52 protein-coding genes, 1 tRNA gene and 1 pseudogene (1 of these 54 cut by a window edge) are annotated in these 56474 nt (G+C 62.5%); 44 read left to right on the top strand and 10 right to left on the bottom strand.

Annotation, left to right across the window (positions count from 1 at the left end):
- Both KMZ29_RS07710 and ilvC read left to right on the top strand, forming a co-directional pair.
- Positions 1 to 441: the 3' portion of a LysE family translocator gene (locus tag KMZ29_RS07710; RefSeq protein ID WP_215623155.1), read on the top strand. 162 nt of this gene lie to the left of the window's left edge; 441 of the gene's 603 nt are visible here — the last part of the coding sequence; its start codon lies beyond the left edge, outside the window; its stop codon occupies positions 439 to 441.
- Positions 442 to 586: 145 nt separating this feature from the next.
- On the top strand, positions 587 to 1606 hold the full coding sequence (gene ilvC / locus KMZ29_RS07715) for a ketol-acid reductoisomerase (protein WP_215605455.1): 1020 nt from the start codon (positions 587 to 589) through the stop codon (positions 1604 to 1606).
- Between the two features lie 127 nt (positions 1607 to 1733).
- Here ilvC and KMZ29_RS07720 read toward each other — a convergent pair whose 3' ends face one another.
- Positions 1734 to 2177, bottom strand: a complete 444-nt coding sequence (locus KMZ29_RS07720; RefSeq protein ID WP_215623156.1) for a PaaI family thioesterase — start codon at positions 2175 to 2177, stop codon at positions 1734 to 1736.
- 100 nt (positions 2178 to 2277) lie between these two features.
- Between KMZ29_RS07720 and KMZ29_RS07725 the strand changes: the two genes are divergently transcribed.
- The 5 genes from KMZ29_RS07725 to KMZ29_RS07745 all read left to right on the top strand — a co-directional run bounded on the left by KMZ29_RS07725 (position 2278) and on the right by KMZ29_RS07745 (position 7815).
- Positions 2278 to 3114, top strand: a complete 837-nt coding sequence (locus tag KMZ29_RS07725; RefSeq protein ID WP_215623157.1) for a LysR family transcriptional regulator — start codon at positions 2278 to 2280, stop codon at positions 3112 to 3114.
- 316 nt (positions 3115 to 3430) lie between these two features.
- Entirely contained in the window at positions 3431 to 5545 is a 2115-nt protein-coding gene (locus KMZ29_RS07730) for a methyl-accepting chemotaxis protein (protein WP_215623158.1), read from the top strand.
- 248 nt (positions 5546 to 5793) lie between these two features.
- A complete protein-coding gene (locus KMZ29_RS07735) occupies positions 5794 to 6189 on the top strand; it encodes a BA14K family protein (RefSeq protein WP_215623159.1) in 396 nt (131 codons plus the stop codon).
- Between the two features lie 206 nt (positions 6190 to 6395).
- Positions 6396 to 7442, top strand: a complete 1047-nt coding sequence (locus KMZ29_RS07740; RefSeq protein ID WP_249779852.1) for an HWE histidine kinase domain-containing protein — start codon at positions 6396 to 6398, stop codon at positions 7440 to 7442.
- Between the two features lie 94 nt (positions 7443 to 7536).
- On the top strand, positions 7537 to 7815 hold the full coding sequence (locus KMZ29_RS07745; RefSeq protein ID WP_249779853.1) for a response regulator: 279 nt from the start codon (positions 7537 to 7539) through the stop codon (positions 7813 to 7815).
- Between the two features lie 331 nt (positions 7816 to 8146).
- Here the strand turns inward: KMZ29_RS07745 and KMZ29_RS07750 are convergent, their stop codons facing one another.
- Positions 8147 to 8329 carry a hypothetical protein gene (locus tag KMZ29_RS07750; protein ID WP_215605463.1) on the bottom strand — a complete coding sequence of 61 codons (183 nt, stop codon included), beginning with the start codon at positions 8327 to 8329 and terminating at the stop codon, positions 8147 to 8149.
- Positions 8330 to 8402: 73 nt separating this feature from the next.
- A complete protein-coding gene (locus KMZ29_RS07755) occupies positions 8403 to 8801 on the bottom strand; it encodes a DUF3775 domain-containing protein (RefSeq protein WP_215624183.1) in 399 nt (132 codons plus the stop codon).
- 173 nt (positions 8802 to 8974) lie between these two features.
- On the opposite strand from KMZ29_RS07755, the gene KMZ29_RS07760 reads away from it, so the two are divergent.
- Together KMZ29_RS07760 and KMZ29_RS07765 are read left to right on the top strand one after the other, a co-directional pair.
- On the top strand, positions 8975 to 9139 hold the full coding sequence (locus KMZ29_RS07760) for a DUF3309 family protein (protein WP_215623161.1): 165 nt from the start codon (positions 8975 to 8977) through the stop codon (positions 9137 to 9139).
- Positions 9140 to 9280: 141 nt separating this feature from the next.
- On the top strand, positions 9281 to 9520 hold the full coding sequence (locus tag KMZ29_RS07765; protein ID WP_249779930.1) for a PRC-barrel domain-containing protein: 240 nt from the start codon (positions 9281 to 9283) through the stop codon (positions 9518 to 9520).
- A gap of 227 nt (positions 9521 to 9747) precedes the next feature.
- On the opposite strand, the gene KMZ29_RS07770 is transcribed toward KMZ29_RS07765, so the two are convergent.
- The gene (locus tag KMZ29_RS07770; RefSeq protein ID WP_215623163.1) at positions 9748 to 10353 is read right to left on the bottom strand and encodes a hypothetical protein; all 606 of its coding nucleotides are present in this window, start codon (positions 10351 to 10353) and stop codon (positions 9748 to 9750) included.
- 305 nt (positions 10354 to 10658) lie between these two features.
- Between KMZ29_RS07770 and KMZ29_RS07775 the strand changes: the two genes are divergently transcribed.
- The 6 genes from KMZ29_RS07775 to KMZ29_RS07800 all read left to right on the top strand — a co-directional run bounded on the left by KMZ29_RS07775 (position 10659) and on the right by KMZ29_RS07800 (position 16091).
- On the top strand, positions 10659 to 11510 hold the full coding sequence (locus KMZ29_RS07775; RefSeq protein WP_215623164.1) for an SDR family oxidoreductase: 852 nt from the start codon (positions 10659 to 10661) through the stop codon (positions 11508 to 11510).
- Positions 11511 to 11644: 134 nt separating this feature from the next.
- A complete protein-coding gene (locus KMZ29_RS26650; protein WP_249779854.1) occupies positions 11645 to 12154 on the top strand; it encodes a TetR/AcrR family transcriptional regulator in 510 nt (169 codons plus the stop codon).
- A 14-nt stretch (positions 12155 to 12168) separates the two neighbouring features.
- Positions 12169 to 13878 carry a sulfatase-like hydrolase/transferase gene (locus KMZ29_RS07785; RefSeq protein ID WP_215623165.1) on the top strand — a complete coding sequence of 570 codons (1710 nt, stop codon included), beginning with the start codon at positions 12169 to 12171 and terminating at the stop codon, positions 13876 to 13878.
- 110 nt (positions 13879 to 13988) lie between these two features.
- The gene (locus tag KMZ29_RS07790) at positions 13989 to 14921 is read left to right on the top strand and encodes an aspartyl/asparaginyl beta-hydroxylase domain-containing protein (RefSeq protein WP_215623166.1); all 933 of its coding nucleotides are present in this window, start codon (positions 13989 to 13991) and stop codon (positions 14919 to 14921) included.
- A 124-nt stretch (positions 14922 to 15045) separates the two neighbouring features.
- Positions 15046 to 15465: a hypothetical protein gene (locus KMZ29_RS07795; protein WP_215623167.1), complete on the top strand. Its 420-nt coding sequence runs from the start codon at positions 15046 to 15048 to the stop codon at positions 15463 to 15465.
- Complete coding sequence (locus tag KMZ29_RS07800) at positions 15465 to 16091, top strand: OmpA family protein (protein ID WP_215623168.1); 627 nt, start codon at positions 15465 to 15467, stop codon at positions 16089 to 16091. The genes KMZ29_RS07795 and KMZ29_RS07800 overlap by 1 nt, the downstream gene beginning before the upstream one ends.
- Before the next feature lie 14 nt (positions 16092 to 16105).
- On the opposite strand, the gene KMZ29_RS07805 is transcribed toward KMZ29_RS07800, so the two are convergent.
- Together KMZ29_RS07805 and KMZ29_RS07810 are read right to left on the bottom strand one after the other, a co-directional pair.
- Complete coding sequence (locus KMZ29_RS07805) at positions 16106 to 17665, bottom strand: glycine betaine ABC transporter substrate-binding protein (protein WP_215623169.1); 1560 nt, start codon at positions 17663 to 17665, stop codon at positions 16106 to 16108.
- Positions 17662 to 18462: an ATP-binding cassette domain-containing protein gene (locus tag KMZ29_RS07810; RefSeq protein WP_215623170.1), complete on the bottom strand. Its 801-nt coding sequence runs from the start codon at positions 18460 to 18462 to the stop codon at positions 17662 to 17664. Before KMZ29_RS07810 ends, KMZ29_RS07805 begins: the two co-directional genes overlap by 4 nt.
- A gap of 286 nt (positions 18463 to 18748) precedes the next feature.
- Between KMZ29_RS07810 and KMZ29_RS07815 the strand changes: the two genes are divergently transcribed.
- The 6 genes from KMZ29_RS07815 to KMZ29_RS07840 all read left to right on the top strand — a co-directional run bounded on the left by KMZ29_RS07815 (position 18749) and on the right by KMZ29_RS07840 (position 24677).
- The gene (locus tag KMZ29_RS07815) at positions 18749 to 19576 is read left to right on the top strand and encodes an ABC transporter ATP-binding protein (protein ID WP_215623171.1); all 828 of its coding nucleotides are present in this window, start codon (positions 18749 to 18751) and stop codon (positions 19574 to 19576) included.
- Positions 19576 to 20364: an ABC transporter permease gene (locus tag KMZ29_RS07820; protein ID WP_215623172.1), complete on the top strand. Its 789-nt coding sequence runs from the start codon at positions 19576 to 19578 to the stop codon at positions 20362 to 20364. The genes KMZ29_RS07815 and KMZ29_RS07820 overlap by 1 nt, the downstream gene beginning before the upstream one ends.
- A 126-nt stretch (positions 20365 to 20490) precedes the next feature.
- Entirely contained in the window at positions 20491 to 21738 is a 1248-nt protein-coding gene (locus tag KMZ29_RS07825) for an MFS transporter (protein WP_369810087.1), read from the top strand.
- Positions 21739 to 21819: 81 nt separating this feature from the next.
- Positions 21820 to 22848, top strand: a complete 1029-nt coding sequence (locus tag KMZ29_RS07830; protein WP_215623173.1) for an ABC transporter substrate-binding protein — start codon at positions 21820 to 21822, stop codon at positions 22846 to 22848.
- Between the two features lie 9 nt (positions 22849 to 22857).
- The gene (locus tag KMZ29_RS07835; protein WP_215623174.1) at positions 22858 to 23565 is read left to right on the top strand and encodes an NUDIX hydrolase; all 708 of its coding nucleotides are present in this window, start codon (positions 22858 to 22860) and stop codon (positions 23563 to 23565) included.
- A 200-nt stretch (positions 23566 to 23765) separates the two neighbouring features.
- A complete protein-coding gene (locus tag KMZ29_RS07840) occupies positions 23766 to 24677 on the top strand; it encodes a polyphosphate kinase 2 family protein (protein WP_215623175.1) in 912 nt (303 codons plus the stop codon).
- A gap of 223 nt (positions 24678 to 24900) precedes the next feature.
- Here the strand turns inward: KMZ29_RS07840 and KMZ29_RS07845 are convergent, their stop codons facing one another.
- A complete protein-coding gene (locus KMZ29_RS07845; protein WP_215623176.1) occupies positions 24901 to 25074 on the bottom strand; it encodes a hypothetical protein in 174 nt (57 codons plus the stop codon).
- A 758-nt stretch (positions 25075 to 25832) separates the two neighbouring features.
- Between KMZ29_RS07845 and KMZ29_RS07850 the strand changes: the two genes are divergently transcribed.
- From KMZ29_RS07850 to KMZ29_RS07895, 10 genes are all read left to right on the top strand, one after another.
- Positions 25833 to 27392 (top strand): 2-isopropylmalate synthase, encoded by a 1560-nt coding sequence (locus KMZ29_RS07850; RefSeq protein WP_215623177.1) that lies wholly within the window; start codon positions 25833 to 25835, stop codon positions 27390 to 27392.
- Positions 27393 to 27613: 221 nt separating this feature from the next.
- Positions 27614 to 29425, top strand: coding sequence for a sensor histidine kinase (locus KMZ29_RS07855; RefSeq protein ID WP_215623178.1), 1812 nt, complete (start codon positions 27614 to 27616; stop codon positions 29423 to 29425).
- A complete protein-coding gene (locus tag KMZ29_RS07860) occupies positions 29422 to 30768 on the top strand; it encodes a sigma-54-dependent transcriptional regulator (protein ID WP_215623179.1) in 1347 nt (448 codons plus the stop codon). The genes KMZ29_RS07855 and KMZ29_RS07860 overlap by 4 nt, the downstream gene beginning before the upstream one ends.
- Before the next feature lie 676 nt (positions 30769 to 31444).
- A complete protein-coding gene (locus KMZ29_RS07865) occupies positions 31445 to 32446 on the top strand; it encodes a TRAP transporter substrate-binding protein (protein WP_215623180.1) in 1002 nt (333 codons plus the stop codon).
- 136 nt (positions 32447 to 32582) lie between these two features.
- On the top strand, positions 32583 to 33158 hold the full coding sequence (locus KMZ29_RS07870) for a TRAP transporter small permease (protein ID WP_215623181.1): 576 nt from the start codon (positions 32583 to 32585) through the stop codon (positions 33156 to 33158).
- The gene (locus tag KMZ29_RS07875; RefSeq protein WP_215623182.1) at positions 33155 to 34480 is read left to right on the top strand and encodes a TRAP transporter large permease; all 1326 of its coding nucleotides are present in this window, start codon (positions 33155 to 33157) and stop codon (positions 34478 to 34480) included. Before KMZ29_RS07870 ends, KMZ29_RS07875 begins: the two co-directional genes overlap by 4 nt.
- 208 nt (positions 34481 to 34688) lie before the next feature.
- Complete coding sequence (locus KMZ29_RS07880; protein ID WP_215623183.1) at positions 34689 to 36440, top strand: caspase family protein; 1752 nt, start codon at positions 34689 to 34691, stop codon at positions 36438 to 36440.
- A 227-nt stretch (positions 36441 to 36667) separates the two neighbouring features.
- Positions 36668 to 37258: a Spy/CpxP family protein refolding chaperone gene (locus tag KMZ29_RS07885; RefSeq protein ID WP_215623184.1), complete on the top strand. Its 591-nt coding sequence runs from the start codon at positions 36668 to 36670 to the stop codon at positions 37256 to 37258.
- Between the two features lie 84 nt (positions 37259 to 37342).
- Positions 37343 to 38299 carry an IS481 family transposase gene (locus KMZ29_RS07890; protein ID WP_215623185.1) on the top strand — a complete coding sequence of 319 codons (957 nt, stop codon included), beginning with the start codon at positions 37343 to 37345 and terminating at the stop codon, positions 38297 to 38299.
- A gap of 173 nt (positions 38300 to 38472) precedes the next feature.
- Positions 38473 to 38548: transfer RNA gene (locus tag KMZ29_RS07895), tRNA-Lys, on the top strand.
- A gap of 95 nt (positions 38549 to 38643) precedes the next feature.
- Here the strand turns inward: KMZ29_RS07895 and KMZ29_RS07900 are convergent.
- Positions 38644 to 38958: pseudogene (locus KMZ29_RS07900) on the bottom strand (transposase); the annotation flags it as partial.
- 229 nt (positions 38959 to 39187) lie between these two features.
- Positions 39188 to 39400, bottom strand: a complete 213-nt coding sequence (locus tag KMZ29_RS26975; RefSeq protein WP_369810088.1) for a ribbon-helix-helix protein, CopG family — start codon at positions 39398 to 39400, stop codon at positions 39188 to 39190.
- 179 nt (positions 39401 to 39579) lie between these two features.
- Between KMZ29_RS26975 and KMZ29_RS07910 the strand changes: the two genes are divergently transcribed.
- Complete coding sequence (locus KMZ29_RS07910) at positions 39580 to 41880, top strand: TonB-dependent receptor (protein ID WP_215623188.1); 2301 nt, start codon at positions 39580 to 39582, stop codon at positions 41878 to 41880.
- Between the two features lie 26 nt (positions 41881 to 41906).
- On the opposite strand, the gene KMZ29_RS07915 is transcribed toward KMZ29_RS07910, so the two are convergent.
- The gene (locus tag KMZ29_RS07915) at positions 41907 to 42839 is read right to left on the bottom strand and encodes a LysR substrate-binding domain-containing protein (RefSeq protein WP_215623189.1); all 933 of its coding nucleotides are present in this window, start codon (positions 42837 to 42839) and stop codon (positions 41907 to 41909) included.
- Between the two features lie 137 nt (positions 42840 to 42976).
- Between KMZ29_RS07915 and KMZ29_RS07920 the strand changes: the two genes are divergently transcribed.
- The 12 genes from KMZ29_RS07920 to cybH all read left to right on the top strand — a co-directional run bounded on the left by KMZ29_RS07920 (position 42977) and on the right by cybH (position 56341).
- Complete coding sequence (locus tag KMZ29_RS07920) at positions 42977 to 44014, top strand: class 1 fructose-bisphosphatase (RefSeq protein WP_215623190.1); 1038 nt, start codon at positions 42977 to 42979, stop codon at positions 44012 to 44014.
- 19 nt (positions 44015 to 44033) lie between these two features.
- The gene (locus KMZ29_RS07925) at positions 44034 to 44906 is read left to right on the top strand and encodes a phosphoribulokinase (RefSeq protein ID WP_215623191.1); all 873 of its coding nucleotides are present in this window, start codon (positions 44034 to 44036) and stop codon (positions 44904 to 44906) included.
- A gap of 50 nt (positions 44907 to 44956) precedes the next feature.
- Positions 44957 to 46939, top strand: coding sequence for a transketolase (gene tkt, locus KMZ29_RS07930; protein ID WP_249779855.1), 1983 nt, complete (start codon positions 44957 to 44959; stop codon positions 46937 to 46939).
- Between the two features lie 37 nt (positions 46940 to 46976).
- On the top strand, positions 46977 to 48062 hold the full coding sequence (gene fba / locus KMZ29_RS07935) for a class II fructose-bisphosphate aldolase (RefSeq protein WP_215623193.1): 1086 nt from the start codon (positions 46977 to 46979) through the stop codon (positions 48060 to 48062).
- Between the two features lie 53 nt (positions 48063 to 48115).
- Positions 48116 to 49576 (top strand): form I ribulose bisphosphate carboxylase large subunit, encoded by a 1461-nt coding sequence (locus KMZ29_RS07940; protein WP_215623194.1) that lies wholly within the window; start codon positions 48116 to 48118, stop codon positions 49574 to 49576.
- 12 nt (positions 49577 to 49588) lie between these two features.
- On the top strand, positions 49589 to 50011 hold the full coding sequence (locus KMZ29_RS07945) for a ribulose bisphosphate carboxylase small subunit (RefSeq protein ID WP_215623195.1): 423 nt from the start codon (positions 49589 to 49591) through the stop codon (positions 50009 to 50011).
- Between the two features lie 164 nt (positions 50012 to 50175).
- The gene (gene cbbX, locus KMZ29_RS07950) at positions 50176 to 51090 is read left to right on the top strand and encodes a CbbX protein (protein ID WP_215623196.1); all 915 of its coding nucleotides are present in this window, start codon (positions 50176 to 50178) and stop codon (positions 51088 to 51090) included.
- A gap of 5 nt (positions 51091 to 51095) precedes the next feature.
- The gene (gene rpe, locus KMZ29_RS07955) at positions 51096 to 51776 is read left to right on the top strand and encodes a ribulose-phosphate 3-epimerase (RefSeq protein WP_215623197.1); all 681 of its coding nucleotides are present in this window, start codon (positions 51096 to 51098) and stop codon (positions 51774 to 51776) included.
- 375 nt (positions 51777 to 52151) lie between these two features.
- Positions 52152 to 53237 carry a hydrogenase small subunit gene (locus KMZ29_RS07960; protein ID WP_215623198.1) on the top strand — a complete coding sequence of 362 codons (1086 nt, stop codon included), beginning with the start codon at positions 52152 to 52154 and terminating at the stop codon, positions 53235 to 53237.
- A complete protein-coding gene (locus tag KMZ29_RS07965; protein ID WP_215605519.1) occupies positions 53237 to 55030 on the top strand; it encodes a nickel-dependent hydrogenase large subunit in 1794 nt (597 codons plus the stop codon). Before KMZ29_RS07960 ends, KMZ29_RS07965 begins: the two co-directional genes overlap by 1 nt.
- Positions 55031 to 55044: 14 nt before the next feature.
- On the top strand, positions 55045 to 55620 hold the full coding sequence (locus KMZ29_RS07970) for a HupE/UreJ family protein (protein WP_215623199.1): 576 nt from the start codon (positions 55045 to 55047) through the stop codon (positions 55618 to 55620).
- Between the two features lie 10 nt (positions 55621 to 55630).
- Positions 55631 to 56341: a Ni/Fe-hydrogenase, b-type cytochrome subunit gene (gene cybH, locus KMZ29_RS07975; RefSeq protein ID WP_215605520.1), complete on the top strand. Its 711-nt coding sequence runs from the start codon at positions 55631 to 55633 to the stop codon at positions 56339 to 56341.
- Positions 56342 to 56474: the final 133 nt, after the last annotated feature.

Genomic DNA, 56474 nt, shown 5'->3' on the forward strand with positions numbered 1-56474 from the left:
GGGGCAGTGGGCCTCGGATTAGGGACCATCTTCATTACCTATCCGGTGCTGCAGACCGTCCTCAAATATGCCGGCGTCGCCTATCTGGTCTATCTCGCCGCCGCCATCGCGATGTCCGGGCCGGTCGCGCCGGATCAGGACGACCGGCGCGGGCCGATGACGTTCTGGGGCGCGGCGATGTTCCAGTGGATCAACGCCAAGGGCTGGGTCATGGTGATCGGCACCATCACCGCCTATGCCGGCATCGCCGGCTTTCCCTGGAATATCGTCATCCAGGTCATGCTCAGCCTGTTGCTGGGAACGTTGTCCTGCGCGGCCTGGGCGCTGTTCGGCAGCGCGCTGCGGCCGGTTCTGACTTCGCCGAAAGCGGTGCGGGCCTTCAATATCGTGATGGCCGCCCTGCTGCTGGCCTCGCTCTGGCCGGTCTTCATGGACGCATGATGCCGCACCGCGCCATGCAGAAACGGGTTTCCCCTGACGGGAAAAATGCTCTAGACAACGCCGGAAATTTGCGGGCGACCGGCGGTCCCATCCACCCAAAAGCCTGATTAACCGGCCGATTTTGGCCACCGATGAGGAAACCACCATGCGTGTTTATTACGATCGCGACGCCGACCTGAACCTGATCAAGGGCAAGAAGGTCGTTATCGTCGGCTATGGCAGCCAGGGCCACGCCCATGCGCTGAACCTGAAGGATTCCGGCGTCAAGGACGTCGCCATCGCGCTGCGCAAGGGCTCGGCCTCCGCCAAGAAGGCGGAAACCGCAGGGTTCAAGGTGATGGAAGTCGCCGAGGCCGCCAAATGGGCCGACCTCGTCATGATGCTGACCCCCGACGAATTGCAGGGCGACATCTACCGCGAGCATCTGCACGACAACATGAAGAAGGGCGCCGCCCTGGTGTTCGCGCACGGTCTCAACGTGCACTTCAACCTGCTCGACCCGCGCGAGGATCTGGATGTGCTGATGATCGCGCCGAAGGGCCCCGGCCACACCGTGCGCTCGGAATACCAGCGCGGCGGCGGCGTGCCCTGCCTGATCGCGATCTCGAAGGATGTTTCGGGCAACGCCCATGACCTCGGCCTCAGCTACGCTTCCGCGATCGGCGGCGGCCGCGCCGGCATCATCGAGACCACGTTCAAGGAAGAATGCGAGACCGACCTGTTCGGCGAGCAGGTGGTGCTGTGCGGCGGCCTGGTCGAACTGATCAAGGGCGGCTACGAGACGCTGGTCGAAGCCGGCTACGCGCCGGAGATGGCCTATTTCGAGTGCTTGCACGAGGTGAAGCTGATCGTCGACCTGATCTATGAAGGCGGCATCGCCAACATGAACTACTCGATCTCCAACACCGCCGAATACGGCGAATACGTCACCGGCCCGCGCATCGTCACCGAAGAGACCAAGAAGGAGATGAAGCGCGTTCTCGCCGACATCCAGGGCGGCAAGTTCGCCCGCGACTGGATGCTGGAGAACAAGGTGAACCAGACCTCGTTCAAGGCGACCCGCGCCAAGCTCGCGCAGCACCCGATCGAGGAAGTCGGCGCCAAGCTCCGCGACATGATGCCGTGGATCAAGAAGGGCGCGCTGGTCGACAAGACCAAGAACTGAGGATTGAGATCGCGTCGGCGCGATCTCAATCACCAGGGAGGATCCTGGTCGACAAGACCGGGAACTGAAGACGAAACTTCAGGCCCCGGAGGCGGCGCATCGCAAGCGGTGCGCCGCCGATCCGGGGTCAATCATTTGCGCTGTTGGGCATGGCCACGGCGCGCAGTGTGACGATCGCGACCGCGCACGGTGTCTCTACGCCATCCGCCTTTGACGCCACGTCGACTTGCGCGACGCCGATCGTGTTCCCGACCTGAATGGCTCGCGCCCGCGCGATCAGCTCCTCGCCCTTCGCCGGGGCGAGGAAGCTGACCTGAAGGTTCACCGTCACCGCGAACCGGCCGGGCGCCATGGCGCTGGTGACGGCGCCGCCGCCGGCATGATCGGCGAGGCCGGCGATGACCCCGCCGTGGAAGAAGCCGTTCGCCTGCAACAGGTCGGCGTTCTTGCCGAGCGACATCACGACATGCCCGGGCTCCGCGCTCTCGACCCTGGTGCCGATGGCCCTGGTGAACCCGGGTGCGCTGGTGACGATTTCCGCGAGTTCGCGGATGCGAGGGTGGCGATCCATGAGATCCTCCGTGCTGTTCAGCCGGCCGCCATGCTCGGGCCCTTGCGTAGTCTCGGCAATGACGATTGCTCCGATACAGAGCTATAGATATTGTCTATGGATGGACCTGAAGCAGATCCGGTATTTCGTGGCGGTGGCGGAAGCGGGCAGCTTCAGCGCCGGCGCCAGGCGCGCCTTCGTCACGCAACCGACGCTGTCGACGGCGATATCTGCGCTCGAGGCCGAACTGGGATTTGCATTGCTGGAGCGTCATGCGCGCGGCGTAAGGCTCACTGCAAAGGGCGAGGGGGCGCTCATTACCGCGCATTCGATCCTGCGGCAGACCGAACAGCTCAAGGCGGCCTCCCGCGACAAGCCTGCGGGCAAGCCGCTGCGGCTCGGAATACTGCCGACGCTGGCTCCGGCATTCGTGACCGGATGCCTGTCGCGGCTGATGGCGATCGACTCCGACAAGTCCTGGCGGACGGAAGATGCACCGCTGGCAAAGCTCCGCCAGCGGTTGGCCAATGGCCGCTACGATCTGATCTTGACCGCGCTGGGTCCACCGGCGCGTGGCCACCGGCAAGCGGAGCTGCTGACCGACAGACAGGCACTGGCCGTCTCGTCGCGCGCGTTCCCCCGCGGGCCGGTCTCGCCGGAAATCCTCTCGGGCCAGCCGCTGATCGTGCGCGTGCATTGCGAGCAGCTGCAGGCCGCTTCGCGCGTGCTTGATGCGTGGAAGGTGCGGCCGCGGGTGGTGGCGCAGACCGATAGCGACGCCAGGGCGCTCGCGATGGTCGCGGCCGGTCTCGGATTTTGCCTGATACCGGACAGCTTCGAACACCCTGATGTTCGCATGCTTCGTTCCGACGATGTTGAATTGTCGCGGCGGCTGGGGTTTGAATGGGTGCGAGGCGCTGCGAATGGCTGGCTGGAGCGCGCGCTCGATCGTCTCTGAATTTTCCCGGAAGTCTGCAGCGGCGCGAGATGTTTCGTGCCGTGATGCCCGTCCGTCGCTTGCTGCAAAATTTTTCAAACAAAAGACGATGATGCAACGCAACTGCTATTCGTAGTTGTCGTTTTTTGGTCGCGAGCGCGAATGCGAAGGCCGCGCCGTCAGTTGGAATTCACCTGAAATTAAGCTGGTTGGGATTATCTCTCGGGGACGACCGAACGAGACTCCAAGATCTCTGCGGATTTTTCCGCGTCCGCACTTCGCAATTTCGGCGTCATTGTCCCTTGCAGTTGAAGTTTCTTGATCGAAGGCTCTGGCCATGAATCCGTCCGCCCAAGCTGCGACTGTCTGGAATATTCGCAATCTCCTCATCACGGCGGTAGCGCTGTTATCCCTGCTCGGGCTGGCGGTTTCAGGTTACGTGCTGCGCAATGCAAGCTTGGAGCGCGCCACCGCTTCCGATGCCGCATCGGTCAACGAAACCGCCGATCTGCTGCTGGAAAGCGCCGGCCAATGGGCGCGCGAGCGCGGCGCGGCCAACCTCGCATTGAATGCGGCCAATCCCTCAACGGATGCGCAGGTGGCGGCGATAGCGAATTTCCGGAAATCAGCGGATCAGCCATTTGAGCGCGCGCTCGGCCGCATGGCGGTGCAGACATTTGCCAATCGCGACCAGCTCATCGCAAACGCGAAGCGTGCCTTCGAACAAGTTGCAGCGCTTCGGCGCCAGGCCGACGCCGAAATGGTCAAGCCCGCAAGCGCGCGTCAGTCCCAGGTGGTGTCGCAATGGGCGCCGACCATCACCGGGCTGATCGTGGCGAGCCAGAATCTTCGCGTCGCCGCGGCGATGGATGAAGACAACGTCCAGGCGCGCCTGTCGAGCTTGCAGAGTCTCAAGCACTTCGTCTGGATCATGAGCGAGTATCTCGGTCGCGAGCGTGCCACGGTGGCGGCGCTGATCGCCGCCGCGAGACCGATGAATTCCCAGGAGATCGCCACCCTCGGCAACTTCCGGGGCCGGGTCGAGGCTGCATGGGACTATGTGCAGGCCTATGCTGCAAAAACTTCCGCTCCGCCGTCGGTAACGGCGGGCGCCGGCCGGCTGCGCGAACAGGTGATCCAGCGCTTCGAGGGTACACGCAAGGCGGTCTATGCCGCGGGGCTCGGCGGCGGAAACTACCCGGTCAGCTCCGCCGAATGGTTCAGCCAGTCGACGGCGGCCATCGACGAAGTGATCGCATTGAGCGTGTTGGCAAGTCAGGAAGCCGCGCATCTGGCCGAAACCGCACAGCGCGACAGTCTGCAGATGCTGGTGCTCAACGGCTTCCTGATGACCTTCTCGCTGCTGCTTGCCGCGGCCACGCTCTGGATGGTGATCAGCCGCATCATCCGTTCGCTCGGTCAGATGACGGAGGCGATGAGCGAGCTGGCGGGTGGCGAGACGTCGGTCGTGGTTCCCTGCTCGAACCGCCGCGACGAAATGGGCTCGATGGCGCGCGCCTTGCTGGTATTCAAGGAAAATGCCGTGAGGATGCGGGACATGCAGGCCGAGCGGGAGGCCCTCGAAAAAGCCGCCCGGGAGGAAAAGATTGCCGCCATGGCCCGGCTTGCCGATGCCTTCGAAGGCACGGTCGGAGAAATCGTCGAAACCGTCACCGCGGCCTCGACCCAGCTCGAGGCTTCGGCCGGCACCCTGACGGCGACCGCCGCGCGGGCGCAGGAGCTTACGACCATGGTCGCCGCTGCCTCGGAGGAGGCCTCGACCAATGTCCAGTCGGTGGCCTCCGCGAGCGAGGAGATGGCTTCCTCGGTCAACGAGATCAGCCGGCAGGTGCAGGAATCCTCGAGAATCGCAGGAGAGGCGGTGGAACAGGCCCGCAAGACCCATGATCGCGTCAACGACCTGTCGAGCGCGGCCAACCGGATCGGCGACGTGGTCGAACTGATCAACACCGTTGCCGGCCAAACCAACCTGCTGGCCCTCAACGCAACGATCGAAGCGGCACGCGCCGGCGAGGCAGGCCGCGGCTTCGCGGTCGTGGCCTCCGAAGTCAAGGCGCTGGCCGAGCAGACCGCGAAGGCGACCGAGGAGATCCGCAAGCAGATCAGCGATATCCAGAACGCGACGCAGGATTCCGTGCACGCGATCGAGGAGATCGGCGTGACCATCGGCCGGATTTCCGAAATCTCGTCGACCATTGCCTCCGCGGTCGAGGAGCAGGGCGCGGCCACGCAGGAAGTTGCCCGCAACGTCCAGCAGGCGGCGCAGGGCACCCAGCAGGTGGCGTCCAACATCACCGACGTGCAGCGCGGCGCCAGCGAAACCGGGTCGGCTTCCTCCCAGGTGCTGACGTCGGCGCAGTCGCTTTCGTCCGAAAGCGGCCGCCTCAAGCGGGAAGTCGGCAAGTTCCTGGAAACGGTGCGCGCGGCCTGAGCGATCGGCTTCGCTGACTGCGGTCTCGCAACCGGCCTCGCTGGATCAGTGTTCAGGGGCACAATGCCCCGCCGGTCGGCGACGGCGCAGCTGGGGCCTTGGCCCTCCAACGCACGCGGCGTTCGGCGGTTGCAAAAATGCCCGATTCCGATCTGCTGTTGAGCTAGGTCAATAGCACTGAGCCTTTGGCGCCTAAGGATTGCATCCGGCAGGGCTTGTCTCTGAGCCAATTCCCAGGAGGTATTGTAATGAAGAAATCGTCTGGAGTTCTTCTTGCCGCGCTGGCGGTGGCGACAATGTGGGCCGTCGCGCCTGCTACGGCGGCGCCGATCGGATCGCCGCTGATGCTGCAAAACACGGTGGAGACATCGGTGGAGACCGTACGATATCGTCGCGGCTATGGCCCGGCCGTTGGCCTTGGCATCGCCGGCGCACTGATCGGCGGGGCGATTATCGGCGCAACGCAGCCCTACGGCTATTACGGCTATTACGGCTACCCCGGCTATTACGGTCCGGCCTACGTCGTCGCACCTCCCTACGTCGGCGGCGGCGCAGTTGCCTATTGTGCGCAACGCTACAGGTCCTACGACCCGTATTCCGGGACCTATCTTGGCTTCGACGGGTATCGCCATCCCTGTCCCTGACGGCGGCAACTGTTGACGGAGAAAGTCGCGCCCCTGCGCTGCGCGTCGCAGGGGCCGAGCCGTTCACCGGCATGGGTGGACGACCTTCGGAGCAGGCATTTTGACCGCTGCAGCGCGGTGAGGTGTGCGAAGATCAGGCAATTTTGGCGGCGTCCCGTCATGCTTTCATTGGTTCGCGATTGGATCGACCCCGTGGCATGCCGGAAATGACGAAGAAGTCTGACCATCAGAAGGGCGCCGAGGCCGAAGTCGAGAGCTTTCGGAAGGACCTCGGCCCGTTTGTGGTTGCCGCCGAGACAACCCGAATGGCGATGGTGTTTACGGACGCGACGGAGTCCGACAATCCGATCATTTTTGCCAATGACAGCTTTCTTTCCCTGACCGGGTATGGCCGCGACGAAGTTCTCGGCAGGAGCTTCAATTTTCTATTGACCCACAGCGCCGATGCGCAGGCGCTGGCGCGGATCGAGGCCGAATTCGCGGGGTCATCAAATCGCGGCGCGGAAGTTCGCTTCTGCCGCAAGGATGGAAGCGAATTCTGGTCTGCGGTCTTCATCAGCCCGGTTCGCAACGAGGGTGGCGACATCGTTCAGTATTTCGCCTCGTTTGTCGATCTCACCCGGCACATGGAGAATGAAATCCAGTCCAGGATGTTGATCGACGAGTTGAACCATCGCGTAAAGAATACTCTGTCAACGGTGCAATCGATCGTCTGGCAGACGTTGCGGACGTCCTCCGATCCCAAGGCCATCCGAGAGTCGATCGAGTCCCGCCTGTTTGCGCTCTCCCGCTCGCACGACCTGTTAACCCGTGAAAAATGGGAAAGTGCCGGGCTGCACGATATCGTTCACGATGCCGTCGAGCCGTTCTTGGTCTCGGGCGGCCGGGCCGATCGGATTCTGATCAGGGGTGAGAACATCCGTTTCCCGCCAAAGGCCGCCCTGGCCCTCGGCGTTGCGTTCAATGAACTCGCGACGAATGCCGTGAAATACGGCGCATTGTCCAACGCAGCTGGATCGATCCTAATCACGTGGACGATGGAGCCTGCGCCGGCCGGCCAGCGGCTGGTCTTGAAGTGGCAGGAGAAAGGCGGTCCTGGGGTCACGCCGCCGTCACACAAGGGGTTCGGATCGCGGGTGATCGAGCGTGGTCTGGCCCGTGAGCTGGCAGGAACCGTGCGCCTCGACTACCGGCCGGAGGGCGTTGTCTGCACGATGGACATCCCCGTACCAGGAAGCGCTCGCGATGGATAAGCTGCTTTCCGGTCGACGTGTCCTCGTTGTCGAGGATGAAATGCTGGTCGTCATGGTGATCGAAGACATGTTGGCCGATCTTGGATAAACGTCGGTGACCTCTGCCGCGACAGTCGACCGGGTCCTCGCCCTGATTGACACGCAGGTCTTTGACGTCGCTATCCTTAATACGAACCTGAACGGCAACGACAGCGATTCGGTGGCGAAGGCGCTTTCGGCGCGCGGAATATCCTTCATCTACTCGACCGGCAACACCGGTCACGATGTGGGAGACGGCTATTCCGACCGGCCTGTGCTGAAAAAGCCGTTCAAAAATGAGGTGCTGGTCGCGATATTTGCGCGCCTCCAGTGCACGGGTTCGCCACCCCAATGAGTTACCAGAGGCCGTAGATCCATTCCGCGCCGCGGATCGTCTCCCAGACTGCATCAGTGCAACCGCCAGCAAGACCACGCGTCGCCCGCCCCCGGCGCGTACATGCGCGAACAAGGCGAGGTCGCGGGCAAGATTAAACCCCTGCGTTGGGGCGGCCGTGACGAATTCGTCCGCCAGAGAAGGTCTGGCCGCCGCGGCCGGTATCAGCGGTATCGCAGGCTGTGCGGTTTGCGGCACCTCCGGCGGAGGGGGTGGAGCCACGGGAGGAAGGGGTGATGAAGCGTCCGTCTTCATCCGCCTGCGTCCACACCTCGCGTCGTCGTGACCGACGCTATAACCAGTTGATTCCCGCCAGCGGCAACACGCGCTGCAGGATCGCTGCCAGACAGATCAGCACCACGAGCAGTTTGAGGAGATTTGCCAGCCGTGCTTCGTTGATGAATTTGTCAATGGCCCAAAAGCAAATCGCACCAACGATGCAAATGATCAGAACCCCGATCAGAACCGAAAGCATGGTGCCCTCCCGTTGTTGTCCACAAGACGCGGGACTGTTCTTGAGCACCCGAACACCCGCATGGGCGTGAAGATCAAAGATGCTCTTCGAAATCCTCAAATGACTTGCCGAACTGCGTCAGCGCCTCTTCCAGATAGTCCGCAAGCATGGGTGTCCCGATCAGGTAGGATGCCGTGCGATTGTTGTGGGCGCGCGACGCCTCGGCGCGCAGATCGCGCCAGTTGTCGAGATCGCCGTCGCCGCGGCCGAGCCACATCAGGGCGACGAGGTCAATCTGCTCGTCTACGTTCAAACCCCGAATGAAGCCGGAAAGCTCCGAGCGATCGGTAATCTTGCTGTGATCCTCAGCCGTATCGTCGCTTGAATCGGCGATCAGGTCCGACTCGGTGGCGCTGCTGTCGGATTGGCGTGACTTTGCGATGATGAAGAACACCTTCTCCGGCGAGATCGACAGGTTCGGAGCTTTTCGCATCGCAGACGCCTCCAGGAAATCACAAGGAAGGCTATGGCCACCGGCGCAAAGTACTTTGCGCGAGATCAACATGCGGTCACATAACAGCGCCGGCGCTCGCGGCCTGCTGCACCGCCGCGTTCAAACTACGAAGAGACCCAATGTTCATTTAAGTTCCATAAGGGAGTCAGACCATGTCGCTCGGACTTATACTCATCATTATCCTCGTCATCTTCCTGCTTGGCGGCTTCAGTGGCCGCTTCGGTGGCTACGGCTACGGCTTCGGTCACGGCGGCGTCGGTATCATCGGTGTCATCCTCATCATTCTCGTCGTCCTGCTGCTTTTGGGTCGGATTTGATATGCCGCCGCGCCGCCGATCAGGCCGAACAACTGGCCGCGTCGCATATCGGACACTCGGTTGCCCCATCCCGGTCACGGCTTGCACACCTTTCAGATGCAACATCTTCCGCTGAATCGCTCGCCTGACTTTGGGAACATCATGACAACTGCAAAGCTCCGCGCATCGACGATCCTCGCCGCGTTCGGGGAGGTGGAATCCGAGCTTGTCGGCAAAGCCGTCGTTCTCACCGACGGAAAAGCCGGAATGGTTCAGAGCGTTTGGCTGGACGAGTTTCATGGCCTGCGAATTTCGATCAAGGGCCACGATGGAAAGTGGCCAATCTCGACCATAAAATTCGAACAGAGCTGCGAGGAGCTGAGCGAGCCGGCCCCGGGTTAAGACGTTTGGACTGGATCGCCGCACGCGAGGATTGGATCCGCTCAGTAGATGGTTGCAATCTTCGGGAGCGGAGCGCCGCCAGCGGCTGCAGCCTCGTTCTACCTCGCTCAGGATACCGCGACGATGAAGTGCCAGGTTGTCAATGCCCAGCCCGCCGCTGGTAGCACCATGAAGGTTATCGGTGCTGCCTATCCGTCACAGGCATCGGCACAAACAGGTTTGACGGCTTATTGCCTGTAACGGCAATACTCGTCGCCATTGTCGTACTCGAAGCAGACTTTCACGCGGCGCCGGGCTCGGTCGCCATCGGAGTAACCCCGATTATCCTTATCCCGCTCCGCGCGGTCCCGGTCCCGATCTCCGCGCTCTGAATATCGTCCGTGGTCCGGGTCGCGATCGCGGCTGGTCTCACGGTCGCGATGCATCATTCCGCCACGACCCATTTCATGGTCATCACGGCCCATGCGGTCGCTGTCGCCACGACGCATCATCCCGCCACGACCCATCTCACGGTCGTCATCGCCCCTGCGGCTGCTGTCGCCGTGACACATCATCCCGCCGCGACCCATTTCATGGTCATCACGGCCCATACGGTCGCTGTCGCCGCGGCGCATCATCCCGCCGTGGCCCATCTCGCGGTCGTCAGTCTTCGGTTGGTCGCGGCCGGTTCGTTGTTCCCGTTGTGGTTGGGAGTTCTGGTCAGTCTGGGCCGGAGTACCGGCTTGCGGAGCTGCAGCCGGCGCCTTTCCCTGCTCCTGGGCGAATGAGCACAGGCTCGACGAGGCGAGTAACATCGTGGCGAGGACAAACACGCGCATGGGATTTTTCTCCATTGGGGTGTGACCCTAACTACCCGGTCATCTCTTGGTTTCGCGCATCAGGTCAAAATTGTACGCGCGCCCCCAAGGCGACCCCAATTCTCCTTTCCCCTGGGAAGGCCTTTGCTTTTGGGAAGGTCTGTTGCCACGTCCGAACCCGACATTGTGATCAATATTGCTCTTGTTGGCCGTTTCAGGTTTGGACGCCCGGCCTTATTGCCCGGCTATACTGAGCAGAGCGGAAAAGCCAACATCGTCAGCCGATTGTGCCGCGTTGCGTGCGGGCCACAAAGGCTCGCTGAGCCAAAAGGGAGCTATCCATGCAATCTGTCGTCATCACCGGGGCGTCCACCGGCATCGGCTGGGCCACCGCGAAGCTGTTGCTCGATCGCGGATTTCGCGTGTTCGGCAGCGTGCGCAAGCAGGCCGATGCCGACCGCCTCGGAACCGAATTCGGCGCGAATTTCACGCCGCTGTTGTTCGACGTCACCGACGAAGCAAAGGTGCTCGCCGCCGCCCGCGAGGTCCGCGCTGCGCTCAATGGCGAGACGCTCGCCGGCCTCGTCAACAATGCCGGCATCGCGGTCGCGGGGCCGGTGCTTGAACTCGCGGCCGACGAATTCCGCCGCCAGATGGATGTCAACGTCATCGGGCCTGTCATCGCCACGCAGGCGTTCGGGCCGCTGCTCGGATCCGATCCCTCGCTGAAGGGCCCGAAGGGCCGGATCGTGATGATCAGCTCGGTCTCCGGCAGGGCTGGCGCGCCGCTGACGGCGCCCTATGCGGCGTCGAAGCACGCGATCGAGGGGCTGTCGGAAAGCCTGCGCCGCGAAATGATGCTGTTCGGCATCGATGTCATCATCGTCGCACCGGGCCCGGTGAAGACGCCGATCTGGAGCAAGGCCGAGGAGGTCGATATTTCCGTCTACCAGAACTCGCCGTTCTTCCCGGCGCTGCAACGGATCCGCAAATTCATGCTGCAGCTCGGCGAAACCGGATTGCCGCCGGAAAAGATCGCGGAAGCGATCGCCGGTGCCCTGACCTCATCCAGTCCCAAGGTGCGGTACCAGCTCACGCCGGATCCGATGCAGCACCTGATCACAGCCGTGCTGCCGAAGCGCATGGTCGACAGGATCATCGCCAAGCGCCTCGGGCTGATGCCGCCGGCGTGAGCGAAGACATCAGCCGTTAGCCCGCCTGAACGGTCCGCGGCGTCCGCGCCGACGCCATCGCGATGATGCAGGCATAGCGGATGCCGCCGAAGATGTAGGAGGCGGCCGAGGCGGGCGGCGCGGAGGCGGTCAGCGTGCGCGAGGCCGCCTGCCACGCCGGCGTCTCGCCGGGGGCGCCGTTCCGGCATTTTCCCAGCCGCGACGCCCTGATGGCGGTGGTGGCCGCCGAGGCGCAGCGGCGTTTCCGGGCCGAGATCGACGCCGCACTGGCCGAAGCGCCTGCAGCCGACCCGCTGGCGCGGTTCCGGGCCCTTGGGCTCGCTTATCTGCGCTGGGCGATGCGTAACCCTGCCCATTTCGAGATCATCTCGAGCGGCCGGTATTTCGATCACGACAGGGCAGCCGGACTGTCCCGGACAACGACCTCTTCATCGAGGGCATCGCCGGGCATCCGCGGCTGGCCTGAGTTTGCCGCGCAGGCTGCCTTGAGGCTGGGCATTCACCCGGCCTCACGCCGCCTTCGGCAAATTCATTGCGCGTTCATGACGTTTCACTTACATTTTCACGACACGTCGCAGGTTCCGGCTGCGCCGTCCGTCTCCTGGTCATCGCCAGCCAAGGCCCAAAGACAGTGCCGGGTGTAGTTGCGTCCTAGCCCATGGCGCCCGCGCCAAACCAAGGCCCGTCTGCCGCCGTCGCCACCGCCAGCATTGCCGCGGTCGGAATCTGGCGGCTGCTGGCGGTAGCAGCACCCCATCTGGCGGCGATCGGCCTGATGCTACAGACCGAAACCGACTTCGGTTCGCGCACGGGCTTCGTGCTGGCCTGGGGAATCCTGAACTTCTTCTTTATCGCGCTGTTGCGGCGTCCGGCTCTGTCGGGCGCGCTGTCGCTGACGCTGGTCGTCGTGCTAATCCTGCTGTCGCGGCTCAAGCACGACATCGTGCAGATGACCGCGAACTTCGTCGACCTGATGGTCATCGACCGCGATACCGCGGCGTTCCTGTTTACGATCTTCCCCAATCTGCGCTGGTCCGTGATCGGCGCGGCCGTCGTCACCCTTCCTTTGATGTACGCGCTGTGGTGGCTCGATCCGTTCCGGATCCGCCGCCTGCCGGCCCTGGCCTGCAAGCTGACATGTCTGGCGGCGCTGGTCGGGTATTCCTTTGCCTGGCCGGATGAGGCCTGGCGCGGCTATTACGACGACGGCTATCTGTCCAAATTCGCCCGCTCCGGCGTTACCGCGGTGTCGGATTTCGTCAGTTACGGCTTCATGGAATCGGATGCGGTCGCCGCCGAGCGGCTCAAGGTGCCGCTGGTGGAGTCCTGCCATCCCGCCGGGCGGCGGCCCCACATCATCATGATCCATGACGAGTCCAGCTTCGACATCCGCCAGGCCAAGGGCATCAAGGTGCCGGCGGGATATGGCAGCCACTTCAAATCGTTCGACGGCAAGGAGCGCAAATTCCTGGCCGAGAGCAATGGCGGCCCGAGCTGGTTCACCGAATACAATGTGCTCGCCGGGCTGTCGTCGCGCTCGTTCGGCCGGTTTTCCTATTTCGTGACCCGCATCGCGTCGGGACGTGTCGAGCGCGGCCTGCCGCTGGCGCTGCGCCGCTGCGGCTACGAGACTATTTCGCTGTATCCGGCCTATGGCGCGTTCATGAGCGCGCGCAGCTTCCAGACCTCCACCGGGATCCAGCGCTTCTATGACGCGCGCGATCTCGGCACCAAGGGCGTCGAGCCCGACAGCTTCTACTACGACAAGGCGCTGCAGCTGATGTCGGGCAACGCGCCGAACAAGCCGCTGTTCATGTTCGTCTATCTCGCCGCCAATCACTTTCCCTGGGAGACCCGGTTTCGTCCCGACCTGACGCCGTCCTGGAAGCGGCCCGGCAACCAGCCGGTGGTCGATGAATACATCCGCCGCCAGGCCATGAGCGCCGGCGACTACACCGCGTTCATCGCGGGCCTGAAGAAGAAATTTCCGGCGCAGCCGTTCCTGATCGTGCGCTACGGCGATCACCAGCCGGAATTCTCGCCGCAGGTGCTCGACCCCGGTCTCGGCGAGGCCGGCGTCGGCAAGAAGCTGAACGCCTACGACCCGCGCTATTACGCGACCTATTACGCCATCGACGCGATCAACTTCGAGCCGGTCAAGAGCGCCGCCGTCATGGATACGGTCGACGGGCCCTATCTGCCGCTGGTGATCCAGGAAGCCGCCGGCATTCCGCTCGATCCGTCATTCGAGGAGCAGAAGAGCATCATGCTGCGCTGCAAGGGCATGTTCTATGCCTGCAAGGACGGCGCGGAAGCCCGGCGGTTCAACCGCTTGCTGATCGACGCCGGCATGGTGCGGGGATTGTAGGGCGCGCGGCCCTCGGGTTCCGGCGGAGCGGGTGGCCGGGCGCCTTGAGTGTGGTTATACAAACCTGCTAAACGTTTTGCAGTAGAGGCGGTTTTTCGGGATTTTTCGCCATGCTGATGCGTCTTTTCGCGCCGCAATTTCTCGTGGTCTGGGCCTTCCTCGGCTCGGCCCTGGCCGTGCATTTCCGCGGCAAGGTGCGGCTCGGGTTCTGGCGGCAGTTCACCGACCATTCCACCATCATGGCGCCCTACAATGTGCTGATGTACCTGTTCTCGGCGGTGCCGAACCGGCCCATCCTGGACGAGCAGTCGATCCCCGAACTCAAGCTCTTGCGCGACAATTGGGAAGTGATCCGCGACGAGGCGCTGGTGCTGTTCGCGCAGGGCCAGATCAAGGCCGCCGACAAGTACAACGACTGGGGTTTCAACTCGTTCTTCCGGACCGGCTGGAAGCGGTTTTACCTGAAATGGTACGACGCGCCGCTGCCGTCGGCGCTTGCCAATTGCCCGAAGACCGTCGAATTCCTGAATTCGATCCCCAACATCAAGGGCGCGATGTTTGCGAGCCTGCCGCCCGGCGGCAAACTGGTGCAGCACCGCGATCCCTATGCCGGCTCGCTGCGCTATCACATGGGACTGGTGGTGCCGAAATCGCCGGGCGAATGCCGGATCGTCATCGACGGCGAACCTCACTATTGGTACGAGGGCAAGGGCCTGCTGTTCGACGAGACCTATCTGCACTACGCCGAGAACACCACCAGCGACGACCGCATCATCCTGTTCTGCGACATCGAACGTCCCTTGCACACCCGCGCCATGACCGCAGTCAATCGCTGGGTCTCAAAGCACATCATCAACGAGAGCGCCACCCAGAACGAAGAGGGCGAGCGCGTCGGCTGGCTCAACAAGATCTTCGGCTACGTTTACCATGTGCGGCTGGTGGGCAAGCGGATGAAGGCCTGGAACAAGCGCGTCTATTACGCGGTGAAGTATCTGCTGATCGGCGGCATCCTCGCCGCGTTCCTCGCCACCGCCTTCGCCTGAGGCGGCTTCGTCGTCGCCGCGGAGGGGAGTCGCCGGCCCTGCGTCGCGGTGCCGCCTCGCTATATCGGTGGTTTCCGGTCCGCGAGGCTTGACCGCAGCCGCCCGGTTCATATGAGATGAAACCATGAACCGGATCCTGCCGATACTGTCCGTCCTTGCTTTTGCCGCCACGACATCAGCGTCGGCGGAGACGATCAAATTCGAGGATGCGTCGGCGATGTTGGGGGCGAGCTGCGCCAAGGACATCGATGCCAACTGCCGCGGGGTCAATCTCGACCCCACGCGCATGAAGGACTGCCTGACACGCAATCAGGATGTCTTGTCGCCGCAGTGCAAGAGCGATTATGGCCGGGCCTTCGATGCGATCCAGAAGCGCGTCGCCGCACGCCAGGCCGTTACCAAATTTTGCGAACGCGACGTCGCCAAGTTTTGTCCGGGGGTCGACAAGGCCGATCGCGGCCGGGCCCTGGATTGCCTGTTGGCCGGGCCGCGCGGGGTTAGCATCAATTGCAACAAGTCGATTACCGAAGCGGGGTATCGCTGATGCAAGCGGAGGAAAAAATCCGGCGCGGCATCGGCCTGTCCTTCGGCCTGCTGCTGCTGGCGGCGTTGTTCGGCGTTGCGGCGCTGCCGGCCTCGGCGCAGGCTCAGGTCCAAGCGGGCGGCACATCGCAGGAATGGGTCAACAAGCTGGCCGGACTTGAAACCGTGCCGGATCTCGATCTTGCCGAATTGCGGCAGCAGACGCAGGAGCGCGTCAAGGCGAAGGCCGATCCCGTGCCGAACAAGCGGCCGGCCGTCGCGCCGCAGCTGCTCAAGCTGCCGCAGTTCGTTGCCGAAATTCAGTTCGATGCAGACGCAGCCGTGGTTCGACCGGATTCCTATCGGACGCTGGGGCGGATCGCCGACACGCTCTACCATCCGTCGCTGCTCGGCTACAAATTCCTGATCGTCGGCCATACCCCATCGGCCGGCCGGCGCGACCACAATCTCACGCTCAGCCAGCGCAGGGCCGACGTGATCCGCGATGTCCTGGTCAACACCTTCAAGGTTTCGCCGAAGCGGCTTCAGGCCTTGGGTCTCGGCGAGGAGCAACTGCTGGACCGCGCGCATCCGAACGCACCGATCAACGCGCAAATCCACGTCATGACCGTCGGGAAGATGCTGTAGCGCGAATCGGCTGGCTACCGTTTCCCGGTCCTGTCCCACAGCCAGCGTGCCACCGCATCCGAAGATGACGCGCCGTCGCCGCCGGCGGCGCGCAGATTGGCCTCGCGCATCGCCGATATGTCGATCCGGCCGAGCAGCGGGGCCAGCGCCGCGCGCAAGCCCTGATCGGACGCGCGTTTCGGCGCCAGCAGCATGATCGCGTCGTAAGGCGGAATCGCGCCCTTGGGGTCGTCCAGCACTGCCAGATCGTATTTCGCGATCAGCCCGTCGCTGGTATAGCCCGCGATCACGTCGACCTCGCCGGAGGCGGCTGCGGCATACATGAAATCCGGCTGCATCTGCCGCTGCGCGCGAAAGCCGAGCCCATAGGCCTTTTGCAGGTTCGCCCATTCCGGCCGCGAAAAGAATTCATAATCCGCCGCAATCGACAGCGTCGGCGCGCGCGAGGCGAGATCGGCGATCGAGCGGATGCCGAGCGCTTCGGCGCGCTTCCGGGGCATCACCAGTGCATAGGCGTTCTCGAAACCGAGCTCGCCCAACAGCGTGATATTCTGCTGCGCCAGTATCGTTTTCAGTTCGGCGAGCATTGCCTGGCGCGGCTTGCTGTCGGTGCGTTGAAACTGATTGGCCCACAGCGTGCCGGAATAGTCGACATAGACGTCGATATCGCCGGACGCGAGCGCGTCGAAAATCACGTTGGAGCCGAGGCCCTCGCGGGTGGCGGCCGGCAGTCCCGCCGCCCGCAGCCGCTGCGCCATCAGCGCCGACAGCACATATTGCTCGGCAAAGGTCTTGGCGCCGACGACATAGCCCGGTGGCGAGCGCGCCATCGAGGGCGCCAGGGTCGCCGCGACCAGCGCCGCGATGCCGATGCCGCCGAGCGCGGCGCGCACGCGGCTGCGTTGGCGAATGCCGGTCTCGATCAGGGCCAGCAGTTGATCGACCGCCAGCGCCAGCACCGCGGCGGAAACGCAGCCGAACAGCACCCACACCCAGTTCTGGGTCTGCAGCCCGGCGAAGATGTAGTTGCCGAGGCTGGTCTGCCCGATCGGGGTCGACAGCGTCGCGGTGCCGATCACCCAGACTGCGGCGGTGCGGATCCCTGCCATCATGACCGGCAGCGCCAGCGGCAATTCCACCTGCAGCAGCGACTGCCGCGGCGTCATGCCGACGCCCTGGGCGGCCTCGAGGATCGCAGGATCCACGTTCTGCAGGCCGGTGATGGTGTTGCGCAGCACCGGCAGCATGGAATAGAGCGCCAGCGCCAGCACCGCCGGGAGGAAGCCGAACGCGGAAAAGCCGACGCCGAGCCACGACAGCGACACGGCCGCCAGCGCCAGCAGCAGCGGATAGAACAGCGCGAGCAGCGCCAGCCCCGGCACGGTCTGCACGATAGAGGCAAGCCCGAGCAACACGCCGCGCGGTACCCGGCGATTGCGTACCGCAATCGCCAGCGGCAGGCTGACCGCAAGCCCGAGCGCCAGCGCCGTGACCGAGACGCGCACATGATTGCCGAGATAATCCGGCAGGTGCGCCAGCGCCTCGCTCCAGCGTGGGTCGGACAGCAGGCTCATGCCGCGCCGTCCCGCGGCAGCAGCATGTTGAGCCGTTCGGCCTGCCGCCGCGGCGTGCGCAGCAATTCGCCGACGTAAGCGTCGCCGCTGCCGGCCAGTTGCGCCGGCGTGCCCTGCGCCAACAGCCTTCCTGCTCGCATCACCGCGATACGGTCGGCGAGCAGGATCGCCTCGGTCATGTCGTGGGTGATCATGACGGTGGTGAGCCCAAGCTTCCGGTGCAGGTCGCGAAAATCCTCGCCGAGCGCGTCGCGGGTGAGGGGATCGAGCGCGCCGAACGGTTCGTCCATCAGCACGATCCGCGGTTTCGCCGCCAGGGCGCGGGCGACGCCGACGCGCTGGCGCTGGCCGCCCGACAGTTCGTGCGGAAAGCGGTCGCGGTAGAGTGCGCGGTCGAGCCGCACCAGATCGAGCAGTTCGTCCACCCGCGCGGCAATCTCCGCCGCAGGCTTGCCCTGCAGCTTGGGCGTGATGCCGATATTGCCGGCGACGCTGATATGCGGGAACAGCCCGCCGCTCTGGAACACATAGCCGATGCGGCGGCGCAACTGGATCGGATCGACGCTGCGGACGTCCTCGCCTTCGACCGTGATGGTGCCCGCGTCGGCATCGATCAGCCGGTTCGCCAGCCGCAGCAGCGTGGTCTTGCCCGAGCCGGAACCGCCGACGATAGCGAGGAATTCGCCCGCGGCGACCTCGAGCGAGACGTCGTCGACCGCCCGAACCGGCTGCGCGCCGCGGCCGCCGGCAAAACTCTTGCCGACATGCGTAAAGGCGATCAGCGGCGGCGGTGGCATTCGGATCGGCCTCGTGCTTGCGGCTCTTACCCTCCAGGGGAGGGGGAGGGTCGCCGCGACTGAAAGGAGCGGCGGGGTGGGGTGCCAGTCCATCCCCTCGAACGGTGCCCGAGTTGAGAGAGCGTCACCCCACCCCGTCTCGCATCTCGCTTCGCTCAATGCGAGCCGACCCTCCCCCTCCAGGGGAGGGTGAAGATGTCCGAGCCTGAACTACCACGTCGCCGCACCGCGTTGAACTTATCCTTCGCAGGCGCTAAGGCATCCTGCAAACTTGGAGGGGACGCGGGTGGAAACGACGAAGCCGACGGCGGTCGCGCTGGACGACGCGACGGTGGCGTTTCGCCTGGCCGACGGCCGCGTCTATACTGCGGTCGAACAGGCCCGGCTCAGGATCGAGCATGGCGAGTTCGTCGCCATCGTCGGTCCCACCGGCTGCGGGAAATCGACGCTATTGAATGTCGCCGCCGGCCTGCTCAAGCCGGCCTCCGGAGCGGTGCGGATCTTCGATCAGCCGCTGACGGGGCTGAACCGCGACGCCGGCTATCTGTTTCAGGCTGATGCGCTGTTTCCCTGGAAGACCGCGATCGACAACGTCGCCATCGGGCTCGAGATCAAGGGCGCGCCGCGCGCGCATGCGCTGGAACGCGCGCAGGGCTGGCTGACGGCGGTCGGTCTCGGCGCCTTTGCGGGCCGCTACCCGCACATGCTGTCGGGCGGCCAGCGCAAGCGCGTCGGCCTCGCCCAGGTCCTGATCCGCGATCCCAAGATCCTGCTGATGGACGAGCCGTTCGGGCCGCTCGACGCCCAGACCCGGCAGATCATGGGCAACCTGCTGCTCGAACTCTGGAACGCCGACCGCAAGGCGGTGCTGTTCGTCACCCACGATCTCGAGGAGGCGATCGCGCTGGCCGACCGCGTCGTGATCATGTCGGCGGGGCCGAGTGCGCGCATCATCGGCGACTGGCGGGTGCCGCTCGCCCGGCCGCGCGACATTTCGGAAGTCCGCATGGAAAAGGAGTTTCACGCGCTGCACCGGGAAATCTGGAGCGTGCTGAAGGACGAAGTGATGAAGGGCTATGCGCAATCCTCGCAGGCCCCAATGGGGGTTGCATGATGAGCCGGCCCGTTCTGCTGCTGTGTCAGCTTCTGGTCGCCGTGGTCGGCCTCGCGCTCTGGCAGTTGCTCGCCACCGTGCCGGTGTTCGGCCGCATCCTGCTGCCGCCGTTCTTCTTCTCCAATCCGGTCGATGTCGGCGCCCAGATCGTCGACTGGTTCGTGCGCGGCGTGATCTGGAAGCATCTCTTGATCACGCTGTGGGAATCGGTGCTGGCGTTCACGATCGGTTCAATCGGCGGTGTCGCGGTCGGCTTCTGGTTCGCGCGCCAGCCGCGCGTGGCGGCGATATTCGATCCCTATGTGAAGATGGCCAACGCGCTGCCCCGCGTGGTTCTGGCGCCGATCTTCACGCTGTGGCTGGGTCTCGGCATCTGGTCGAAGGTCGCGCTCGGCGTCACGCTGGTGTTCTTCATCGTCTTCTTCAACGTCTATCAGGGCGTCAAGGAGGTCTCTGCGACGGTGCTGGCCAACGGCCGCATGCTTGGCATGAGCGAGCGGCAATTGACGCGACACGTCTACTGGCCGTCGGCGCTGTCATGGATGTTCTCCTCGCTGCATACCTCGGTCGGCTTTGCCGTGGTCGGCGCCGTGGTCGGCGAATATCTGGGATCTGCGGCCGGGCTCGGCTATTTGATCCAGCAGGCCGAAGGCGTGTTCGACGTCGCCGCGGTTTTCGCCGGCATGTTCGTGCTGTCCGCCTTCGTCATCCTGATCGACCTGGTGGTGACGGTGGTCGAGCGGCGGCTGCTAGTCTGGCGGCCGGATGCGGCCGTGGGGCGAGATTGACCGACGAATCAAGCGCTACGACTTTGTTACAGTCGTTTGGTTAATTGTTATTCGTCTTCTGCGTGCTAAAGGCGCATGATAAAGCCACGCCGTGCATTGGACGGCTCGACCCGCGCAACGGCCCGAATGCAGATGATCCTCGCACAGGACACAAGCCCGTCTGATGAGACGGCGCTGCGCTATGCCGGCTGGCGCGTCGTACTCGCGTGCTTCCTGATGGCGGTGTTTCTCTTTGGCTTTGGCCTTTACGGTCATGGCGTCTACCTTGCCGAGCTGCAGCGTCTGAACGGCTGGCCGGCGGCCCTCATCTCGGGCGCGAGCACACTGTCCTTCTTGCTCAGCAATATCTTTGCGACGTTTACCAACGAGCTCGTGGCCCGGCTGGGCCCGAAGCGGCTAGTTCTGCTCGGAATTGCGGCTCTGGCGTCGTCGACGACCCTGCTCGCATTGGCGACCGCTCCGTGGCAGCTCTACGCCGCTTTCATCCTGATGTCTCTCGGGTGGATTGGCATGGGGACGGTCGTAATCGCGACGGTCGTGAGTCTGTGGTTCGTGCGCCGTCGCGGTCTCGCCATCAGCCTCGCGTTTACCGGGGCGAGTGCCGGCGGGGTCGTGGTTACGCCTTTGCTCGTGCTTCTTGTTGAACGGTTAGGCTTCCCGGCCGCGATGCTGACCGCAACTGCGATCATGGTTGCCGTTCTCGTACCCGGCGCTCTCGCCTGGGTCGGCCCGCCATGGGGTGGCGGTGCGGCTGAGAGGCCGGCCATTGATTCGTCGCAAGCCCAAGTGTCTTCCGCACCGAGCGACATCTCGCGCGCGAAGCTCATGCGTAGCCTGGCATTCTGGACAATCTCGGTACCATTTGCGCTTGCCCTGTTGGCTCAGGTTGGTTTCATCGTGCACCAGATCGCGTTGCTTGAACCGAAGATCGGCCGTACTAGCGCGGGGTTCGCGGTTTCAGTTATGACGATCATGGCGATCGCTGGACGCGTTGGCCTCGGCATGGTTGTCGACCGGCTCGATCCGCGGCTCGTCACCGCCGCATCTCTCGTGAGTCAGGCGGCAGCGCTCCTGACCATCCTGCAGAGCGATATCGTGCCGATCGTACTGGTTGCTTGTGCAGTATTCGGTTTTTCAGTCGGTAATATCATTACCTTGCCACCGCTGATCATTCATCGCGAGTTCAGTGCCGCAGGCTTTGCCATCGTCATGGGGCTATCGAGCGCGATCAGCGGAACCGTTGGTGCGCTTGGTCCATGGCTTGTCGGTCTCGTTCGCGGCTGGAGCGGCGACTATGATGCTGTCCTTGCGCTCTGTATCGCCCTGGAGCTGGTTGCCGCGGCGATCGTGGTTCGGGGTAGGGCACGCGATTGAACAGCGGTCGGAAAGCCGCCTTCTCAAGCGGCGCGCGCTGCTCTATCGTGCATGCAACGAATGAGCGCATTGGAGGAAACCATGAGAACGATTGTCGGCAGGCTGGCCGGGACACTGTTGGCGCTGGTGCTGACATCGGGTCTTGCGGCGGCGCAGAGCAAGGTCACCGTTGCGATCGGGGGCGGCGCCTGCCTGTGCTACCTGCCGACCGTGCTGGCGAGGCAGCTCGGCGAATACGAAAAGGCCGGCCTCGCGGTCGAGCTGGTCGACCTCAAGGGCGGTTCCGACGCGCTGAAGGCGGTGCTCGGCGGCAGCGCCGACGTGGTGTCCGGCTATTTCGACCACTGCGTCAATCTCGCCGCCAAGAAGCAGGAGATGACGGCCTTCGTCGTCTACGACCGCTATCCGGGACTGGTTCTGGTGGTGTCGCCCTCCCATAACGCCGAAATCAAGTCGATCAAGGATCTGGCCGGCAAGAAGGTCGGCGTCAGCGCGCCGGGCTCCTCGACCGACTTCTTTCTCAAATATCTCCTGAAGAAGAACGGCCTCGATCCCGCGAGCGCTTCGGTGATCGGCGTCGGCCTCGGCGCCACCGCGGTTGCGGCGATGCAGCAGGGCCAGATCGACGCGGCCGTGATGCTGGATCCGTCGGTCACCGTGCTGCAGGGCAACCATCCGGACCTGCGCATCCTCGCAGATACCCGCACCCAGAAGGATACGCTCGAAGTGTTCGGCGGCGAATATCCGGGCGGCTCGCTCTATTCCACGACGGCCTGGGTCAATTCGCACGAAAAGGAGGCGCAGGCCCTGACCAATGCGATCGTGAATACGCTGGCCTGGATCCATTCGCATTCGCCCGAAGAAATCATGGCGAAAATGCCGCCGGAAATGGTCGGCAAGAACAAGGAGCTCTATCTGGCCGCGCTCAAGAACACGATCCCGATGTATTCGTTGACCGGCAGGATGGATCCCAAGGGGGCGGACGCGGTGCTCGCGGTGTTCAGCGAAGGTTCGCCCGAGGTCGCCAAAGCCAAGATCGACCTCAGCAAAACCTTCACCAACAAATTCGTCGAGCAGGCGAAGAAGACGACGGGGACGAATGCGAAATAGACTTCCGCGATGACGCTTCCGGTTTTTCATCGCGTCGCGACGCTCGATCTGAACGTGCAGCCCTGGTCGTGGCCGTTCGCGCAAGCGCGGCGCGCCGACATCGACGCGCATTTCAAGGCCAGGCAGCGCGAGAAACCGCAGATCTGGAACGGCCGGGTTCTGCTGGCGCGCAACCCGGCCTTCACCGGGACCAGCTTCAGCGCCGACTATTTCGAGACCGATTTCGCCAGTTTCCTGGCCTGGCGCGATTGGGGTTTTCCGGATCGGGACGTCGTCAACAGTCCTGGAATGGGCGCGCTGCGCTGCTCCGATGGCACCTTCGTGCTCGGCGAGATGGCACAGCACACCTCGAATGCCGGGCGCATCTACTTTCCCGCGGGAACACCCGATCTTCATGACATCAGGGATGGCGCGGTCGATCTTTCCGGCAGCGTCGCCCGCGAAGTCGAGGAGGAGACCGGCCTGACGCCCGACGATTATCAGGCCGGCGCGCAGTGGGATTGCGTGCGCTACGACGGGATCATTGCGCTGATCAGGATATTGAACGTCGCTCTCACGGGCGAGGAACTGCGCGCCAGGATCGAGGCCAATCTTGCCCGGCAGCAACAGCCCGAATTTTCCGCCATCCATCTGGTGCGTGCGACTTCCGATCTGTCAGCCGCGATGCCGCGCTTCGTCACCGCGTTCATCGAGAAGCAGCTAGACGCCTCGTTTTAAGGTGCGCACTGGCGTCATTGCGAGGAGCGATAGCGACGAAGCAATCCAGTCTGGCGGCCGCGACTCTGGATTGCTTCGCGGAGCCCGTCATCGGGCGCACATTCGGGCGACCCGTTGGCTCGCAGTGACGAGCTGGTCTGGCGCCGCGCAAGGGCGCCATGTAGCGTCCAGACCCACCAGCCAACGGAGCTCCAGAAGCCATGGGCAATAACTCTTCGCAATCGCTTGGCGACCAGCTGAAGCCTTTCATTGCGCCGTTCCGCTTCGACGGATCGGGCAAGTTTCATCTCAAGTCGCACAAGACCGACGAGAAGGGCGGCCTCGACAAGGAAAAATCGGAAACGATTCTCGAGGCCAACCGCAAACGTTTGAGCGATTTCCAGGAAAAGCTCTACGCGCAGGATCGCTGGTCGCTGCTCTTGATCTTTCAGGGCATGGACGCGTCGGGCAAGGACAGCGCCATCAAGAGCGTCTTCGAGGGCGTCAATCCGCAGGGTTGCGAGGTCTATTCGTTCAAGCAGCCGACCTCCCACGAGCTCGACCATGATTTCATGTGGCGCACCACGATCGCGCTGCCGGAGCGCGGTCGCATCGGCATCTTCAACCGCTCCTATTACGAGGAATGCCTGGTGACGCGGGTGCACCCCGAGATCCTGGCCAAGGAGAAGATCCCGCCTGTCCTGATCACCAAGCACATCTGGCGCGAGCGGTTCGAGGACATCTCCGCGTTCGAGCGTTATCTCGCGCGTAATGGCACGGTGATCCTGAAATTCTTTCTCAACCTCTCGAAAGAAGAGCAGCGCGAGCGCTTCCTGGAGCGGCTGGACGAGCCCGCCAAGAACTGGAAATTCTCGATGGGCGATATCGCCGAGCGCGCGCTGTGGCCGCGATACCAGGCCGTGTATCAGGACATCGTCCGGCACACCTCGACGGCGCTGGCCCCGTGGTATGTGGTGCCGGCGGACCACAGATGGTTCGCGCGGGTGGTGATCGGCTCCGTTATCGTCAGCGCGCTCGACAAGCTCGACCTGAAATTCCCGCGCGCCGACAAGGCTTCGCTGCAGGAGTTCAAGCAGGTGCGCAAGGCGCTGCTCGGCGAGGGCAAGGACTGAGCGGGGAGGGCGACGCTGCTCTTGCGTGCTGCAGATGATTTGCCCGTCGTTGCGCCCTCTGAATGGAGGGGGCGGAAAATTCAAGCAAACCTTGCGTATATCAGGCCCGCGAGATCGCGAAGCCGTGCCTGGGAACGGCGTGTTGCTTGAGAATTTGAATCGGCAGTTCCGGATGGAGCCACCTTCAGGCGACATGGACAGTGGCGCTCTGCCGTTTGCGGGATCAGTGCGCTGCTTCGTGTTCCCGCTGGCGCGTTACTTCCTGATGCTCGACCGACAGCGAGCGATAATGCGCTGCCATTTCCCTGTAGTGCTGTCGCGTAATCGGGTCGGCAGCCGTTTCTGCCCGTTCTTCGAACATTCGTGCCCGTTCAATCAGATCCTTGGCATTGGGCATGGGACATCTCTGTGCTGAAACTCTGCCCTCCTATGTGGGTGGGCCCTTCGTGTTGCGCCCGGCCGGCGCCGTTCAAATCGCCGTGTTGAACCGGCGCCTGGCCGGGTCTTCAGGCGATCGTCGCGAGGTGAAACCTGCGCATCTCCGCCAGGCGCGCCCGGCAATACTCGCGGTAAATCAAGCTGATTAGCGCCCACATGATCGCACTCCGTTGTTTGATCGTCGGGCGTCACTGTAGGGGGGCTTCGTTTCCGGCGGTTTTCCCGGTCCTGAGAAAATGGCTTCGTCGGCGTCGCCGGATGTTTCGAGGTCCGGCCGGGATGAAGCGGCTTCACGGGACCGGGATCGACATTGCAGGGGCGCCGCCGGGGATGAAGTCCGTGCCGGCGGCAATTAGGTCAGCCCATCTGACCATCTTTTGGCGTTGCGATCAGGCCCCTTTCTCGTCTAGAACCGCCCCGGAGCGCCGTCCCGGCAACGAACCGTCAATGGTTTTGGCCGAGGATTCTGCGTCCCAAGGGTCTGGCAATGCTGATTCGCAGCGAAAAGGTTGGAGTTCACGGGGGAGCGGCGACTGCCGTCCGTCCCGGCGCGATTCCGGCTGCGTCACTGCCCACCCTGCTTCTTGGCGGGCTTCTGCTTCTTATCGGCCCCTGAGGGCCGTCTGGGCGGTTAGCGCCTGGGCACTCAGGGGTTCGCGCGAGATCACCAGACCCTTCAGCGCTCGCATGGCGCACGACCCAAAAGGAATTCAGCAGATGACCACCGCCAACAAGTCCGCCAAGGACCGCGTAATCATATTCGACACCACCCTGCGCGACGGCGAACAGTGCCCCGGCGCCACCATGACGTTCGAGGAGAAGCTCGAGATCGCCGAGATGCTCGACGACATGGGCGTCGACGTCATCGAGGCCGGCTTCCCGATCACCTCCGAAGGCGACTTCCAGGCGGTCAGCGAGATCGCCCGGCGCTCCAAGAACTCGGTCATCGCCGGGCTGTCGCGGGCGCATCCGAAGGACATCGACCGCTGCGCCGAGGCGGTGAAGTTCGCCAGGCGCGGCCGCGTCCATACCGTGATCGCGACCTCGCCGCTGCACATGCGGGTCAAGCTCAACATGACCCCGGAGCAGGTGATAGAAACCTCGATCGCCAACGTCACCCGCGCGCGCAACCACATCGACGACGTCGAATGGTCGGCGGAGGACGGTACCCGCAGCGAGATGGACTTTCTCTGCCGCATCGTCGAGGCCGTGATCAAGGCCGGCGCCACCACGGTCAATATTCCCGATACCGTCGGTTACACCGTGCCGGAGGAATACACGGCCTTCATGCGCACGCTGATCGAGCGGGTGCCGAATTCCGACAAAGCGGTGTTCTCGGTGCACTGCCATAACGATCTCGGCATGGCGGTTGCGAACTCGCTGGCAGGCCTGGCCGGCGGCGCGCGGCAGATCGAATGCACCGTCAACGGCATCGGCGAGCGGGCAGGCAATGCCGCGCTCGAGGAAGTCGTGATGGCGATCAACATCCGCAACGACCGGTTTCCCTATTGGAACAAGATCGACACCACCATGCTGACGCGGGCCTCGAAGCTGGTGTCGGCGGCGACCTCGTTCCCGGTGCAGTACAACAAGGCGATCGTGGGCCGGAACGCGTTCGCGCATGAGAGCGGTATCCATCAGGACGGCGTGCTCAAGGACGCATCGACCTACGAGATCATGCGGCCGGAGATGGTCGGCCTGAAGAAGTCGTCGCTGGTGCTGGGCAAGCATTCGGGACGCCATGCCTTCGTGCACAAGCTGGAAGAGATGGGCTACAAGCTCGGTCCCAACCAGCTGGAAGATGCGTTCGGGCGGATGAAGGCGCTGGCCGACCGCAAGAAGGACATCTACGACGAGGACATCGAGGCGCTGGTCGATCAGGAGATCGCCGCTTCCCATGACCGCATCAAGCTGACCTCGCTGACGGTGATCGCGGGCACCCATGGTCCGCAGCGCGCCACCATGAAGCTCGATGTCGATGGCCAGATCAAGATCGAGGAAGCGGAGGGCAACGGTCCGGTCGATGCAGTGTTCAACTGCATCAAGGCGCTGGTGCCGCACGAAGCAAAGCTCGAGCTCTATCAGGTCCACGCGGTCACCGAAGGCACCGACGCGCAGGCCGAGGTGTCGGTGCGGCTCGCCCATGAGGGCCGCTCGATGACGTCGAAGGCGTCCGATCCGGATACGCTGGTGGCTTCGGCCAAGGCCTATCTCGGGGCGCTCAACAAGATCGTCATGAAGCGCCAGCGCGACATGCCGGCGGTGGCGGCGAGCTGAGCGATTCAGAAGGACGCCATTTTCAATAGACGACAAACGCGGCGCCATCGGCGTCGCGTTTGTGCATCGGAATTAAATATTTGAAATTACTATTGAAATCGTATTGCTGGCGCGAAGTTGGCGGATTTCCGCACAGGGCTCTATGGAAGTTTGTGTGAATTTATGCGCAACTGCCCCTGGCGGGCTCACAAGTGGCAATTTTCCCTACCCCACGGTTTCGCATGGTGCTCATCCTCTACGCCGCTGTTTCCGGCGTGGCGTTGACGGTCGCCTTGTGGCTGGCCGGCGATTACGGACGAACGAAAGCATACGAAGGGCTGAAAACGAGAGCGCGGAGCGCGGCAGACCTCAATGCAACGGTGCTGCGCAGCGAGCTTGAGAAGCACCGGTCCATTCCATTCATCTTGTCCACCGATCCCGATGTGGAGGCCGCGCTCACCTCGCGCGATCCCGGCAAAGTTGAACTGCTCGACAGGAAATTCGAGGGCCTGGCGGAGGGGATCCGCGCCTCCGTGATTTACCTCCTGGATGCCGACGGCCGCACACTCGCTGCGAGCAACTGGAAAACGACGACGAGTTTCGTCGGCAACAGCTATCGCTTCCGCCCTTACTACTCGCTGGCTGTCGACAAGGGCAGTGCCGAGTATTTTGCCCTCGGTACCGTCAGCCGGCGGCCAGGTCTCTATATCTCCCGCCGCGTGGATGGCCCGGCGGGCGTTCTGGGCATCGTGGTCGTCAAGCTGGAATTCGATCAAGTGGAGGCCGGTTGGGGCCGCTCAGACATGCCGTCCTACGTCACCGAGGAACGCGGCATTGTCCTGATCACCAGCAACCAGAATTGGCGGTTCATGACGGAGACGCCACTCTCTGCCGGCGACGCAGCGTCAATTCGGGCGAGTCTGCAATTTGGAGAGGCTCCGCTTCGGCCGCTTCCGATCAACAAGGTCAGGGATGACACATTCGGCGGCCACCCCGCTCAAGTCGTTGCAGCCCGCCTGCCGGACGCAAAGCAATCCGGCAATTTTCTGAAGATTGAGGCTCCTGTCAGGACGACGGGCTGGCAGTTGCATCTCCTGGTTCCGGCTGCGGACGCCGTCGCGGGTCGTGTCAGCGAGGCGCGCCTGTCTCTCGGTCTCGTTCTCGTGCCGATCCTGGGGCTCGGCGCCGTGCTGCTTTATCGGCGCGAGCGAACTTCCGCTCTCGCGGCAGAGGCTGCAGCCGCGCGAATTGAGCTGGAGCACCATGTCGAGGTTCGAACGCACGATCTGCGCCAGGCGAACGAGCGGCTGGAATGGGAAATAGGCGAACGTCAGAGAACCGAGAATAAACTGCACACGCTCATGGAGGATCTGTCGCAGGCGAACCGGCTTGCTTCGTTAGGCCAGATTACCGCCGGCGTGGCGCACGAGATCAACCAGCCGGTGGCGGCAATCCGGGCCTATGCCGACAACGCCCGCGCGTTTCTCGATCGCGACGACAAGATGCATGTTCAGGACAATCTCGCCATGATCGCCTCTCTGACGGACCGCATCGGAACAATTACCGATGGGCTTCGCAGCTTCAGTCGAAAGGGCCCGGGTGAGATCGGACCTGTCAGCAGCATGGAGGCAATCGAGGGTGCTCTGCTGCTTCTGGGGAGCCGGATTCGAGCTCAATCCACGTCGATTGAATGTCACTATCCAATTGGCGATCTCGTCGTCTCCGCAAATCGAACCCGTCTGGAACAGGTGCTGGTGAATCTCGTTCAGAACGCGCTCGATGCAACCAAGGACAGCGTCGACGGAAGCATTCACATCAGGCTCGACGTCGCGGGTGACGAAGTTGAATTGTCGGTGTCGGACAACGGCCCCGGCATTCCGCAGCATGTCCTGAATACCCTCTTCACCCCGTTCAGGACGGCCAAGGCCAATGGGCTCGGTCTCGGGCTCGTCATCTCGAATGACATCGTGATCGATCTGGGAGGAAGAATCGACGTGAAGAGGATCCAGGAGAGGGAAACGTGTTTCACGGTTGTCCTGAGAAGATTCCAATGAATGAGAACTCCCAAACAACGGTCGTTTTTGTCGACGACGACGAAACCCTCCGGCACGCCAATTCGCAAACGCTCGAGCTGGCCGGATTTCGTGTCTTGTCGTTCAGCTCGGCCAGCTCCGCACTAACGGTGTTGAACGGCAATTTCGATGGCGTCGTCGTCACCGACATCCGGATGCCGCAGATCAGCGGGCTGCAATTATTCAGGCGGTTGAAAGAAACCGACCCTGCCATGCCGGTGATCTTGATTACCGGACACGGGGACATTCCGATGGCTGTCGATGCCATGCGCGAAGGGGCCTATGATTTCATCGCGAAACCCTTCGCCGTGGACCGGCTGATCCATAGCGTTCGACGCGCTGCCGAAATGCGGCGGTTGGTCATGGAAAATCGGCGTCTTTATCTGGCTACCGAGGCTGCGACGCAGGAATTGCCCTTGATCGGGCAAACGCCATCCATGCAGCGGTTGCGCAATACGTTGCGTCAGATTGCCGATGCAGACGTTGATGTGCTGATCGCCGGTGAAACCGGCAGCGGCAAGGAAGTCGTCGCCAACCTCCTTCATCGCTGGAGCAAGCGGCGCGCAGGGCACTTTGTTGCGCTCAACTGCGGGGCTCTCCCGGAAACCATGATCGAGAGCGAATTGTTTGGGCATGAGCCCGGCGCGTTCACGGGCGCCCAGAAACGACGCATCGGCCGTATCGAGTATTCGAGCGGCGGAACGCTGTTCCTGGATGAAATCGAGAGCATGCCGGTTTCGACGCAAGTCAAGCTCCTGCGGGTTCTCGAGGCTCGCGAGGTCGCGCCGCTTGGAACCAACGACCTGCGGGCCGTCGACCTTCGCGTGGTCGCCGCATCCAAGGTTGATCTCGGCCATCCGGCACAGCGAAGCAGCTTCCGGGAGGATCTGTTCTTTCGATTGAACGTCGTGACGATCTCGATCCCGCCGCTCAGGGAACGCAGGGAAGATATCCCGCTGCTGTTCGCGCACTTCCTGAACAAGGCGGCGAGCCGGTTCAAGACCAAGCCTGTTGAAATCAACAGGGCTCTTCATCGTCATCTTATGGAGCATCAGTGGCCCGGAAATGTTCGGGAGCTCTCTCATTTTGCGGAGCGCGTTGCGCTGGGGTTGGGTGATGACGAATCAAATCCTGACTCGGAAGCAAAAACGAGCGGTGACTCATTGCCTACCAGGGTTGAGCGCTACGAAGGCGATCTAATTCGCCAAACATTGTCTGAAAATCATGGGGATGTTCGCTTGACGGTGGCGGCACTCGGCATTCCCCGGAAAACCTTTTACGACAAGATGCAGAGACACGGAATCAATCGCGCGGACTATGAATGAATTGCGTTGTCGGTGCCGGGAGTTTCAAATCGCTGACCAGGCGGGCTTGACTGTCGGGGACTTCGATTTAGCCATCGACCGTCGTTGCAGTATCCGGGATCGAAGTCCCCGGCGTCGGACGGACGTGCGAGATTGCGCACGTTCATCCCATGTGTTGTGCGTCAGATCGGACATCGCTGCGGAGTTTCGATCGCTTTGTCGAAAATTCCCGCATACTTTCAACGAAGCGGTAACACGCGGGACCTTGGCACGCCGTTTGCTCAAGTGTTTCCATCTGCTGCCGGCTGGCAGCGAGGTTGATATGCAGATTCCCACGGCGCCCACTCAAAGAACGGGCCGGGGAGAGGGGGACAACGGTCATGGCTCTTGCGGCCAATAAGGCGTGCGTAAACGAGCTTCGGGCATTCCGAACGCAACCTCGTCACCACGAGGCTTCAGCGTGAATCGCAGTCCGATCATTTCGAGCTCAGCGACAATGTCGACCGGCAGCAAGGGCGCATTGCAGGGAAACGCCGCACGCGAGCGTCGTTTCTTTTGCAATGCAGCAAAATTTGCGAAGTGGCCCCTGCTAACGAGCAATGGCATTTCAGCCGGCTTCTCTGTATTGGTGTCGCAGGAATAACGGTATCGGAGCCGCGTAGCTCGCGCGCTTCGGGAAAATCATGTGGGAGGAAAAATGCGTAAATTGGTTTTGGCTGCTGCGTCGGTCGCGGCATTGGCACTGGCAGGGCCCGCGGCGGCGCAGGCTCCGATCGTCATCAAATTCAGCCACGTGGTCGCGCCGAACACGCCGAAGGGTCTCGCCTCCGAGAAATTCAAGGAACTGGCGGAGAAGTACACCGGCGGCAAGGTGAAGGTCGAAGTCTATCCGAATTCGCAGCTCTACAAGGACAAGGAAGAGCTGGAGGCGCTGCAGCTTGGCGCGGTGCAGATGCTGGCGCCGTCGAACGCCAAGTTCGGCCCGATCGGCGTCAAGGAATTCGAGGTTTTCGATCTTCCCTATGTCCTGCCGGACATCAAGGCGCTGCGCAAAGTCACCGACGGTCCGCTCGGCGCCAAGCTGCTCAAGCTGCTCGATGCCAAGGGCATGACCGGGCTTGCATACTGGGACAACGGCTTCAAGCAGATGAGCGCCAACAAGAAGCTGGTCGCGCCCGCCGATTACAAGGGCCTGAAATTCCGCATTCAGTCCTCGAAGGTGCTGGAAGCGCAGTTCCGTACGCTTGGTTCGATTCCGCAGGTGATGGCTTTCTCGGAAGTCTATCAGGCGCTGCAGACCGGCGTGGTCGACGGGCAGGAAAATACCTGGTCGAACATCTACACCCAGAAGATGCATGAAGTGCAGAAGTACATCACCAATACCAATCACGGCTACATCGGCTATATCGTGGTGGTGAACAAGAAGTTCTGGGATGGCATTCCGGCCGATATCAAGCCCCAACTCGACAAGGCCATGAAGGAAGCCACCGCCTTCGGCAACAACCAGTCGCAGAAGGAAAACGACGACGCGCTGGCGGAGATCAAGAAGACCGGCAAGAGCGAAATCGTCACGCTGACGCCGGAACAGGATGCGGCGATGCGCAAGGCGCTCGAGCCGGTCTACAAGGATGTGGCATCGCGCGTCGGCCAGTCCGTGATTGACGAATTCCTCAAGGAGACGAGGGGCGCGACCAACTAAAGCGACGTCGGAAGGCTTCCGTGCCTCGGCACGGAAGCCTTTTCACGTCTGGGGGACTGCGGCCGTTTTGGCCGCAAAAGGGAATGCGCGAGATCATCCGCCTTGGCTCCAAGGATGATCCGCATGGGGGGAGTTCATGTTTCTTCGCATCCTCGATCGGCTAGAGGAGATACTGATCGCGACGCTGATGGCGCTCGCGACGTTCATCATCTTTCTTGCGGTGATGCATCGCTATCTCATCGGAATTCCCTTCCTTTATCCGCTGCTGTTTCCGATCAACCTGTCCTGGGCGCAGGAACTGTGCATCTACATGTTCGTGTGGGTGGCGAAGTTCGGCGCGGCCTATGGCGTGCGTACCGGCATTCACGTCGGCGTCGACGTCCTGGTCAACCAGCTCAAGCCGCCGTGGCGGAACATCGTGGTGCTGTTCGGGCTGTTCTGCGGCGCCTTCTTCACCGCCGTGATCGGCACCATGGGCGCAAAATTCGTCTTCGGGCTGATGTTTACCGATCAGGTCTCGCCCGATCTCGAAATTCCAAGCTGGATCATCTATCTCTGCATTCCGCTCGGCTCCTATCTGATGTGTTTCCGTTTTCTCCAGGTCGCGTACACTTACTGGCGCACCGGCGAATTGCCGCACCATGACCACGCCCATGTCGAGGGAATCGACGTCGACGCGCCAGGTATCGGCGCCGCGGAGGTCACGCGATGAGCAGCCTATTCATCTTCGGACTCCTGATCGCGCTGATGCTGACGGGCATGCCGATCTCGATTGCGCTCGGCATGACGGTTCTGACCTTCATCTACACGATGACGAATGTCCCGACCGAGTCGGTGGCGCTGAAACTGTTTACCGGCATCGACAATTTCGAGATCATGGCGATCCCGTTCTTCATTCTTGCCGGCAACTTCCTGACCCATGGCGGCGTCGCGCGCCGCATGATCAATTTTGCCACTTCGATGGTCGGGCACTGGCACGGCGGGCTGGGTCTCGCGGGCGTGATGGCCTGCGCACTGTTCGCCGCGGTGTCGGGCTCGTCGCCGGCGACCGTGATCGCGATCGGCTCGATCATGATGCCGGCGATGGTGAAGCAGGGTTTCCCCAAGCGCTTCGGCGCCGGCGTCATCACCACCTCCGGCGCGCTCGGCATCCTGATCCCGCCATCGATCGTGATGGTGATCTATTGCGTGGCGACCGGCGGCAGCGTCGCACTCGATCCCGCCGGCCTTCGTGTCTCGTCGGCTTCGGTCGGACAGATGTTCATGGCGGGCGTCATCCCCGGTATCATGCTGGCGACGCTGCTCGGACTGACGACGTTCTACCGCGCCTGGAAGAACGACTATCCGCGATTGCCGCGCGCGAGCTGGACCGAGCGCTTTGTTGCATTCCAGAAATGCATGTGGGGGCTGCTGCTGATCCTGATCGTGCTCGGCGGGATCTATGCCGGCCTGTTCACGCCGACCGAAGCTGCAGCCGTCAGCGCGGTCTATGCCTTCGTCATCGCGGTGTTCGTGTACAAGGACATGGGGCTCAGGGACGTGCCCAAGGTCCTGCTCGGCTCCGCCAATATGAGCGCGATGATTCTCTACATCATCACCAATGCGGTGCTGTTCTCGTTCCTGATGGCGAATGAGAATATTCCGCAGCACATCGCCGCGTGGATCACGTCGGTCGGCGTCGACTGGATCATCTTCCTGCTGATCGTCAACGTGCTGCTGCTGATCGCCGGCAATGTGATGGAGGCGTCCTCGATCGTGCTGATCATGGCGCCGATCCTGTTTCCGGTGGCGGTCAAGCTCGGGATTCACCCGGTGCATCTGGGCATCCTGATGGTCGTCAACATGGAAGTCGGCATGTGCCACCCGCCGGTCGGGCTCAACCTCTATGTGGCGTCGGGTATCGCCAAGATGGGCATCACCGAACTGACGATCGCGGTATGGCCTTGGCTCTTGACCATGCTGATCTTCCTCGGCGTCGTCACCTACGTGCCGGAAATCTCGCTGTGGCTGCCGCGCGCGCTCGGCATGCTCTGAAGGATCTCGATCGGCGTGCCGCGATCGCGCGAAGGCGGTTACCCGCCGGGCATGATCGCGGGCTCGGAACCGGGTTGGCTAAATTCCATTTGGCGCGCCAGCCGGCTTGGCAAGCCGGTTTGTGATCGAGATCACATACAGCCGGCATGCGCCGCCACTAGCGTAACTGCATCCAATCTCACGCAGAGATTTGTTGTGGGAGAACGCCATGAGCTTATTCAAGAGTACTTTATTGGGTGCCTGCCTTTTGGCCAGCCTGCTGGCGGCAGGTCCGACACGTCCGGCCCATGCCCAGCGAGCGGCAGCCGAAGCCGCCCCCGTGGAACAGTCGGCGCAATCGCAGCCCTCGGTCCAGAAATCGATCCAGGCGGCGGAGAACCCGGCTCGCGCCGGTAATTCGCTGGGCTTGACGGGGCCGGAGCAGCGCGTCGCGCTGGTGATCGGCAACTCGAACTACCGAAACGTTGCCCAGCTCTCGAACCCCGCCAACGACGCGAAGGCCGTGGCTCAACTCCTCAATGCCGCGGGCTTCGAGGTTATTTCAGCGACGGATCTCAATCACAATGAGATGATTCAGGTCGTGCAGGATTTCTCGGGCAAAATTGCCGGTCGCGGCCCGAACACCGTGGCGATGGTGTACTATGCCGGTCACGGCGTGCAGCTCGCGGGCGAAAACTATCTCGTTCCGGTCGACGCCAGGATCTCTTCCGAACCCGATCTGGTCAATGGTTCGGTCCGCCTCGTCGATGTGATGGCGACGTTGGAGACGATTCCGAGCCGGATGCGGATTGTTATCCTCGATGCCTGCCGCAATAATCCGTTCCCCTCGCTCAATGATGCGGGACGCGGACTTGCGATCGTCGATGCGCCGAACGGCTCGATCGTGGCCTATTCAACCGCACCGGGCACTGAAGCGCTCGATGGCACCGGCGCCCATAGCCCGTACGCGGCTGCGTTCTTGCGGCTGGCGCATGAGAAAAACCTCCCGATCGAGCAGTTGTTCAAGCGTATCCGGCTCGATGTGAACAATTCAACGGACGGGCGGCAGACCCCCTGGGAAAGCTCGTCGCTGACGCGCGATTTCTATTTCTTCGGCGATACCGCGGTTGCGGCGACGAGAGTGCCGGCGCCGGAGAAGGCCGTCCAGGTGGCGGACAATCTTCCCTCGCGCGCCACGCGCCAGGCCTACGACTACGTGCTGGCCGAAAATTCCGTCGAGCACTATCAGGAATTCATCCGGCTCTATCCGCACGACCCCTTGTGCGACCGTATTCGCGCGCTGCTGGGCAGTCTCGTGCAGGCGAAGGCGTGGCACAATGCGGTACTCGCCAATTCCCCCGTCGCGTACAAATCGTTCTATGACAAGTTCTCGAACGGTCCCTATGCGCAGAATGCGCTGAAACTGGCGGCGCAGCCGAAAATGGTTCCGCTTTCGCAGCCCACGCAGATCATCGCGCCGCCTTCGATCAAGCTCGGCACTCTCGGCATGTCGCGGGACAATTCCGGTCTCAACCCCGGCGCATCCGGGTTGTTGCAGGGCCGTTCCCCGCAACAGGGAAATGTTCTGCAGAGCGGGCTAGGCAACATGGCTGCGGGCAAGTCCGGCATGGACAAGTTCCGCAATGGCGGTCGGATCGTCACGCTGCAGTCTCCCGGCACGAACGCATCTGCCGGGAGTAACGGCGCCGCTTCGGGCAAGATCGTAAACCTGCCGACCGGTGGTTTGAACAAGGCCGGCGGGCAAGGCCCGAAGCTTGGTGAAGCGGCGAACCGCATCGACGGTCGGCCTGCGAAACCGCTCCCGCAGATTGGCGTCAATCGGCAGCCGGCGGGCATATCGCGGTCCAACATCGGTACACCGCCGGGAAGCGGCGGTGGCAGCCTCCGCGTGGTGTCGACGCAATCTCATGGATCTGCTTTCCAACCACAGCAGACCAATGGCAGGTTTGGACGATGGTAAGCATGCAGCTACCCGCGAACAATTCTTAGCAAGTCGAGGTTCATTCCGAAATCTGGCCACCAACCGAAGGCGGATACGGCCTTTGGCTGGTGGCTTCCACATCTGTTCCGGTCGAGCGAACTCGCGGCAGATTACATCTTGGTAACAGAGGCCACTCTGTCCAATCTGTAAGTTGATTGGCAGGCTGGGTGACCTCATCTTCAGGCAACCTTTTGAAGGAGGTTCGCATGAAAAAGTTCGCCATCGCCGGGATCGCAGCCCTCGCCATCGCCGGTTCCACCGCGGTCTATGCCCAGCACAACCGCCCCTGGTTTCATCACCACGAGCGGATGAGCCCGGAGGACAGGGCGGCGTTCACCGACGCGCGGATTGCCGCCGTCAAGGCGGGCCTCAAGCTCAACGCCGAACAGGAAAAGCTGTGGCCGCCGGTCGAAGCCGCGGTGCGGGATTTCGCCAAACTGCGAATCGATCGCGCCAATGCGCGGATGAATGCCAAGCCTGACGATACCGCGCAGCCGGCCGATCCGGTCGCGCGCCTGCGCGACCGCGCCGAGACCATGGCGACCACGGCGGCGGCGATGAAGAAGATCGCAGACGCGGCGGATCCGCTCTACAAGACCCTCGACGACGGCCAGAAGCGGCGCCTCGCCATCCTGACCCATATGGAAGGCCGGTTCGGCCGGGGTGGCTGGCGCCACCATGGATTCCAGCGCGGCATGGACCGCGACGACGGCGGCTGGGGCCGTGGCTATGACCGGGATCGGTACGACCGGGACGGCGGGCCGGGCAAGGACCGGGGCGGCCCCGAGCGGCTCTAGCTGTGGTCTTTCAGGAGGTTGTCCATTCGGCCCTGACCGGGAACTCTGAAGTCGCCAAACCACCAGCGATTCGCGGAGAACCGAATGGACACCCACAAGAATGCCTCCCTGACGCCCAAAGGTCGAGAGGCCATGGTGCGATGTGTAGTGGACGGGGGGTTATCCAAGGCCGCCGCCGCACGCCAGTTCAACACCACGTCGAAGACTGTCGCCAAATGGGTCGAACGCTTCCGCGTGGACGGCGTCGATGGTTTGCGGGATTGCTCCTCAAGGCCGCTTTCATTGCCGAGCCAAACAGCGCCAGCCACTTGCGCGGTGGTCGAGGCTTTGCGTCGGCAGCGCTACACCGGCAAGCAGATCGCCGCCGAGGCCGGTGTATCGGCGGCGACCGTCAGCCGCATCTTGCGGCGTCTGGGACTGAACCGGATGCGCGATCTGGAACCGGCCGAACCGGTGCGTCGCTACGAGCGAGAGCATCCCGGCGACATGATCCACATCGATATCAAGAAGCTCGGCCGCTTCGACAAGGTCGGCCATCGCATCACGGGGGATCGGACCGGTCAGAGCAACAGCCGCGGCGTCGGCTGGGAGTATGTCCATGTTTGCATCGACGATAATTCGCGCGTTGCCTTCTCTCAGATCCTGCCCGATGAGAAGGCCGTTAGCGCTGTCGCCTTTCTAAGTGCCGCCGTCGCCTACTATAAAAGCCTCGGCGTCACCGTCACCCGCGTCATGACCGACAACGGCAGTTGCTATAAGGCCTTCGACTTCCGCGATGCTTGCACAGGCCTGGGCCTCAAACACGTCCGCACCAAGCCCTACACACCCAAAACCAATGGCAAGGCCGAGCGCTTCATTCAGACTGCGCTCAGGGAATGGGCCTACGCCCAAGCCTATCCCACATCCGAGCGCCGCGCCGATGAACTCCCCCGCTGGCTCCACCGATACAATTGGCACCGCCCCCACGGCGGACTAAAATCAAAAACACCAATCAGTAGACTCGGCCTGACCGAGGACAACCTCTTGAGGCTCCACATCTAGCGGGCAACCGTCCCTGATCGATCGAAATGCGTCAAAAGCCGCTGAATTCAGGCGGCTTTTTCGCTTTCCCGTTTGGTCGAAATGGCCGGGGAATTCCTCGCCACTTTGCTGGACATAGGGGAATCGCTTTGCTAAACGACCCCCTCTTGCGAAGGCTTTCCGGGCCGGTTTCCGGGCGCATAGCTCAGTTGGTAGAGCAGATGACTCTTAATCATCGGGTCCCAGGTTCGAGCCCTGGTGCGCCCACCAAGCTTTTCAAGAACTTAGAAACGTAGCCGACGCGCAACCCAGCCGCGTTTCGCGCCTCATATTACAGTTTTGGTTGCTTTTCGAGCGTTGGGGGGTGATCGCCTTGCCTCATTGCGCAGAAGTGTTTTGGGCTTGGCCTGCTGGACCGGATTGAGGTCGGGGCTGCCAGGGTTGTCGATGATGTCGTCCGGCTTCAAGGTTGGAATGGGCATCTGCTCGGCATAGCCTCGGAAGCTCTTTCCTTTGATTGGCCCGTCGATAGCGCAGGGAGTATCGATGCGGTTCGACCGCAGCGCCGCCAGGAAGGTCGGTGTATGCCGCCGGACGTTCGCAACGGCGCGCGCGTCCATGGGTGCACCTCATGTTGGTCTTGGCACAGTCTCGTCGATGAAGACGAGTCGAGCGGGATCGGGTCTGCTCACGAAGATTCAAGCGAATGGGCTCAAGCCAGAGATGCTGGCCTCCGTCGAGCCAGCATCTTGAATGAGAAACCGCCCGATCTGGGAATCCAAAATCGATTCAGCGCAACACGATCACGCACTCGGAGATGCGGAAGGAAAGCGGTTCGCCGTCTTCGCTATCGGATGCTTGGCGACACTCAGCTTCGCGGTGGCGGAGGTTCATCCAATCGATCGGGCGTCAGTGCCGATGGCTTCCTTCGCCAATCTTTTGTGCGGCCTGCTGCATGCTCGCGCGGATGAAATCGCGAATTGCTTCGGAGCGGTTCCGATAGCCTTGGCCTACGATCATTCGATCGAGCTCGTCCGTCAGGTCATCGTCGAGCATGATTGTGATGCGCTGCAATTCCTTGTCCCATCGGTTTACGCGATGACGAACGATTGACAATGTCATTCTCACCGTGCCAGCGTATGGCTCTCGTCGGCTGCGATGGCGGCGCGATATCGGGGATTGATACAACAAGTCGGCCAACGTCGCGCGAATGAGACGCCGGGCGGTCCTCCTCACAGGAAGCCACGTTTGGGGGACGGGCTATGCGCGCTTTTCCTTTCGGGCGGAACGTGTACGGCCGAATGTTGTTCCGGGTTGAGGTTGTTCTGGCCGGATTGACGGCTGTCGTGGCTGATGCCGCCGCGCAAGACGTTGCCGCGCTTGCGGGCGCAACGGCGCTTCCGCCGGTCGAGGTGATCGCGCCGCAGCCGCGCCGGGACGCCGGCAGCAGGCCAAAGCCCGGCGCGGAGCGAGGCAGGCGGTCGGCCCGTCGCGCGATCGCACCCCCCGCTGCCGCCGGTGACGGTGGTTCCGCTGCAAATTCCAGCACGGCGACGCAGGCATCGATCAGTTCGTCGAGCGAAAAGAATGTGAGCGGCGCCGAAGTCAATGCATGGCCGTTTTCCCGGCCGGCCGAAGCGCTCGAGGTCGTGCCCGGCCTGATCGTCACCCAGCACAGCGGCGACGGCAAGGCCAACCAGTATTTTCTGCGCGGCTTCAATCTCGACCACGGCACCGATCTCGCCATCTCGGTCGACGGTATGCCTGTCAACATGCGCACCCACGCGCACGGTCAGGGATACGCCGACCTGAATTTCCTGATTCCGGAGCTGATCCGATCGGTCAATATCAGAAAGGGACCTTATTTCGCCGACGAGGGCGACTTCTCCTCCGTGGGAGCGGTTCATATCAGCCTGCTCGACAGCATCAAGACGATGGCCTCGATCACCGCCGGGAGTTTCGGCTATCGCCGCGGCCTCGGCGTGACATCCACGAAACTCGGCGAGGGTACGTTGCTGGTTGCAGGCGAGGCCAGCAGCTACAACGGCCCGTGGGACAATCCCGATCGCCTGCGCAAGCTCAACGGCGTGGTGCGATACAGCCAGGGCACGGCGGCGGACGGTTTCTCGCTGACCGGGATGGCCTATGCGAACAGATGGAATTCCACCGACCAGATTCCGTCGCGGGCCATCGCCTCCGGCGAGATCGGACTCTTTGGTGCGCTGGATCCCAGCGATGGCGGCAATTCCAGCCGCTTCTCGCTATCGGGCCGCTGGGCGCAGACCGGCGAGGGTGGTTCATCGAAGGTCAATTTCTACGTCATCAAGAGTTCGCTCAATCTCTGGAACGATTTCACCTACTTTCTCAGCGATCCCGTCAACGGCGATCAGTTCCACCAGCACGACGACCGCGTTCTCGGCGGTATCAACGCGTCGCACACCTTCAAGAGCCGGTTTGCCGGCTTGCCGATGGAGACCGAAATCGGCGTGCAAAGCCGCTATGACGACATCAGGCTCGACTTGAGCAACACTGTGCGGCGGCAGTTCCTGTCACCCATTCGCAGCGACGCGGTACGAGAGGGCAGTGTCGGCCTGTTCGTTCAGAATACGCTGCACTGGACCGACTGGCTGCGAACCAATGTCGGCTGGCGCGGTGATTTCTACCAGACCGCGGTCAACTCCTTCTTCACGCCGGCCAACTCCGGCAGCGCCAATGCGTTCATCGGCAGTCCAAAATTTGGCTTGGTGCTGGGACCGTTCGCCAGGACCGAATTCTTCATCAATGCCGGCGAGGGATTTCACAGCAACGACGCCCGCGGGGTGACGATCACGGAATCGCCCGGCGACGGCTCGCCGCTGCAGGCTTCGCCGTTTCTGGTCAGGACCAGGGGAGCCGAAATTGGATTGCGGACCAAAATGATTCCGGGGCTGACCAGCGCGGTCAGTTTGTTCCTGCTCGATTCCGCGTCGGAAATTCTGTTCGTTGGTGACGCCGGGGATACGGTGGTGAGCCGGCCAAGCCGCCGCTATGGCATCGAATGGACCAATGACTATCGGCCGCTGTCATGGCTCGGCCTCGAAGGCGATATTGCCGTGACGCGTGCGCGCTTCCGCGGCGATGATCCGGACCAGGCGGCGTTATATGCTTCGCTCGCGGGTTTTCCCGCCGCGCAGATCGGCAATGCGCCGGGCAACTATATTCCAGGGGCGCCGAATGTGATCGCTTCGGCCGGGATCACGCTCGGCGAGAAGACCGGCTGGTTCTCTGCGCTGCGCTATCGCTATTTCGGGCCGCGCCCCCTGACCGAAGACGGGGCCTTTGTCTCCCCGGCCACCGGTCTGTTGAACGGCCGGCTCGGTTATCGCTTTGACAATGGCTGGCGTGTTCAGCTCGATGCATTCAATATCTTGAACAGCCGCTCGGACCAGATCAGCTATGCCTATGGCTCTCTATTGAGATCCGACGCCCTGTTCGCGATGTGCTTTCCTGCAGCAGGGCTGCCGACCGCGCCGTCTGCCGTCTGCCAGACCGGCGTGATGGATCGCGTGCTGCATCCGGTCGAACCGCTGGCAATTCGCCTGACGGTCGCAGGGCAATTCTGAAGACGGGCGAGGCGATCTCGACTCGTTTACAGCTGTTTGGCGTGCGCGCCGGGAAGAAAGCGTGCGCCCTCGGCGCGCAGAAAATCCAGCATGGCCTGCGCCGGGGGAAGCAATACCTTGTCTTGCCTCCGCACCACGAACCACTGCCGCACCACGGGCAGGCCGGCGACGTCGAGGGCGACCAGTCGTCCGTCCTCGAGTTCGGTGGCGACCGTATGCGCGGAAATGAACGCGATCCCGAGACCGGCGATCACCGCCTGCTTGATGGTTTCGTTGCTGCTCATCTCCATACCGATCGTGGGCTGAAGTTCGGTGGCTTCGAACAGCTGCTCCATGAGCATCCTGGTCCCGGAGCCTTGTTCGCGCGTGAGAAAAGTTTCGTGGGTGAGATCTACCGCCGCCAGGCCGAAATCCTGCGCGAGCCAGTGTCCCCTCGGAGCAACGATGATGTGCGGATGATCGCCGATCAGATGAGTTTCCACCTCAACGTCCGGCGGCGAGCGGCCCATGATCGCGAAATCGAGTTCGTAGCCGCGCAGTGCCTGGCGTATCTCCTGGCGGTTGCCAATCGACAGGCTGATATCGATCTTGGGATGCAGCTTGGAGAAGGCCGCGATCGCAAAGGGAACGAAATACTTTGCCGTGCTGACTGCACCGATCGACACGCGCCCGCCGGTTCGGCCCGCGATCATATCGAGCGAGGTCGCGCAGGCCGAGATGGCGGCCTCGATGCGCTCATGCAGTTCAAGCACCTCCTGTCCGGCCCGGGTCAGCAGCATTCCATCGTTGGTGCGCTGAAGCAGCGGCAGTCCCGCCAGGTCCTGAAGATTGCGCAACTGCAGGGTCACCGCGGGCTGGGTGAGGTTCAGCTTGTTGGCGGCCGCCGTCACGCTGCCATTGGCCGACAAGGCCGCGAGCGCTCGCAGTTGTCTGATCGTCAAATCGCGCAGGCCGGCCATATAAGAAAAACTTCTATCTTGTGAAATATATTGAAATTTTACTTATTTAGAGGCCGCGGTCAACCTCTCTTTCAGCGGTTTCGAAGGAACCGGCGCGCTAACTCCCTCCTCAGGGAGTGGCGATAGGGAGCGATCGAATGAATCCGGGGCTGAGTCTGCGCCAATATTTGGACGATCATGCCGGCACGGACCCGCTTCGCCAGGCGGTGATCGAAGTGGTCGCAGCGCTCGCGCAGGCCTCAACGGAAATTTCCGATTTGATCCGTTCCGGCGCGCTGGCGGGCATCACCGGCCAGGTGCAGGGACGCAACGCCGACGGAGACATCCAAAAGGATCTCGACCTCCGCGCCGACCGAATCATCCGCGCGGCTCTCGAGCCTCTTCCGATTGCGGCAATAGCGTCGGAAGAAGCGATGGAGTCCAAGATACTGTATCCGGCAGCTCCAATCAGCATTGCCGTCGATCCGCTGGATGGTTCGTCGAATATCGACACCAACATGTCGGTCGGCACGATCTTTTCGGTTCTGCCCACGCCGCGAGACATTCGCGCTACCTTCACGCAGCCCGGCGCGTCCCAGCTTGCGGCAGGCTTCTTCGTCTACGGCCCGCAAACCTCTCTCGTTCTCACGCTCGGCCGCGGCGTCGATATCTTTACGCTGGATCGCGGCGCGAACCTGTTCAAGTTGATCAGATCGGCGGTGCAGATCCCCGCGGATACCGCCGAATTTGCCATCAATGCATCGAACCAGCGGCACTGGGAGCCGCCGGTGCAGGCCTTCATCGAGGATTGCATGGCCGGCGCCAGCGGCGAGCGCGGCAAGGACTTCAACATGCGCTGGATCGGCTCGCTGGTGGCGGAAGCCTACCGGATCCTCACCCGGGGCGGGGTTTTCCTCTATCCGGCGGACGCACGCGAAGGCTACGGCGAAGGCCGTCTGCGGCTCGTCTACGAAGCCAACCCGATGGCTTTCATCATGGAACAGGCGGGAGGCGAAGCCTCAACCGGCCGCCAGCGGATTCTCGATCTTGCACCAGGCGCGCTTCACCAGCGGGTGCCGTTGATCATGGGCTCCAGAGACAAGGTGCGGCGGCTCGAGCGCCTGCACATGAGCCCCGACATCAAATCCGAGAAAAATGCTCCGCTCTTTGCCCACCGCGGCCTGTTTCGCAATTGATCCGAAGGACCCAGCGATCGTGTCCAGGAAACATCCCATCATATCGATTACCGGCTCGTCGGGGGCGGGCACGACATCCGTCAAACGGACCTTCGAGCAGATTTTCCGCCGCGAGAACGTCGCGGCTGCCTATATCGAGGGAGACGCGTTCCACCGCTTCAACCGTTCGGAAATGCGCAGTCGCATGACCGAACAGGCCGAGCGCGGCAACAAGCATTTCAGCCACTTCAGCCCGGAAACGAACCTGTTTGAGGAACTGGAGGCGGTGTTCAAGACCTATGGCGAAACCGGGTCCGGCACCACCCGCTACTACGTCCACGACGATGAGGAAGCCGCGCTGCACGGCAGCCCGCCCGGGACCTTCACCGATTGGCGTCCGCTTCCCAACGATTCCGACCTTCTTTTTTACGAGGGACTGCACGGCGCCGTCGTGACCGACAGGGTCAATGTCGCGCGCCATGCCGACCTCAAGATCGGCGTTGTACCCGTCATCAATCTCGAATGGATCCAGAAACTGCATCGGGACCGCAGCGCGCGGGGCTATTCCACGGAAGCGGTGACCGACACGATCCTTCGCCGCATGCCGGACTACGTCAACTATATCTGCCCGCAATTCGCGGAGACCGACATCAATTTCCAGCGGGTGCCGACGGTCGACACCTCGAACCCGTTCATCGCCCGATGGATACCGACACCGGACGAGTCGATGGTGGTGATCCGGCTCAAGAACCCGCGCGGCATCGATTTTCCCTATCTGCTGTCGATGATCCCCAGCAGCTTCATGTCGCGCGCGAATTCAATCGTGATTCACGGATCGAAGCTCGATCTCGCGATGCAACTGATCCTGACGCCGCTGATCCTGCAACTGATCGACCGAAAGAGGCGCGCATGAATATTTCGACCCCAAACAGGATGCTTCAGAGCGGGATCGCCCATCGCGACATGGCGAACGCTGTTCGCTTTCTCGCCATCGACGCGGTGGAGAAGGCAAAGTCCGGTCACCCCGGGATGCCGATGGGCATGGCCGATGTCGCCACGGTCCTGTTCTCGCGTTTCCTGAAATTCGATGCCGCCGATCCGAGGTGGCCGGATCGTGACCGGTTCGTGCTGTCCGCCGGTCATGGATCGATGCTGCTCTATGCGTTGCTGTTTCTGACGGGATATGAGGGAATCACGCTCGACGAACTCAAGGCCTTTCGGCAATGGGGATCGAAGACCCCCGGCCATCCGGAATACGGACATACGCCGGGTGTCGAAACGACAACCGGGCCACTGGGGCAGGGCATAGCGACCGCAGTCGGCATGGCCCTGGCGGAGCGGCTGTCGAACGCCCGCTTCGGCGACGATCTCGTCGACCATTACACTTATGTGATCGCCGGCGATGGCTGCCTGATGGAGGGGCTCAGTCATGAAGCGATTTCACTGGCCGGGCATCTCCGGCTCAACCGGCTGATCGTACTGTTTGACGACAACGAAATCTCGATCGACGGGGCGACATCGCTGTCGTGTTCGGACGATCAGCTTGCACGGTTCCAGGCATCCGGCTGGTCGGCCTGCCGTATCGATGGGCATGATCCCGAAGCCATCGCGGCGGCGATCGAACGCGCCCGGGAAAATGACCGACCGTCACTAATCGCGTGCCGCACGATCATCGGCTTCGGCGCCCCGAACCGGCAGGGTACCGAGAAGGCGCACGGTGCGCCGCTCGGCGCCGACGAGATCGCAATGACTCGCGCCACGCTGGGCTGGCCGCACCAGCCATTCCAGGTGCCGGACTTCGTCATCGAGCACTGGCGCAAGATCGGTGCGCGCGGGCAGGAGGCCCGCCGGGCCTGGATCGAGCGAACCAGGCGTCTTACTTCCGTCCCGCGTTCGCCGTTTCACGATGCGCTCAATCGAAAGCTGCCCTGCGAATACGCCGGCGCGATGGATCAACTTCGCCATCGGTTCGGCGCTGAACGCCCGACCATCGCCACCCGGCAAGCTTCGCAACTGGTGATCGACACGATTGCGGAAGCCTTGCCGAATTTGCTGGGCGGCTCGGCCGACCTTACCCACTCCAATCTCACCCGCGCCAAGACCCAACAACCGGTGCAGCCTGATCGTCTTGCGGGGAACTATATTCACTATGGCGTCCGCGAGCATGCCATGGCGGCGGCGATGAACGGCGTCGCATTGCATGGCGGCTTTATTCCCTACGGCGGCACGTTTCTCACCTTCGCCGACTACAGCCGCCCGGCGATCAGGCTGGCGGCGTTGATGGGCATCAGGGTCATCCATGTGATGACGCACGACTCCATCGGATTGGGCGAAGACGGCCCCACCCATCAGCCGGTCGAACATCTGGCATCGTTGCGAGCGATCCCGAACCTGCTGGTGTTCCGTCCCGGCGACGCCGTCGAGACCGCCGAGGCCTGGGATTGCGCGCTGAGGGCGGAAACCAGTCCTTCGGTGCTGTGCCTGTCACGGCAGGCGCTCCCCACGTTCCGTGAAAATGCCGGCGACGCTAATCTGGTGGCGTTCGGTGCCTATGTCGTCGTCGAGCCGGAAGGCGGCCGCGACGTCACCCTGATCGCAACCGGTTCCGAAGTGTCGATCGCGCTGGAGGCGGCGAAGCTGCTTGCGATTGACGGCGTCCGCGCCGCGGTCGTGTCGGCGCCGTGCTTCGATCTGTTTCGCCAGCAAACGGCCGAGTACCGGGCAGCCGTGCTCGGAAGTGCCCCGAGGGTCGGTGTCGAGGCCGCGGTTGAGGGCGACTGGGCGCGCTGGCTCGGCGATAGCGGCGAGTTCGTCGGCATGACCGGCTTCGGCGCATCCGCTCCGGCAGAGGTGCTGTATCGCCAATTTGGCATCACCGCGGAAGCGGTTGCTGCGTCGGCCCTGCATTGCCTGGCGCGGTCGAGGGTGGCGGCAACCTGCTCATGACGTTTCACGCGCGAGAGAAAATGACACGGAGGCCGCGATGGCACGAATTACGCTGAGGCAATTACTGGATCACGCCGCCGAGCACGACTACGGCGTGCCGGCATTCAATATCAACAACATGGAGCAGGGCCTTGCGATCATGGAAGCGGCGGCGGCCGTCGATGCGCCGGTCATCATCCAGGCTTCACGAGGCGCGCGCTCCTACGCCAACGACATCATGCTGTCGAAGATGATCGACGCATTGGAGGAGATGTATCCGCAGATTCCGCTCTGCCTGCATCAGGATCACGGCAATGAGGAAGCCACCTGCGCCACCGCGCTTCAATATGGCTTCACATCGGTCATGATGGATGGCTCGCTCGAGGCCGACGCCAAGACCGCCGCGGATTATGACTACAATGTCGACATCACCAGCCGTGTGGTCGAGATGGCGCACTGGATCGGCGCCTCGGTGGAAGGCGAACTGGGTGTGCTGGGCTCGCTGGAGCACGGCGGCGGCGAGCAGGAAGACGGTCACGGCGTCGAAGGCAAGGTCAGTCATGATCAATTGCTGACCGATCCGGATCAGGCGGTCGATTTCGTCCGCGCCACCAAGGTCGATGCGCTGGCGATCGCGATGGGGACCTCGCACGGTGCCTACAAGTTCTCGCGCAAGCCGGATGGCGACATCCTGGCCATGAACGTGGTCGAGGAAATCCACCGCCGGCTGCCGAATACCCATCTCGTGATGCATGGCTCGTCATCGGTGCCGCAGGAGTTGCAGGACGTGTTCAACCAGTTCGGCGGCGAGATGCCGCAGACCTGGGGCGTTCCGGTTGAGGAAATCGTCCGCGGCATCAGGCACGGCGTTCGCAAAGTCAACATCGACACCGATTGCCGGCTGGCGATGACGGCGGCGTTCCGGAAAGTTGCGACCCGGACCAAGGGCGAATTCGACCCGCGCAAATTCCTCAAACCGGCAATGGACGCGATGCGCGACCTTTGCCGCGAGCGTTTCGAACTATTCGGCACTGCCGGACATGCGTCGAAGATCAAGGTGATCCAGTTGTCGGAAATGGCAAAGCGCTATCGCTCCGGTGCGCTCGATCCACGTATCGGGAGCATGGCGAATGCAGCCGAATGACCTGAATGCCTTCGATCCCAAGTAGCCGTCGCACGTACAATGAGGAGACCAGCATGAACCAGCACTCGATGACCGTCCGCGGCAAGGATCGCTATAAATCCGGCGTGATGGAATACAAGAAGATGGGCTACTGGGAGCCCGACTACGAGCCAAAGGACACCGACATCATCGCGCTGTTCCGGGTCACGCCGCAGGACGGCGTCGATCCGATCGAGGCGTCCGCTGCCGTGGCCGGCGAATCGTCCACCGCAACCTGGACCGTGGTCTGGACCGACCGGCTGACCGCGGCGGAAAAATACCGCGCCAAGTGCTATCGCGTCGATCCGGTTCCGAATGCCCCGGGACAGTATTTCGCCTACATCGCCTACGATCTCGACCTGTTCGAGAACGGATCGATCGCCAACCTGTCGGCCTCGATCATCGGCAATGTGTTCGGCTTCAAGCCGCTGAAGGCGCTGCGGCTCGAGGACATGCGGCTGCCGGTGGCCTATGTGAAGACATTCCAGGGACCGGCCACCGGCATCGTGGTCGAACGCGAGCGCATGGACAAGTTCGGCCGGCCGCTGCTTGGCGCCACCATAAAGCCGAAGCTCGGCCTCTCCGGCCGCAATTACGGCCGCGTGGTTTACGAGGCGCTGAAGGGCGGGCTCGATTTCACCAAGGACGACGAGAACATCAACTCGCAGCCATTCATGCATTGGCGCGAGCGGTTTCTCTACTGCATGGAGGCCGTCAACAAGGCGCAGGCGGCTTCCGGAGAAATCAAGGGGACCTATCTCAACGTCACCGCCGGCACCATGGAGGACATGTACGAGCGCGCGGAGTTCGCCAAGGAGCTCGGCTCCGTCGTCATCATGATCGATCTGGTGATTGGCTACACCGCGATACAGTCGATGGCAAAATGGGCGCGCCGCAACGACACGATCCTGCATCTGCATCGTGCCGGGCATTCCACCTATACGCGACAGCGCAACCACGGCGTATCGTTCCGCGTGATCGCGAAATGGATGCGGCTCGCCGGCGTCGATCATATCCATGCCGGCACGGTCGTCGGCAAGCTCGAGGGCGATCCGGCGATGACGCGCGGCTATTACGACATTTGCCGCGAGGACTACAACCCGGCGAAGCTCGAACATGGCGTGTTCTTCGATCAGAACTGGGCCAGCCTCAACAAGCTGATGCCGGTGGCGTCCGGCGGCATCCATGCCGGCCAGATGCATCAACTGCTCGATCATCTCGGCGAGGACGTAGTGCTGCAATTCGGTGGCGGCACCATCGGCCACCCGATGGGCATCCAGGCCGGCGCCACCGCAAACCGCGTCGCGCTGGAAGCCATGATTCTCGCCCGCAACGAAGGCCGCGACTACTTGCACGAAGGGCCGGAGATCCTCGCCAGGGCAGCATCGACGTGCACGCCGCTGAAGGCCGCGCTCGAAGTCTGGAAGGATGTCACCTTCAACTACGAATCGACCGACATGCCCGACTACGCCCCGACCGCCAGCGTTTCGATGTAAGGAGCCAAGACCATGCGCCTCACCCAGGGTTGCTTCTCGTTCCTGCCCGATCTGACCGATGAGCAGATTTCCAGGCAAGTGCAATATTGTCTCGGCAAGGGTTGGGCCGTGAATATCGAATTCACCGACGATCCTCACCCCCGCAATAATTTCTGGGAGATGTGGGGCCTGCCGATGTTCGATCTCCATGACGCCGCTGGCGTGCTGATGGAGTTGAACGAGTGCCGCAAGCTATACGGCGATCGCTACATCCGGATGTCGGCGTTCGATTCCAGCCACGGCTGGGAGTCGCTGCGGCTGTCGTTCATCGTCAACAGGCCGAAGGACGAGCCGGGCTTCCGGCTCGAGCGTCAGGAGGTCGATGGCCGCAAGGTCCGCTACACCACGAAATCCTACGCTGTCGATCGGCCTGAAGGCCGGCGCTACGGCGAGTAGTACCATCCGGGCCGCCGCGAACGATGGACCTCCCTGGTCGTTTCGCGGGGCCTCTGGATGCACTGCTCCGTCGCTGTGCAATGCGGCGGCGGAGCCCCTTTTTCCGAAAGCACATGCGTGCGGCATTTTGGGTTTTTCCGACAGATGCCATTGGACGATGATCGATGACAGACAAGGTCAATCTTCGCGAGGAACTCGAGGCCGTCGGCATCGACGAGATTCTCAGGCAGCTCGACCGCGAGTTGATCGGCTTGAAACCGGTAAAGACGCGGATTCGCGAGATTGCCTCGCTGCTGCTGATTGAACGTATCCGCAAGCGCATGAATCTCAGCTCCGATGTGCCGACATTGCACATGTCGTTCACCGGAAATCCTGGCACCGGCAAGACAACGGTGGCCTTGCGGATTGCAGCTATTCTTCACAAGCTCGGTTTCGTGCGGCGAGGGCAGGTGGTGTCGGTCACCCGCGATGAACTGGTCGGCCAGTACATCGGCCATACGGCGCCCAAGACCAAGGAGATTCTCAAGAAAGCGATGGGTGGCGTGCTGTTCATCGACGAGGCCTATTATCTGCACCGGCCGGACAACGAGCGCGATTACGGGCAGGAGGCGATCGAGATCCTGCTGCAGGTGATGGAATCCCAACGCGAGGATCTGGTGGTAATCCTGGCGGGCTATGGCGATCGCATGGACCAGTTCTTTGCCAGCAATCCGGGCTTCCGCTCGCGAATTGCGCACCACATCGACTTTCCCGACTATTCCAACGACGAACTGCTGATGATTGCCGAACTGATGCTGCACGACATGAACTACACGTTCAGCGCGGAGGCGCGGGCGGCATTCGTTCGCTACATCGCGTTGCGCAAGGCGCAGCCGTTGTTTTCCAATGCGCGCTCGATCCGCAATGCGCTCGACCGGATGCGGTTACGCCAGGCCAACCGCCTGGTGGCCGATCTCGATCGCACCCTTTCCGCCGATGACGTCAAGTCGATCGAGGCGCCGGACGTGTTGGCGAGCCGGGTGTTTTCAAAATCGCAGCCGGCCCCGGTCGAGCGCCTCAAGATCGAGAGGAAATCCTGAAGCCGATGCCAGAGCCAATCATGATTGCTCCGTCGATCCTCTCGGCGGATTTTGCCCGTCTCGGGGACGAAATCGAGACCGTCGACGCCGCGGGTGCCGACTGGATCCATTGCGACGTCATGGACGGACATTTCGTTCCGAATATCAGTTTTGGTCCCGACGTCATCAGGGCCGTCCGCCCGCGCACCCGCAAGATCTTCGATGTCCATCTGATGATCGCGCCGGCTGATCCGTATCTGGAAGCCTTCGCCAAGGCCGGCGCCGATATCATCACGGTGCATGCCGAGGCCGGCCCGCATCTGGATCGTTCGCTTCAGGCGATCCGGGGATTTGGGAAGAAGGCCGGTGTCACGATCTGCCCGGCCACATCCGAGCAGGTTCTCGCGCATGTCCTCGATCGTGTCGACCTCATCCTGGTGATGACGGTGAATCCCGGCTTTGGCGGACAATCGTTCATTGAAGCGCAGCTGGAGAAGATCCGGCGCATCCGCGCCATGATCGGCGATCGGCCGATCCGGCTCGAGGTCGATGGCGGTGTCAACATCGATACCGCCGCCCGGGTGGTCGCCGCGGGCGCCGACACGCTCGTCGCGGGATCGGCGGTGTTTCGCGGCGGCACGTTGGATGCTTACCGAAGCAACATCTCCTCAATCAGGGCTGCCGCAGAGACCGGGCGTCCAGGCTAAAGCGGGCTTGCCGGAAATCTCGTCCGCGCAGGTGGCGCGAGGGAATATCCGCTTCGTTCCTGGGCTATGGGCCTTGGCTGTGAAGCCAACGACCCGGCTCCGAAACAAACAATCTGGTTGTCCGATTTCGAGCGATCATCGTCGTGCGTTGGCACCGGGGCGCGTCGTCGGCCGACCGAAACAAGCGTCGCGTACCTGGTCATGCGCTTACCAGTTGATGACGGACTTGCTAAGTCCGCGTCCGATCCAGAACAGCAATTTATCTCTAACCCGCTGAAATATTGGCTGCATTCCAGTTGGCCCGGCGTTTGCAATCCTTCCGCCAGCGACCGCTGCGTCAACAAGCGGCCAGCGCAAAATGGAGGGACGCCGGCGATGACCGAAACATTCTACGACGTGCTGAGGCGACAAGGCATCTCGCGCCGAAGCTTTCTCAAATTCTGCTCGTTGACGGCGGCCTCTCTCGGGCTCGGGCCGGAATTTGCGCCGACCATGGCGCAGGCGCTCGAGACCAAGCCGCGTACGCCGGTGCTGTGGCTGCACGGCCTCGAATGCACCTGCTGTTCGGAGGCCTTCATCCGTTCCTCCCATCCGCTGGCGTCGGACGTCATCCTCTCGATGCTCTCGCTCGACTACGACGACACCATCATGGCGGCCGCCGGACATCAGGCCGAGGCGATCGTCGAGGAGGTGGTGACGAAGTACAAGGGCAACTACATTCTCGCCGTCGAGGGCAATCCGCCGCTCAACGAAGACGGAATGTACTGCATCATCGGCGGGAAGCCGTTCCTCGAACAGCTGAAATACGCCGCGAAGGACTGCAAGGCCGTGATTTCGTGGGGCAGCTGCGCCTCGTGGGGCTGCGTGCAGGCCGCACGGCCAAATCCGACCCAGGCTGTTCCGGTCCACAAGGTGATCCGCGACAAGCCGATCATCAAGGTGCCGGGTTGCCCGCCGATTCCGGAGGTGATGACCGCTGTCGTCACCTACATGATGACCTTCGACAAGATTCCCGAACTCGACCGCCAGGGGCGGCCGAAGATGTTCTATTCGCAGCGCATCCACGACAAGTGCTATCGCCGTCCGCATTTCGACGCCGGGCAGTTCGTCGAGCAATGGGATGACGATGCCGCGCGCAAGGGCTACTGCCTCTACAAGATGGGCTGCAAGGGTCCAACGACCTACAACGCCTGCTCGACCACCCGCTGGATGGGCGGCCTGTCGTTCCCGATCCAGTCGGGCCACGGCTGCATCGGCTGCTCCGAGGATGGCTTCTGGGACAACGGCTCGTTCTACAACCGGCTCTCCGACATCCATCAGTTCGGCGTCGAGGCGACCGCCGACAAGGTCGGCGGCACTGCCGTTGCCGCGATCGGCGCGGCTGCGGCCGCGCACGCCGCCGTCAGCGCCATCAAGCGCGCCCGCAACAAGGCGCCGGCGAACACAGGGGAGAATTCATAATGAATGTTCAGACGCCGAACGGCTTTACGCTCGACACCAGCGGCAAGCGCGTTGTCGTTGACCCGCTGACCCGCATCGAAGGGCACATGCGCTGCGAGGTCAATGTCGACGCCAACAACATGATCACCAATGCGGTTTCCACGGGTACGATGTGGCGCGGTCTCGAGGTGATCCTCAAGGGCCGCGACCCGCGCGACGCCTGGGCTTTCACCCAGCGCATCTGCGGCGTCTGCACCGGAACCCACGCGCTGACCTCGGTGCGCGCGGTCGAGGATGCGCTGAAGATCAAGATCCCCGAGAATGCGAACTCGATTCGCAACATCATGCAGCTCTCGCTGCAGATCCACGACCATCTTGTGCATTTCTACCATCTGCATGCGCTCGACTGGGTCAATCCGGTGCATGCGCTGAAGGCGGATCCGAAGGCAACCAGCGAACTGCAGATGGCGACCGGACCGAACCATCCGAAGTCCTCGCCCGGTTATTTCCGCGACGTGCAGAACCGCCTGAAGAAGTTCGTCGAGAGCGGCCAGCTCGGGCCGTTCAAGAACGGCTACTGGGATAATCCGGCCTATCTGCTGCCGCCCGAAGCCAGCCTTATGGCGGTGACGCACTACCTCGAGGCGCTGGATTTCCAGTCGCAGATCATGAAGACGCGCGTCGTCTTCGGCGGCAAGGATCCGCATCCGAACTGGCTGGTCGGCGGCGTTCCTTGCGCCATCAATGTCCATGGCGAGGGCGCGGTGGGCGCCATCAACATGGAGCGTCTGAACTTCGTCTCCTCGATCATCGATCAGACGACGACGTTCATCCAGAACGTATACATCCCCGATATTCTGGCCATCGCCAGCTTCTACAAGGGCTGGCTCTACGGCGGCGGTCTGTCAGGCAAGAGCGTGCTGGCCTATGGCGATATCCCCGAATACGCCAACGATTATTCGCCCTCCAACCTGCTGATGCCGTCGGGCGCAATCATCAACGGCAATCTCAAGGAAGTGCACCCCGTCGATCTGCGCGATCCTTCGCAGATCCAGGAGTTCGTGCCGCACTCCTGGTACAAATATCCGGACGAGAAGAAAGGCTTGCACCCTTGGGACGGCGTCACCGTGCCGAACTATGTGCTGGGCCCCAATGCCAAGGGTACCAAGACCAATATCCAGGAAATCGACGAAGGCGGAAAATACTCCTGGATCAAGGCGCCGCGCTGGAAGGGGCACGCCATGGAGGTCGGTCCGCTTGCCCGCTATGTCGTCGGCTACGCCAAGGGCGACAAGGAAATCACGGAGCAGATCAACATGGTGCTGAAGGCGCTGGACGTGCCGGTAAGCGCCTTGTTCTCGACCCTCGGCCGCACCGCCGCTCGCGCGCTCGAGGCGCAATGGTGCTGCACCAAGCAGCGCCATTTCATGGACAAGCTGATCGCCACCATCAAGGCCGGCGACAGCTCGACCGCGAACGTCGAGAGCTGGGATCCCAAGACCTGGCCATCCGAGGTCAAGGGTGTCGGGTTTACCGAGGCCCCCCGCGGCGCGCTCGCGCATTGGATCAAGATCAAGGACACCAAGATCGACAACTACCAATGCGTCGTGCCGACCACCTGGAACGGCAGCCCGCGCGACAACGAAGGCAATATCGGTGCCTTCGAGGCATCACTGATGAACACCAAGGTCGAGCGTGCCGAGGAACCGGTCGAGATCCTGCGGACCATCCACAGCTTCGATCCATGCCTCGCCTGTTCCACCCATGTCATGAGCGAGGACGGACGCGAACTGGCCAAAGTCACGGTGCGATGAGGGAGGACAAGACAATGAAAATGCTCATTCGTTTCGGATCGGCTGCCGTCCTGTCGGCACTCGCGACGCCCGCTCTTGCGCATACCGGAGCGGAGCCGCACATGCACGGATTCCTGGCCGGACTTGCCCACCCATTGGGCGGGCTCGACCATATGCTCGCCATGATCGCGGTCGGAATCTGGTCGGCGCTTGCCGCCGGACGTCGGGTCTGGATCGTCCCGGCGATCTTCGTAGCCGCGATGTTGGCGGGAGCCGGGTTCGCTCAGGCCGGGGGCGCGCTGCCCGCGGCGGAGACCGCGATCGCGATGTCGGTGGTGGCACTCGGCGTGCTGATCGCAGCCGGCGTCGGTCTGCCGGTCGGGGCGGGCGCGGCACTGATCGCGCTGTTCGCCGTCTTCCACGGCTATGCGCACGGCATCGAGGCGACGGGAGCGGTGGCTGGCTATATGGCCGGCTTCGCGGTCACCACTGCCGTCCTGCACGTTTCGGGCATCGCCCTCGGCAGGGCCATCGCCATCGTCCCGCATGCATCGCGCCTGCTCGGAGCCGGTATTGCGGCATCCGGCGCTTATCTCGTCGCGACATTGTGAGGAGAGCGCCATGTCGATAGATTCCGGCGCAGCCGTTCAGCAGGCGATCTACGTCTATGAGGGGCCGGTTCGGCTCTGGCATTGGGTCAACGCTCTCGCCATCCTTGTGCTGGCGGTGACGGGATACTTGATCGGCGCGCCCTTGCCTTCGCTGTCGGGTGAGGCGAGCGATCATTTCCTGATGGGCTACATCAGGTTTGCCCACTTTGCGGCCGGTTACGTGCTGATCGCCGGCTTCATACTCCGGCTTTACTGGGCATTTGTCGGCAATCCCCATGCGCGCCAGATCTTCCTTCCGCCGCTGTTCAACGCCAGCTGGTGGGGAGAAGTCTTCCACGAGATCAAATGGTATCTCTTCATCGCCAAGGAACCCAAGAAGTACGAAGGCCACAATCCGCTGGCTACGCTCGTGATGCACTTTGTGTTCGTGTGGGGTATCGTCTTCATGATGGCGACGGGCCTGGCCCTCTACGGCGAAGGTGAAGGCATGGGCTCGTGGCAGTACCGCTGGTTCTCCGGCTGGATCATCGGCCTGTTCGGCAACAGCCAGAACGTCCACACTTGGCATCACGTCGGGATGTGGGCCATCGTGTGCTTCGTGCTGGTTCACGTCTATGCAGCGCTTCGCGAAGACGTGATGTCGCGCCAGAGCATCGTCAGCACGATGATCTCCGGTTGGCGCACGTTCAAGGACGCACGGCCGCCTGACGATCGCCACTAGCTGGGTGGCGTCGCGCGCCCGCAACAGTTCTTCATTGCGGAAGATATCGGCACGGGGCGCGTCTCACGCGCCCCGATTGCTTTGCAGCGGGCTGCACTACCTGCGGGGCGCATGTCAGCAGATGCGCCAAAAC

It is taken from the genome of Bradyrhizobium sediminis (assembly GCF_018736085.1).
Taxonomy (GTDB): Bacteria; Pseudomonadota; Alphaproteobacteria; order Rhizobiales; family Xanthobacteraceae; genus Bradyrhizobium; species Bradyrhizobium sediminis.

Excerpts from the sequence above, each read along its gene's own strand:
- ilvC (WP_215605455.1), top strand. The coding sequence starts at position 587 with ATGCGTGTTTATTACGATCGCGACGCCGACCTGAACCTGATCAAGGGC.
- KMZ29_RS07720 (WP_215623156.1), bottom strand. The coding sequence starts at position 2,177 with ATGGATCGCCACCCTCGCATCCGCGAACTCGCGGAAATCGTCACCAGC.
- KMZ29_RS07725 (WP_215623157.1), top strand. The coding sequence starts at position 2,278 with ATGGACCTGAAGCAGATCCGGTATTTCGTGGCGGTGGCGGAAGCGGGC.
- KMZ29_RS07730 (WP_215623158.1), top strand. The coding sequence starts at position 3,431 with ATGAATCCGTCCGCCCAAGCTGCGACTGTCTGGAATATTCGCAATCTC.
- KMZ29_RS07735 (WP_215623159.1), top strand. The coding sequence starts at position 5,794 with ATGAAGAAATCGTCTGGAGTTCTTCTTGCCGCGCTGGCGGTGGCGACA.
- KMZ29_RS07740 (WP_249779852.1), top strand. The coding sequence starts at position 6,396 with ATGACGAAGAAGTCTGACCATCAGAAGGGCGCCGAGGCCGAAGTCGAG.
- KMZ29_RS07750 (WP_215605463.1), bottom strand. The coding sequence starts at position 8,329 with ATGCTTTCGGTTCTGATCGGGGTTCTGATCATTTGCATCGTTGGTGCG.
- KMZ29_RS07755 (WP_215624183.1), bottom strand. The coding sequence starts at position 8,801 with ATGCGAAAAGCTCCGAACCTGTCGATCTCGCCGGAGAAGGTGTTCTTC.
- KMZ29_RS07760 (WP_215623161.1), top strand. The coding sequence starts at position 8,975 with ATGTCGCTCGGACTTATACTCATCATTATCCTCGTCATCTTCCTGCTT.
- KMZ29_RS07765 (WP_249779930.1), top strand. The coding sequence starts at position 9,281 with ATGACAACTGCAAAGCTCCGCGCATCGACGATCCTCGCCGCGTTCGGG.
- KMZ29_RS07770 (WP_215623163.1), bottom strand. The coding sequence starts at position 10,353 with ATGGAGAAAAATCCCATGCGCGTGTTTGTCCTCGCCACGATGTTACTC.
- KMZ29_RS07775 (WP_215623164.1), top strand. The coding sequence starts at position 10,659 with ATGCAATCTGTCGTCATCACCGGGGCGTCCACCGGCATCGGCTGGGCC.
- KMZ29_RS07785 (WP_215623165.1), top strand. The coding sequence starts at position 12,169 with ATGGCGCCCGCGCCAAACCAAGGCCCGTCTGCCGCCGTCGCCACCGCC.
- KMZ29_RS07790 (WP_215623166.1), top strand. The coding sequence starts at position 13,989 with ATGCTGATGCGTCTTTTCGCGCCGCAATTTCTCGTGGTCTGGGCCTTC.
- KMZ29_RS07795 (WP_215623167.1), top strand. The coding sequence starts at position 15,046 with ATGAACCGGATCCTGCCGATACTGTCCGTCCTTGCTTTTGCCGCCACG.
- KMZ29_RS07800 (WP_215623168.1), top strand. The coding sequence starts at position 15,465 with ATGCAAGCGGAGGAAAAAATCCGGCGCGGCATCGGCCTGTCCTTCGGC.
- KMZ29_RS07805 (WP_215623169.1), bottom strand. The coding sequence starts at position 17,665 with ATGAGCCTGCTGTCCGACCCACGCTGGAGCGAGGCGCTGGCGCACCTG.
- KMZ29_RS07810 (WP_215623170.1), bottom strand. The coding sequence starts at position 18,462 with ATGCCACCGCCGCCGCTGATCGCCTTTACGCATGTCGGCAAGAGTTTT.
- KMZ29_RS07820 (WP_215623172.1), top strand. The coding sequence starts at position 19,576 with ATGAGCCGGCCCGTTCTGCTGCTGTGTCAGCTTCTGGTCGCCGTGGTC.
- KMZ29_RS07825 (WP_369810087.1), top strand. The coding sequence starts at position 20,491 with ATGCAGATGATCCTCGCACAGGACACAAGCCCGTCTGATGAGACGGCG.
- KMZ29_RS07830 (WP_215623173.1), top strand. The coding sequence starts at position 21,820 with ATGAGAACGATTGTCGGCAGGCTGGCCGGGACACTGTTGGCGCTGGTG.
- KMZ29_RS07835 (WP_215623174.1), top strand. The coding sequence starts at position 22,858 with ATGACGCTTCCGGTTTTTCATCGCGTCGCGACGCTCGATCTGAACGTG.
- KMZ29_RS07840 (WP_215623175.1), top strand. The coding sequence starts at position 23,766 with ATGGGCAATAACTCTTCGCAATCGCTTGGCGACCAGCTGAAGCCTTTC.
- KMZ29_RS07845 (WP_215623176.1), bottom strand. The coding sequence starts at position 25,074 with ATGCCCAATGCCAAGGATCTGATTGAACGGGCACGAATGTTCGAAGAA.
- KMZ29_RS07850 (WP_215623177.1), top strand. The coding sequence starts at position 25,833 with ATGACCACCGCCAACAAGTCCGCCAAGGACCGCGTAATCATATTCGAC.
- KMZ29_RS07855 (WP_215623178.1), top strand. The coding sequence starts at position 27,614 with ATGGTGCTCATCCTCTACGCCGCTGTTTCCGGCGTGGCGTTGACGGTC.
- KMZ29_RS07860 (WP_215623179.1), top strand. The coding sequence starts at position 29,422 with ATGAATGAGAACTCCCAAACAACGGTCGTTTTTGTCGACGACGACGAA.
- KMZ29_RS07865 (WP_215623180.1), top strand. The coding sequence starts at position 31,445 with ATGCGTAAATTGGTTTTGGCTGCTGCGTCGGTCGCGGCATTGGCACTG.
- KMZ29_RS07870 (WP_215623181.1), top strand. The coding sequence starts at position 32,583 with ATGTTTCTTCGCATCCTCGATCGGCTAGAGGAGATACTGATCGCGACG.
- KMZ29_RS07875 (WP_215623182.1), top strand. The coding sequence starts at position 33,155 with ATGAGCAGCCTATTCATCTTCGGACTCCTGATCGCGCTGATGCTGACG.
- KMZ29_RS07880 (WP_215623183.1), top strand. The coding sequence starts at position 34,689 with ATGAGCTTATTCAAGAGTACTTTATTGGGTGCCTGCCTTTTGGCCAGC.
- KMZ29_RS07885 (WP_215623184.1), top strand. The coding sequence starts at position 36,668 with ATGAAAAAGTTCGCCATCGCCGGGATCGCAGCCCTCGCCATCGCCGGT.
- KMZ29_RS07890 (WP_215623185.1), top strand. The coding sequence starts at position 37,343 with ATGGACACCCACAAGAATGCCTCCCTGACGCCCAAAGGTCGAGAGGCC.
- KMZ29_RS26975 (WP_369810088.1), bottom strand. The coding sequence starts at position 39,400 with ATGACATTGTCAATCGTTCGTCATCGCGTAAACCGATGGGACAAGGAA.
- KMZ29_RS07910 (WP_215623188.1), top strand. The coding sequence starts at position 39,580 with ATGTTGTTCCGGGTTGAGGTTGTTCTGGCCGGATTGACGGCTGTCGTG.
- KMZ29_RS07915 (WP_215623189.1), bottom strand. The coding sequence starts at position 42,839 with ATGGCCGGCCTGCGCGATTTGACGATCAGACAACTGCGAGCGCTCGCG.
- KMZ29_RS07920 (WP_215623190.1), top strand. The coding sequence starts at position 42,977 with ATGAATCCGGGGCTGAGTCTGCGCCAATATTTGGACGATCATGCCGGC.
- tkt (WP_249779855.1), top strand. The coding sequence starts at position 44,957 with ATGGCGAACGCTGTTCGCTTTCTCGCCATCGACGCGGTGGAGAAGGCA.
- fba (WP_215623193.1), top strand. The coding sequence starts at position 46,977 with ATGGCACGAATTACGCTGAGGCAATTACTGGATCACGCCGCCGAGCAC.
- KMZ29_RS07940 (WP_215623194.1), top strand. The coding sequence starts at position 48,116 with ATGAACCAGCACTCGATGACCGTCCGCGGCAAGGATCGCTATAAATCC.
- KMZ29_RS07945 (WP_215623195.1), top strand. The coding sequence starts at position 49,589 with ATGCGCCTCACCCAGGGTTGCTTCTCGTTCCTGCCCGATCTGACCGAT.
- cbbX (WP_215623196.1), top strand. The coding sequence starts at position 50,176 with ATGACAGACAAGGTCAATCTTCGCGAGGAACTCGAGGCCGTCGGCATC.
- rpe (WP_215623197.1), top strand. The coding sequence starts at position 51,096 with ATGCCAGAGCCAATCATGATTGCTCCGTCGATCCTCTCGGCGGATTTT.
- KMZ29_RS07960 (WP_215623198.1), top strand. The coding sequence starts at position 52,152 with ATGACCGAAACATTCTACGACGTGCTGAGGCGACAAGGCATCTCGCGC.
- KMZ29_RS07965 (WP_215605519.1), top strand. The coding sequence starts at position 53,237 with ATGAATGTTCAGACGCCGAACGGCTTTACGCTCGACACCAGCGGCAAG.
- KMZ29_RS07970 (WP_215623199.1), top strand. The coding sequence starts at position 55,045 with ATGAAAATGCTCATTCGTTTCGGATCGGCTGCCGTCCTGTCGGCACTC.
- cybH (WP_215605520.1), top strand. The coding sequence starts at position 55,631 with ATGTCGATAGATTCCGGCGCAGCCGTTCAGCAGGCGATCTACGTCTAT.